Here is a 57,671-nt window from a genome sequence, read left to right as displayed (position 1 = left end):
CAGTACCCGTCAAAGACAACTGCTGGCCCTCTACGACCAGGAGCACGTTTGACAGAACCGGCAAGGTCTGACGGCGTTCGACAACGCCCGCGACCAGTTGCAGGGGTTTCAACAGGGCTTCGCGTTGAATGGTGAAATGCATGGTCTAGTCCCTTGCCTCGATAAGCTGCGTTGGCATCACGTTGTCAAAGTCCGCAGCAGGTTCTTGTAGTCCTCGCGGATGTCCGCATCGGATTCTTTCAATTCGTTGATCTTCCGGCACGCATGCAACACGGTTGTGTGATCGCGGCCGCCAAACACATCGCCAATTTCGGGAAGGCTGTGGTTGGTCAGTTCCTTGGACAATGCCATCGCCACTTGTCGCGGTCGCGCTACAGATCTGGAACGGCGTTTGGACAGCAGGTCGGAGATCTTGATCTTGTAGTACTCAGCAACAGTCCGCTGAATGTTATCCACACTCACCAGCTTGTCCTGGAGCGCGAGCAAGTCCTTCAACGACTCCCGGATGAGCTCGATCGTGATGTCCCGGCCCATGAAGTGTGAGTGAGCGATGACGCGCTTCAGCGCACCCTCGAGCTCACGCACATTGGATCGGATGCGCTGCGCGATGAAGAACGCGGCGTCATGAGGGAGGTCGACCTTCGCCTGATCCGCCTTCTTCATCAAAATCGCCACCCGTGTTTCCAGCTCAGGCGGCTCGACCGCGACCGTCAGGCCCCAACCGAAACGAGACTTCAGGCGCTCTTCCAGGCCTTCAATCTCTTTAGGGTAGCGGTCACTCGTTAGAATAACCTGCTGACCCCCTTCGAGAAGGGCATTAAAGGTGTGGAAAAATTCTTCCTGGGAACGCTCTTTGCGGGCAAAGAATTGAATGTCATCGATCAGCAGTGCATCGACTGAGCGATAGAAGCGCTTGAACTCATTGATTGCATTGAGCTGCAACGCCTTGACCATATCCGCGACAAAACGCTCGGAGTGCAAATACACAACCTTGGCATTCGGATTTTTCTTGAGCAGGTGGTTACCCACAGCGTGCATCAAGTGAGTTTTACCCAAGCCCACGCCGCCATACAGGAAGAGAGGGTTATAGCCATGCTTGGGATTGTCCGCTACCTGCCAGGCGGCCGCCCGGGCCAGTTGGTTGGATTTACCTTCGACAAAGTTTTCGAACGTGAATGTCCTGTTCAGATAGCTGGTGTGCTTCAGCGCGCCTTCAACCTGAACATTACGCTGCTCGGCGCGAGCAGGGGCTTGCTGGGAACTGGCGCCAGCCATTGGATCGAAGCTCGCCCGGGAGGGCTCGTCTTCGACATTCAAAGAGGTCTGAATCATCGGAGCAGGCGTCACGACGGACTGCGGTGCCCGTGAGGCCACCGGCGCTTCGCTGGTGGTTGCCAGCTGAGCGGCCTGAGATGCGGCGGCGGCTGCAGCGAGCGGTGCATTCGGGGCCGCACGTGGCGCCGAGCTACGCTTGCTGCCTATTAATAAGGAAATCGCCGGTGTGACTCCCTGGCCGTGCTCGCCCAGCAGCTCGAGCAATCGACCCAGGTACTTCTCATTGACCCAGTCCAGCACAAATCGGTTGGGCGCATACACGCGCAGTTCATCACCTTCGGCTTCAACCTGTAGCGGACGGATCCAGGTGTTGAATTGCTGGGCAGGCAGCTCATCGCGCAAAAGCTCAACGCATTGCTGCCAAAGTTCCACTGACACAAATATCCCCTAGATTCTGAAGCCGGCGCGGCAAAAACAAGCGGCCATTGTAACCACCCGTAGCGGACTTATCCACATGAAGGTAGGGCGCTAAGGCATCAAACCCGACAAAAATCCCTGGAAAAAAACGATCGCCGGTGGATAGTTAAGGTCTGTGGATAACCCATCCTCAGCTCGTTGCATAACCCCCGCCTGAAACCTGTGGATAAAGCACCTGTGCATAACTACACATTCTATACACAGGTTGTAGCCAGCTGCCGCACAACCGCAGCACCGCTTGTGGACATACTTTCTTCGCTCTGTACATCAAGCGCTACGTGGCCTGCAGAACCTTATCCACAGAAATTCTCGCCCTAAGCTTTTATAAGCTTTACAAAGAAGCTTTAAATACCTTCCTTCTTTATTTCTATATTTACGTTTCAAGAATGCCTCGTCCGATCACTCGCTGTCGATGGAATGCACTCAGCAAGTAAATGCAAGAAACGTTGGTTGGAAATTGACCTGCGTGCCCGCTTTCTCTAGAATCCCCGGTCTCTTAAAACGGGGGCCATTCCGGCCCGTTGTGGACGAACCAGGTAACACGCCATGAAACGTACTTTCCAACCCAGCACTATCAAGCGCGCTCGCACCCACGGTTTCCGTGCTCGTATGGCCACCAAAAACGGTCGCGCAGTTCTGTCGCGTCGTCGCGCCAAAGGCCGTAAGCGTCTGGCAGTTTGATTAATCGGCACAGGTGGTGAGTCAGGACTTCAGTCGGGAAAAGCGTTTGCTGACACCCCGGCATTTCAAGGCAGTCTTTGACTCCCCCACCGGCAAGGTTCCGGGGAAAAATCTCCTGCTCCTTGTGCGCAACAACGACCTTGATCATCCCCGTCTCGGGCTGGTGATCGGGAAGAAGAGCGTGAAGCTCTCCGTCGAGCGCAACCGTTTGAAACGCCTGATGCGTGAGTCGTTTCGCCTTCACCAGGACAACCTGGTCGGATGGGATATCGTCGTCGTCGCACGCAAAGGCTTGGGTGACATTGAAAACCCCGAATTGATTCAGCATTTCGGCAAGCTCTGGAAACGTCTGGCGCGCAGCCGGCCCGATCCCGAACTTAAAACCGAAACTGCGGGGGTAGACAGTCCAGATGCGTAAACTGGCGCTCGTTCCGATCCAGTTTTACCGCTATGCCATCAGTCCTCTGATGGCCAGTCACTGTCGTTTCTACCCCAGTTGCTCCTGCTACGCGTACGAGGCCATTGAAAATTATGGTCTGGTGCGCGGTGGCTGGCTGACCTTACGTCGCTTAGGTCGGTGTCATCCGTGGAATCCCGGTGGTTATGACCCGGTTCCACCTGCTCCCACCTCCCGTTCCTCTTCGATGGCCGAGTAATCATGGATATTAAACGCACGATCCTGATCGTCGCCCTGGCAATCGTGACCTATGTCGGTGTCCTGAAATGGAACCAGGACTACGGTCAGGCTGCCTTGCCGACTCAGAATGTTGCTGCCAACACCAATACATCCGCTATTCCTGATGCTCCGCAAGGTTCAGCGACTGCCAATGCAGACGTTCCTAGCGCTACCGGCGAAGTGGCTGCGCCGGCAGAAATGCCGGTGGCCACCAGCAAAGACCTGATACAGGTGAAGACAGACGTCCTCAATCTGGAGATTGATCCGGTAGGCGGCGACGTGGTGCAGCTTCGTTTGCCACTTTATCCACGCCGTCAGGATCACCCCGAGATTCCTTTCCAACTGTTCGATAACGGCGGCGAGCGGATTTTCCTGGCTCAGAGCGGTCTGACTGGCGCGAACGGTCCTGATGCCCGAGCCGCGGGTCGTCCTGTTTATTCGGCTACGCAGAAAAGTTTTCAGCTGGCTGACGGTCAGAACGACCTCGTCGTCGACCTGAAATTCAGCGACGGCGGCGTTAACTACATCAAGCGTTTCACGTTCAAACGCGGCCTGTATGACCTGACCGTTTCTTACGTGATTGACAACCAGAGCGCTCAGGCGTGGAACGGTAACCTGTTCGCACAACTGAAACGCGATGCGAGCGCTGATCCATCCTCGACGACTGCCACCGGTACCGCAACCTATCTGGGTGCTGCCATGTGGACACCTTCGGAACCCTACAAAAAGGTTTCCATGAAGGACATCGACAAAGGGTCGGTTAAGGATACTGTTCAGGGTGGCTGGGTTGCCTGGTTGCAGCATTACTTCGTGACCGCCTGGATTCCGAACAAGACTGACAGCAACACCGTCACCACCCGTAAGGACAGTGCCGGCAATTACATCATCGGTTTCACAGGCCCGGCATTGACGGTCGCACCTGGCGCGAAAGCCGAGACGACTGCAACGCTTTACGCCGGTCCGAAGAGTCAGGCAGTCCTGAAGGAGTTGTCCCCTGGTCTGGAATTGACGGTGGATTACGGGATTCTGTGGTTCATTGCCCAGCCCATTTTCTGGCTGCTGCAACATATCCACAGCATCGTGGGTAACTGGGGCTGGTCGATTATCTTCCTGACCATGCTGATCAAGGGGCTTTTCTTCCCTCTGTCGGCGGCCAGTTACAAATCCATGGCACGCATGCGTGCTGTCGCTCCGCGCTTGGCCGCGCTGAAAGAACAACATGGCGACGATCGTCAGAAGCTTTCTCAGTCGATGATGGAGCTGTACAAGAAAGAGAAGATCAACCCGTTGGGTGGATGCTTGCCGATCCTTGTACAGATGCCGGTGTTCCTGTCGCTGTACTGGGTACTGCTTGAAAGCGTCGAAATGCGCCAGGCACCTTGGCTGCTGTGGATAACCGACCTGTCGATCAAGGACCCGTTCTTTATCCTGCCGATCATCATGGGCGCTACCATGTTCATCCAGCAGCGTTTGAACCCTACACCTCCGGATCCGATGCAGGCCAAGGTCATGAAGCTGATGCCGATCATCTTCACGTTCTTCTTCCTGTGGTTCCCTGCCGGTCTGGTGCTGTACTGGGTGGTGAACAACACCTTGTCCATCACTCAACAGTGGTACATCACCCGCAGCATCGAAGCGAAAGCCAAGAAAGCTGAAGCCTGATCTACCCTGTTAACAAGTCATTCAAAACGCCCCCTCGTGGGGCGTTTTGCTATCCGTCGGTTGTCCAGGAGTCGGCCCATGAACGTACGTTTTGAAACTATTGCGGCCATTGCAACGGCTCCCGGACGAGGAGGCGTCGGTATCGTCCGCATTTCCGGTCCCCAGGCCGGCAAGTGTGCAGAGGCGATTCTCGGCAAACTGCCACAACCTCGGTACGCGCATTACGGCGCCTTCAAGGGAGAAAACGGCGCAGTTATCGACGAAGGCATTGGTCTCTACTTTTCCGGCCCTAACTCATTCACCGGAGAAGATGTGCTCGAGCTTCAAGGGCATGGCGGGCCCGTGGTTCTGGACATGTTGCTGCAACGTTGCGTGCAGTTGGGGTGCCGTCTGGCACGTCCCGGGGAATTCAGTGAGCGCGCATTTCTCAACGACAAGCTCGACCTTGCCCAAGCCGAGGCCATCGCTGACCTTATCGAAGCGAGTTCTGCACAGGCCGCACGTAACGCGTTGAAATCGCTGCAGGGGGCATTTTCCCAGCGAGTGCATGAGCTCACGGAGAAACTGATCAGCCTGCGCATTTATGTCGAAGCAGCAATCGACTTCCCTGAGGAAGAGATCGACTTTCTCGCGGACGGCCATGTTCTGGCTATGCTGGACAACGTTCGCAGTCAGTTATCCACAGTGCTGCGCGAAGCCAACCAGGGCGCTTTGCTCAGAGATGGCATGAATGTAGTCATTGCGGGTAGACCCAATGCTGGCAAATCCAGTCTGCTGAACGCACTTGCAGGCAAAGAGGCGGCGATTGTGACTGAGATCGCGGGCACAACCCGTGATGTCCTGCGCGAACATATCCACATTGATGGCATGCCTCTCCACGTCGTGGACACGGCCGGGTTGCGCGACACCGACGATCAGGTGGAGAAGATAGGCGTACAACGCGCACTTCAGGCGATAGGTCAGGCAGACCGCATCTTGCTGGTGGTGGATGCGACAGCGCCAGAGGCGGGCGATCCCTTCGCGTTGTGGCCAGAGTTCCTTGATCAACGACCTGATCCTGCCCATGTCACCTTGATTCGTAACAAGGTCGACCTGAGTGATGAGCCGGTAGAACTGGTGACCAGCATCGATGGCCACGTGACCATCAGTCTCAGCGCCAAGGCTGGTGGGGATGGCGTGGAGCTTCTGCGCGAGCATCTCAAGGCGTGCATGGGGTATCAGCAAACCGCTGAAGGAAGCTTCAGTGCAAGACGTCGCCACCTCGAGGCGCTGCACAAGGCAAGCGCCTCTCTTGAGCATGGTCGCTCGCAGCTGACCTTGGCGGGCGCCGGTGAGTTGCTTGCCGAAGATTTGCGCCAGGCGCAGCAGTCCTTGGGAGAAATTACCGGCGCATTCAGCTCGGACGACTTGCTGGGACGGATTTTCTCCAGCTTCTGCATCGGCAAATAACGGTCCGCTCTTTCCCCAGGCAGGTCAATCTCTCCGGATCTGCCCCATCTCGATTCATTCTTCTGACTTTTCCAGGCTCCCAATCAATGGCGGGAGGGCGCAATTGCGCCTCAAGTTCCACTCTTCAGCACCTGTTTGCACCGATAAGCCCTGTGCATAACCGCGGCTAAGCTCGGTTGATAAGCAGGCATCTGAGCTGAGGATAATCCGCCCTGTGGACAACCATCGGTTTAATCCACAGGCTCCGGCAGGTTATCCAAGGGGCTCTTTGGCACATGGACACAGGCTTTTGATTCCCTGTACATCAGGAAATATAAAGCTTTCAGAGCTTTATCCACAGAAATGTTGCTCAGTAGAAATAAACATAAAAACAAAGATCTTATAAATTTCTTTCTTTTTAATTTCTATAACCGCCATTCATCCACAGCTGGTTAGATTTTGCGCAACGGGTTTCTTAAGGGGGGGTAAGTCCCTATACTTGCCGCCATTCCTATTCCCCCCAAATAACAGGCACGAGGTGCGTGGTGGATTTCGCTTCCCGTTTTCAAGTGATCGTTATCGGCGGCGGTCATGCCGGTACCGAGGCAGCACTGGCGTCCGCACGTATGGGTGCTACCACCCTGCTGCTTACGCACAACGTGGAAACCCTCGGCCAAATGAGTTGCAACCCGGCCATTGGTGGCATCGGTAAAAGTCATCTGGTCAAAGAGATCGATGCACTGGGCGGTGCGATGGCAACGGCCACTGACAAAAGCGGCATCCAGTTTCGTGTGCTCAACAGCCGTAAAGGCCCAGCAGTCCGGGCGACCCGTGCCCAGGCGGACCGCGTGCTGTACAAGGCAGCGGTCAGAGAAATCATCGAAAACCAGCCCAACCTGTGGATATTCCAGCAGGCATGCGACGACCTGATCGTCGAGCAGGACCAGATGCGCGGCGTCGTTACCCAGATGGGCCTGCGTTTTCTGGCCGACTCTGTGGTTCTCACCACCGGTACCTTTCTGGGCGGACTTATCCACATCGGTCTGCAGAACTATTCGGGCGGCCGCGCCGGTGATCCGCCGTCTATTGCGCTTGCACGCAGGTTGCGTGAACTACCGCTGAGAGTGGGCCGCCTGAAAACGGGCACACCTCCGCGCATCGATGGCCGATCTGTGGATTTCTCGGTGATGACTGAACAACCGGGGGATACGCCGATTCCCGTGATGTCGTTCATGGGTTCCAAGGCTCAGCACCCGAGTCAGGTCAGCTGCTGGATTACCCACACCAACGCTCGGACCCACGAAATCATCGCTGCCAATCTTGATCGGTCGCCGATGTACTCCGCTGCCGGGGAAATCGAAGGGGTCGGGCCGCGTTATTGCCCGTCGATTGAAGACAAGATTCATCGTTTTGCCGACAAGGAAAGCCATCAGGTGTTTATCGAACCGGAAGGTTTGACGACCCATGAGCTTTATCCAAACGGTATATCGACCTCGCTGCCGTTTGACGTCCAACTGCAGATCGTTCGGTCTATCCGTGGAATGGAAAACGCCCACATCGTGCGGCCTGGCTATGCCATCGAGTACGACTACTTCGATCCGCGCGACCTGAAGTACAGCCTGGAAACCAAGGTTATCGGTGGGTTGTTTTTCGCAGGACAGATCAACGGCACAACCGGTTACGAAGAGGCCGGTGCCCAAGGTTTACTCGCGGGCGCCAACGCAGCGCTTCGGGCTCAAGGCAAGGACAGCTGGTGTCCGCGTCGCGATGAGGCATACATCGGCGTGTTGGTGGATGACCTGATTACGCTGGGCACCCAGGAGCCGTACCGGATGTTCACCTCGCGTGCCGAGTACCGCTTGATTTTGCGGGAAGACAATGCGGACTTACGTTTGACCGAACAAGGTCGGGCGCTCGGCTTGGTCGACGATGCCCGCTGGGCGGCGTTCTGTGCCAAGCGTGAAGGCATCGAGTTGGAAGAACAGCGTCTGAAATCCACCTGGATTCGTCCGGGTACCGAGCAGGGCGACGCAGTCTCGGCTCACTTTGGTACGCCGTTGACCCACGAATACAATCTGCTGAATCTGCTGAGCCGTCCCGAAGTGGACTACGCCAGTCTGGTTGCGCTGACCGGTAACGGCTCGCCTGACCCGCAGGTCGCTGAACAAGTCGAAATCAAGACCAAGTACGCCGGTTACATCGACCGTCAGCAAGACGAGATCACTCGTCTGCGGGCCAGCGAAAACACCCGGCTCCCTGCGGATATCGATTACACCGGGATTTCCGGTCTGTCCAAGGAAATCCAGAGCAAGCTGGGGATAACTCGTCCGGAGACGCTGGGCCAGGCCTCGAGGATTCCCGGCGTCACGCCAGCGGCGATTTCTCTGCTGATGATTCATTTGAAAAAACGCGGCGCGGGCCGTCAGTTGGAGCAAAGCGCTTGATTTCGATGGTTACCCCGCAGCATGCAGAAGAACTGACCCTTGGCGCTCGAGAGCTAGGCGTCGAGTTGAGCGAGAGTCAACACCGTCAGTTGCTGGCTTATCTGGCTTTGCTGATCAAGTGGAACAAGGCCTACAACCTGACTGCCGTTCGTGATCCGGATGAGATGGTGTCTCGCCATCTGCTGGACAGCTTGAGCGTGGTGCGTTTTATCGCGGGTGAGCGTCAGCTGGATGTCGGCAGCGGCGGCGGGATGCCCGGCATTCCGCTGGCCATCCTGTTTCCGGAGATGAAAGTCACGGTGCTGGACAGCAACGGTAAGAAAACCCGGTTTCTGACGCAGGTCAAACTCGAGCTAGCGCTAGCCAACCTGGAAGTTATCCACAGCCGTGCCGAAGCATTCCAGCCCGAGCTGCCGTTCAACGGCATCATCTCCCGCGCCTTCAGCAGTCTGGAAGACTTTACCCAGTGGACTCGGCACATGGGCGACGGCGAAACACGCTGGTTGGCAATGAAGGGTCTGCATCCAGTGGATGAACTGGTAGCATTGCCCGCAGATTTTCATCTGGAAAGCGCGCAAGCCTTGGCCGTACCCGGTTGCCAAGGTCAACGGCATCTGCTGATACTGCGCCGCACGGCATGACAGGGAACACACGCAAGAATGGCTAAGGTATTCGCGATAGCGAACCAAAAAGGGGGTGTGGGTAAAACCACAACCTGCATCAACCTCGCGGCTTCGCTGGTGGCAACCAAGCGTCGGGTGCTGTTGATCGATCTTGATCCGCAAGGCAATGCCACCATGGGCAGCGGTGTGGATAAGCACGGTCTTGAGCATTCGGTTTACGACTTGCTGATCGGCGAGTGCGACCTGAATCAGGCCATGCACTTTTCTGAGCACGGCGGTTATCAGCTGCTACCGGCAAACCGCGATCTGACCGCTGCCGAGGTGGTCCTGCTGGAAATGCAGATGAAGGAATCGCGTCTGCGAGCAGCACTGGCACCCATCCGCGAGAACTACGATTACATTCTCATCGACTGCCCTCCATCTTTGTCGATGCTGACGCTCAACGCGCTGGTCGCGGCCGACGGCGTGATTATCCCCATGCAGTGCGAATACTTTGCGCTCGAAGGTCTGAGCGACCTTGTGGATAACATCAAGCGCATCGGTGAACTGCTCAATCCTCAACTCAAGATCGAAGGTTTGTTGCGGACCATGTACGACCCGCGGCTTAGCCTGATCAACGATGTTTCGGCGCAGCTCAAAGAACATTTTGGCGAGCAGCTGTACGACACCGTTATTCCGCGCAATATTCGTCTGGCCGAGGCGCCTAGCTTCGGTATGCCGGCATTGGCGTACGACAAGACTTCTCGCGGCGCGCTGGCTTACCTGGCGCTTGCGGGCGAAATGGTCCGTCGCCAACGTCGCGGCAGTCGCACCGCGGCTCAGCCCACTTAAGGAAATTCCATGGCCGTCAAGAAACGTGGACTCGGACGTGGGCTGGACGCACTGCTGAGCAGCCCCACCGTCACCGCACTGGAAGAACAGGCGGTGAAGGCGAGTGAGCGCGAGCTTCAACACATTCCGCTGGACCTGATTCAACGAGGCAAATACCAGCCGCGTCGTGATATGGATCCCCAGGCGCTGGAAGAACTGGCTAACTCGATCAAGGCGCAAGGGGTTATGCAGCCGATCGTGGTCCGCCCGATTGCCGACAACCGCTTCGAGATCATCGCCGGTGAACGCCGGTGGCGCGCCAGCCAGCAGGCCGGGATCGAGTCGATTCCTGCCATGGTGCGTGATGTGCCCGATGAAGCGGCCATCGCGATGGCGTTGATTGAGAACATCCAGCGCGAAGACCTGAATCCGATCGAGGAGGCGATTGCCCTGCAGCGTCTGCAGCAGGAATTTCAGCTGACCCAGCAGCAAGTTGCCGAGGCGGTGGGCAAGTCCCGAGTCAGCGTCGCCAATTTGCTGCGACTGATCGCATTGCCGGAAGTGATCAAGACCATGCTCTCCCATGGAGATCTGGAAATGGGCCATGCCCGTGCATTGTTGGGACTGCCCGAAGATCAGCAGGTTGAAGGGGCGCGACATGTTGTCGCACGCGGTTTGACCGTGCGCCAGACTGAAGCACTGGTTCGCCAGTGGCTGAGCGGCAAACAGGAGGCTGCGGAACCTGTGAAGGCCGATCCTGATATCACTCGCCTGGAGCAGCGCCTGGCCGAGCGGCTGGGCTCCGCGGTGCAAATCCGCCATGGACAGAAGGGCAAAGGTCAGTTGGTCATCCGTTATAACTCGCTGGATGAGCTGCAGGGTGTGCTCGCTCACATTCGCTGAAACAAATCATGCGTAGCGCGTAGTCGGAAATCACTACCTGGCAGTTGAATAGGGGCTGAACCGCCCCTATACTCTGCGCGCATTTTGTCGGCACAATTTATGCCAAGTTGTTGATTTTGGCGGCCGGCTCACGAGGAGCCCATGTGATGGAGACACGCACGCCAAACCGCCTGCCATTCCATCGCCTGGCTGTTTTCCCGATCTTGCTGGCTCAATTGATTGTCCTCTTGGGGGCAGCGCTGGCGCTTTGGCAGTGGCACGGCGTCGTAGCCGGGTATTCGGGGCTTTGCGGTGGCCTGATAGCCTGGCTGCCGAATGTGTATTTTGCTCATAAGGCATTCCGGTACTCCGGGGCCAGGGCAGCGCAGGCCATCGTTCGGTCGTTCTACGCCGGCGAGGCAGGCAAGTTGATTTTTACGGCAGTGCTCTTTGCACTGACGTTTGCAGGAGTAAAGCCGCTGGCTCCGCTGGCGGTTTTTGGCGTTTTCATACTGACCCAACTGGTCAGTTGGTTTGCGCCCCTGCTACTGAGAACAAGACTTTCGAGACCTTAGGGCGTTTGAGGCAACCATGGCAGAGCAAACAGCTTCGGGCTATATCCAGCACCACTTGCAGAACTTGACCTTTGGTCATTTGCCTGACGGCAGTTGGGGCTTCGCGCATTCCGCAGCGGAAGCAAAAGAAATGGGCTTTTGGGCTTTCCACGTCGATACCCTCGGCTGGTCGGTCGCACTGGGCCTGATTTTCGTCCTCATCTTCCGCATGGCCGCAAAGAAGGCGACTTCCGGTCAGCCGGGCGCGCTGCAGAACTTCGTCGAAGTGCTCGTAGAGTTCGTCGACGGCAGCGTCCGGGACAGCTTCCATGGCCGTAGCGCCGTGATCGCTCCTCTGGCATTGACCATCTTCGCCTGGGTATTCCTCATGAACGCCGTCGACTTGATTCCCGTCGACTGGATCCCGCAACTGGCGATCATGATCACCGGTGATCACCACATTCCTTTCCGCGCCGTATCGACTACCGATCCGAACGCGACGCTGGGTATGGCACTGTCCGTGTTTGCCCTGATCATTTTCTACAGCATAAAAATCAAGGGTATCGGCGGCTTCATCGGCGAATTGACCCTGCACCCGTTCGGCAGCAAGAACGTTTTCGTTCAAGCGCTGTTGATTCCGGTGAACTTCCTGCTTGAATTCGTGACTCTGGTGGCCAAGCCGATCTCTCTGGCACTGCGGCTGTTCGGCAACATGTACGCGGGTGAACTGGTGTTCATTCTGATCGCGGTTATGTTCGGCAGCGGCCTGCTGTGGCTCAGCGGTCTGGGCGTGGTCCTGCAATGGGCGTGGGCTGTGTTCCACATCCTGATCATCACCCTGCAAGCGTTCATCTTCATGATGCTGACCATCGTCTACCTGTCGATGGCTCACGAAGATAACCATTGAGACCCGCCTGGCGAGTCTGATGATCCCCTCGCTTAGGTGAGGGGGTGCCCGCGAGGGCTTGATGTAAGAAACGATTTTGCTTTACCGCTTTAATCTAAGAAAACCTAACCAATACGACGTAAAAGTCGGGAGGAAAGATGGAAACTGTAGTTGGTCTAACTGCTATCGCTGTTGCACTGCTGATCGGCCTGGGCGCACTGGGTACTGCAATCGGTTTCGGCCTGCTGGGCGGTAAGTTCCTGGAAGGCGCTGCGCGTCAACCGGAAATGGTTCCAATGCTGCAAGTTAAAATGTTCATCGTGGCTGGTCTGCTCGACGCCGTGACCATGATCGGTGTTGGTATCGCTCTGTTCTTCACTTTTGCGAACCCCTTCGTTGGTCAACTCGCTGGCTGATCACTCGAATTTTCGAGTTGATTGGTGTGATGGACAACGAACGAGCGAGGTGTTGGCGTGAACATTAATGCAACCCTGATTGGCCAGTCCGTTGCGTTCTTCATTTTTGTGCTGTTCTGCATGAAGTTCGTGTGGCCTCCGGTCATCGCGGCTTTGCACGAACGTCAGAAGAAGATTGCGGATGGACTGGACGCTGCTACACGAGCAGCTCGCGACCTGGAGCTGGCCCAAGACAAAGTGGGTCAGCAACTGCGCGAAGCTAAGGCTCAGGCAGCTGAGATCATTGAGCAAGCCAAGAAACGCGGTACCCAGATTGTCGACGAAGCCCGTGAACAGGCTCGCGTTGAAGCTGACCGCATCAAGGCTCAGGCTCAGGCCGAGATCGAACAGGAACTGAACGGCGTCAAAGACGCGCTGCGCGCCCAATTGGGTAGCCTGGCAGTCAACGGCGCAGAGAAGATCCTGGGTGCCACAATCGATCAAAACGCGCACGCGGAGCTGGTAAACAAACTGGCTGCTGAAATTTAAGCGAGGGCGATCATGGCAGAACTGACCACGTTGGCCCGACCTTACGCTAAGGCAGCCTTCGAGCATGCACAGGCGCACCAGCAACTGGCCAATTGGTCAGCCATGCTCGGCCTGGCTGCTGCAGTGTCGCAAGACGACACGATGCAGCGCATGCTCAAGGCCCCGCGACTGACGAGCGCAGACAAGGCCGCCACTTTTATTGAAGTGTGCGGCGACAAGTTCGATGCCAAGGCACAGAATTTCATTCACGTCGTTGCTGAAAACGACCGTCTCCAGCTTCTGCCGGAGATCTCCGAACTGTTCGAGCTTTACAAGGCCGAGCAGGAAAAATCGGTAGATGTGGATGTGACCAGTGCTTTTGCATTGAACCAAGAACAGCAAGACAAACTCGCCAAGGTTCTCAGTGCACGGCTCGGCCGGGAAGTGCGCCTGCACGCTGCGGAGGATGCCGCCCTGATAGGTGGTGTCATCATCCGCGCCGGCGACCTGGTTATCGATGGCTCAGTTCGCGGCAAACTCGCGCAACTAGCCGAAGCATTGAAATCTTGAGTTTGAAGGGGCAGCAGAGCAATGCAGCAACTCAATCCTTCCGAAATAAGTGAAATCATCAAGGGCCGCATCGAGAACCTCGATGTTGCCTCCCAAGCCCGAAACGAAGGCACAGTCGTCAGCGTGTCTGACGGTATCGTGCGGATTCACGGTCTCGCCGACGCTATGTACGGCGAAATGATCGAGTTCCCGGGCGGCGTTTACGGTATGGCACTGAACCTGGAGCAAGACTCCGTGGGTGCTGTCGTACTGGGCGCTTACACCTCTCTGGCTGAAGGCATGAGTGCCAAGTGCACCGGCCGCATCCTCGAAGTTCCGGTTGGTAAGGAACTCCTGGGTCGCGTAGTCGACGCACTGGGTAACCCTGTCGACGGCAAAGGTCCGCTGAACAACACCGAGACCGACGCGGTCGAGAAAGTTGCTCCAGGCGTGATCTGGCGTAAGTCGGTAGACCAGCCTGTACAGACTGGCTACAAGGCTGTCGACGCGATGATCCCTGTCGGCCGTGGCCAGCGCGAGCTGATCATCGGTGACCGTCAGATCGGTAAAACCGCTCTGGCGATCGACGCGATCATCAACCAGAAAAACAGCGGTATTTTCTGCGTCTACGTTGCAATCGGTCAGAAGCAATCGACCATCGCCAACGTTGTTCGCAAACTGGAAGAAAACGGCGCTCTGGCCAACACGATCATCGTGGCGGCCAGTGCTTCGGAATCGCCTGCGCTGCAATTCCTGGCTCCGTATGCCGGTTGCACCATGGGCGAATACTTCCGCGACCGCGGTGAAGACGCACTGATTGTCTATGACGATCTGTCCAAGCAGGCTGTGGCTTATCGCCAGATTTCCCTGCTGCTGCGTCGCCCACCAGGCCGTGAAGCCTACCCAGGCGACGTGTTCTATCTCCACTCCCGTCTGCTGGAGCGTGCATCCCGCGTTTCGGAAGAGTACGTAGAGAAGTTCACCAATGGCGCAGTGACCGGCAAAACCGGCTCCCTGACCGCATTGCCGATCATCGAAACCCAGGCTGGCGACGTTTCCGCGTTCGTTCCGACCAACGTGATTTCCATCACTGACGGTCAGATCTTCCTGGAATCGGCCATGTTCAACTCCGGCATTCGCCCGGCAGTGAACGCCGGTGTTTCGGTATCCCGTGTGGGCGGTGCCGCTCAGACCAAGATCATCAAGAAGCTCTCCGGTGGTATCCGTACAGCTCTGGCTCAGTACCGTGAACTGGCAGCATTTGCCCAGTTCGCCTCTGACCTGGACGAAGCGACCCGTAAGCAACTTGAGCATGGTCAGCGCGTTACCGAGCTGATGAAGCAGAAGCAATATGCGCCAATGTCGATCGCTGACATGTCGCTGTCGCTGTATGCCGCTGAGCGTGGGTTCCTGACTGACGTCGAAATCGCCAAGGTTGGCAGCTTTGAACAAGCGCTGATTGCTTACTTCAACCGAGATCACGCCGATTTGATGGCGAAGATCAACGTGAAGGGTGACTTCAATGACGAAATCGATTCTGGCCTGAAAGCCGGCATCGAGAAGTTCAAGGCCACCCAAACCTGGTAAGCCGCAGCGGGAGTCGCGAGGCTCCCGCTTGCTAACCTGATAGGTGTTACATGGCAGGCGCAAAAGAGATTCGCAGCAAGATTGCGAGCATCAAAAGCACGCAAAAGATCACCAGCGCCATGGAAAAAGTGGCGGTCAGTAAAATGCGCAAGGCTCAAATGCGCATGGCTGCTAGCCGTCCTTACGCGGAGCGCATCCGCCAGGTGATTGGTCATCTCGCCAACGCTAACCCGGAATACCGTCATCCCTTCATGATCGAACGCGAAGTAAAGCGCGTCGGTTACGTCGTGGTGAGCAGTGACCGTGGTCTGTGTGGTGGCTTGAATACCAACCTGTTCAAGGCTTTGGTCAAGGACATGGCGAAGAACCGTGAAAACGGCGTAGAGATCGATCTGTGCGTGGTCGGCAGCAAAGGTGCGGCGTTTTTCCGCAACTTCGGCGGTAACGTTGTCGCTGCGATCAGCCACTTGGGCGAAGAGCCGTCGATCAACGATTTGATCGGCAGCGTCAAGGTGATGCTGGATGCCTACCTGGAGGGCCGTATTGATCGCCTGTCCGTGGTGTCCAACAAATTCATCAACACCATGACTCAGCAACCAACGGTCGAGCAGTTGATTCCGTTGGTCGCGACCCAGGACCAAGAACTCAAGCACCACTGGGATTACCTGTACGAACCCGACGCCAAAGAGCTGCTGGACGGCTTGATGGTCCGTTATGTGGAGTCGCAGGTCTATCAGGCGGTGGTCGAGAACAACGCGGCTGAACAGGCTGCGCGGATGATCGCGATGAAGAACGCCACCGACAACGCCGGTGACCTGATCAGCGATTTGCAGCTGATCTACAACAAGGCGCGTCAGGCAGCGATCACCCAAGAGATCTCGGAAATCGTCGGCGGCGCTGCCGCGGTTTAACGGTTCAAATATTCAGAGGATCCAGCTAATGAGTAGCGGACGTATCGTTCAAATCATCGGCGCCGTGATCGACGTGGAATTTCCACGCGACAGCGTACCGAGCATCTACAACGCGCTGAAAGTACAAGGCGCGGAAACTACTCTGGAAGTTCAGCAACAGCTGGGCGACGGCGTAGTTCGTACCATTGCGATGGGTTCCACCGAAGGCTTGAAGCGCGGTCTGGACGTTATCGACAGCGGCGCAGCCATCTCCGTACCAGTCGGTAAAGCGACGCTGGGCCGGATCATGGACGTACTGGGTAACCCGATCGACGAAGCGGGCCCGATCGAAACCGAAGAGCGCTGGGGCATTCACCGTCCTGCACCTTCGTTCGCTGATCAGGCTGGCGGCAACGACCTCCTGGAAACCGGCATCAAGGTCATCGACCTGGTTTGCCCGTTTGCCAAGGGCGGTAAAGTCGGTCTGTTCGGTGGTGCCGGTGTCGGCAAGACCGTAAACATGATGGAACTGATCCGTAACATCGCCATCGAGCACAGCGGTTATTCCGTGTTCGCCGGTGTGGGCGAGCGTACCCGTGAGGGTAACGACTTCTACCACGAGATGAAGGACTCCAACGTTCTGGACAAAGTAGCACTGGTCTACGGTCAGATGAACGAGCCGCCGGGTAACCGTCTGCGCGTCGCTTTGACTGGCCTGACCATGGCTGAGAAGTTCCGTGACGAAGGTAACGACGTTCTGTTGTTCGTCGACAACATTTACCGTTACACACTGGCCGGTACTGAAGTATCCGCACTGCTGGGCCGTATGCCTTCTGCAGTAGGTTACCAGCCGACGCTGGCTGAAGAGATGGGCGTGCTGCAAGAGCGCATCACTTCGACCAAGGAAGGCTCGATCACTTCGATCCAGGCGGTATACGTACCGGCGGACGACTTGACCGACCCATCGCCAGCCACAACGTTTGCTCACCTGGACGCCACCGTCGTTCTGTCCCGTGACATCGCTTCCCTGGGTATCTACCCAGCGGTCGATCCACTGGACTCGACTTCGCGCCAGCTGGACCCGAACGTGATCGGTCAGGACCACTACGACACCGCTCGCGGCGTTCAGTATGTTCTGCAGCGTTACAAAGAGCTGAAAGACATCATCGCGATCCTGGGTATGGACGAGCTGTCGGAAACCGACAAGCAGTTGGTATCCCGGGCTCGTAAGATTCAGCGCTTCCTGTCGCAGCCGTTCTTCGTGGCTGAAGTCTTCACCGGTGCCTCGGGTAAATACGTTTCCCTGAAAGACACCATTGCTGGCTTCAAAGGCATCCTCGCCGGTGACTACGACCATCTGCCTGAACAGGCGTTCTACATGGTCGGCGGCATCGAAGAAGCGATCGAGAAAGCCAAGAAACTGTAATCCAGGCGCCCGGCAACGGGCGCTAATCAGGTTGAGGCATGCAAATGGCTATGACAGTCCATTGCGATATCGTCAGCGCGGAAGGAGAGATTTTCTCCGGTCTGGTGGAGATGGTGATTGCACACGGTAACCTGGGTGATATCGGTATTGCTCCAGGTCACGCACCGTTGATCACCGATCTGAAGCCAGGTCCGATCCGCCTGATCAAGCAGGGTGGCGAAGCCGAGGTGTTTTACATCTCCGGTGGTTTCCTTGAGGTTCAACCGAACATGGTCAAAGTGCTTGCCGATACCGTGCAACGCGCTGCAGATCTGGACGAAGCCTCAGCTCAGGAAGCCGTCAAGGCTGCCGAGCGTGCTCTGAATGAAAAAGGCGCAGATTTCGATTACGGAGCTGCTGCTGCACGTCTGGCGGAGGCCGCAGCTCAGCTGCGCACCGTCCAGCAAATTCGCAAGAAGTTCGGCGGCTAACCCCGGCGACTCGTTGCGCGATTGAGTAAAAGGGTAGCCTCGGCTACCCTTTTTCTTTTTTCGGCTTCTCGCCTGAATCATCAGCCCGGCTAATGTGGCCTGCTCGTCTGGAATCCCTTCATGTCTCTCGATATCGTCATTCTCGCCGCGGGTCAGGGCACTCGCATGCGTTCCGCTCTGCCCAAGGTCTTGCATCCTGTAGCCGGTAAATCGATGCTCGGCCATGTTATTCACAGCGCACGCCAGCTTTCGCCCCAGGGCATTCACGTGGTCATAGGCCATGGAGCAGAGCGGGTCCGAGAGCAATTGGCGAGCGATGATCTGAATTTCGTGCTCCAAGACAAACAATTGGGCACTGGCCACGCCGTTGCTCAGGCGTTGCCAGCGCTGACGGCCGAGACGGTACTCATTCTTTATGGCGACGTCCCGCTCATACAAGTAGAGACCCTGCACCGCCTCCTCGCGCTGGTAAATGATCAGCACTTAGGTCTGCTGACGGTCACTCTGGAAGACCCGACCGGTTATGGCCGCATCGTCCGTGACGTGCAGCATCGCGTCAGCGCTATCGTCGAGCACAAGGATGCAACTGAAGAGCAGAAGGCTATCAAGGAAGGTAACACCGGAATCCTTGCGGTACCGGGCAAGTGCCTTGCCGACTGGCTGGGCCGCCTCTCCAATAAAAACGCCCAGGGTGAGTATTACCTGACTGACGTTATTGCCATGGCCGTCAATGATGGCCTCGTGGTCGCGACTGCTCAGCCCGACGACGCCATGGAAGTGCAGGGCGCCAATGACCGTAAACAGCTTGCCGAGCTCGAGCGTCATTACCAGCAGCGCGAAGCCCGCCGACTCATGGCGTTGGGCGTCACACTGCGCGACCCGGCGCGTTTCGACGTTCGTGGCGACGTCACTGTTGGCCGCGACGTGATGATCGACGTGAACGTCATCCTTGAGGGGCGAGTCGTCATCGAAGACGACGTCTCCATCGGGCCGAACTGCGTGATCAAGGACAGCACCTTGCGCAAGGGCGCAATCATCAAGGCGAACAGTCACCTTGAAGGGGCGATCGTTGGCGAAGGCGCGGATGCAGGACCTTTTGCTCGTTTGCGCCCGGGCAGCGTGCTCGACGCCCGTGCCCATGTGGGTAACTTCGTCGAATTGAAGAATGCTCATCTGGGCGAGGGCGCCAAGGCAGGCCATCTGACCTATTTGGGTGACGCAGTGATCGGCGCGCGCACCAACATTGGCGCTGGCTCCATCACCTGTAACTACGATGGCGCGAACAAGCATAAGACGGTGATGGGCGAAGACGTGTTCATCGGCTCGAACAACTCGCTGGTCGCCCCTGTGCATATCGCGGCAGGCGCTAGCACTGCCGCTGGCTCTACCATCAATCAGGATGTGCCGGCCGAACAGCTTGCGGTTGCCCGTGCTCGCCAACGCAACATCGAAGGCTGGAAACGACCCGTGAAAATCAAGAAAGACTAAGTTATCCACAGGTCACATCGGCTGCTTGCCAGGCAGGCAGCTGATCCCGAGTCGCTAAACAACCATCCCTCTACAAAATCGTTTAACCATCCTCCCCAAAAATCCAACTCCCCCTTGACGTATATCTTTCGATGGGCTTTCATTGCGTTCGTTAACTTTCGAAACGAAACTTAAGGCAATCATGTCGAAACGTAACACGCCTCAACGCCGCCACAACATTCTTGCTCTGCTCAATGAGCAGGGGGAGGTAAGCGTGGACGAGTTGGCCAAACGCTTCGAAACGTCCGAGGTGACGGTCCGTAAGGATCTGGCTGCGCTCGAAAGCAACGGGTTGCTGCTTCGTCGTTACGGCGGCGCCATCCCGATGCCCCAGGAATTGATCGGCGAACCCGGCCAGCCCGTTTCCAGGTTCAAACAAGCCATCGCACGCGCGGCTGTTGCCCGCATTCGGGAACACGCACGGATCATCATCGACAGCGGCAGTACAACGGCTGCGATGATCCCGGAGCTAGGATTGCAGCCGGGCCTCGTGGTGATGACCAATTCCCTGCATGTCGCCAACGCGCTGGGTGAACTGGAGCACGAACCGGTCCTGCTGATGACCGGCGGCACATGGGACCCGCATTCAGAGTCGTTTCAGGGTCAGGTGGCGGAGCAGGTGCTGCGTTCCTACGACTTTGATCAGCTGTTCATCGGCGCCGACGGCATTGATCTTACCCGCGGTACAACCACATTCAACGAGCTTCTTGGGCTCAGCCGGGTGATGGCCGAAGTTGCCAGGGAAGTGATCGTGATGGTCGAGGCCGATAAGGTCGGTCGCAAGATTCCCAATCTGGAGCTGCCCTGGGGCAGCGTCCATACCCTCATTACCGATGACCGCCTGCCTCAAGAGGCACGCGAACAAATTCAGGCTCGCGGCGTAACCTTGATCTGCGCTGCTGTTTCCTAGGAGAAGAACCATGTGTGGAATTGTCGGCGCTGTTGCTGAACGGAATGTTACTGCCATCCTGCTGGAGGGCCTCAAGCGCCTGGAGTACCGGGGCTACGACAGCGCCGGCGTGGCGTTATTCAACAACGCTGGCGTGCTTGAGCGTTGTCGTCGGGTCGGCAAGGTCAGCGAACTGGAGCGGGCGCTCGCTGGCGAACCTGTCACAGGCCGCCTCGGCATCGCCCACACCCGTTGGGCGACCCATGGCGCACCGTTGGAGCGCAACGCTCACCCGCATTTTTCCAACGAGCAACTGGCGGTGGTGCACAACGGCATCATCGAAAACCATGAGCCGCTTCGCGAGCGCTTGAAGGGTCTGGGTTATGTGTTCACGTCTGACACGGACACCGAGGTCATTGTCCACCTGCTGCACCATAAACTGCAGGACACGCCCGATCTGGCCGCTGCTCTGAAGGCCACGGTGAAGGAACTGCACGGCGCGTATGGCCTTGCGGTCATCAGCGCACAACAACCGGATCGCCTGATTGCCGCTCGCAGTGGCAGCCCGCTGGTTGTGGGTCTGGGCCTTGGGGAAAACTTCCTCGCTTCTGATCAACTGGCGTTGCGTCAGGTGACGGACCGCTTCATGTACCTGGAAGAGGGTGACATCGCCGAGATCCGTCGCGACAGCGTGCAGATCTGGGACGCATCCGGCCTGCCCGTCGAGCGTGAGATCGTTCAGTATCACGAGGGCGCAGAAGCGGCGGACAAAGGCGAGTACCGCCACTTCATGCTCAAGGAAATCCACGAGCAGCCAAAAGTCGTGCAGCGCACCCTGGAAGGCCGCCTCGGTCAGCAGCAGGTTCTGGTGCAGGCATTCGGACCGCAAGCGGCGGAGCTGTTCGCCAAAGTACGCAACGTGCAAATCGTCGCCTGCGGCACCAGCTATCACGCCGGCATGGTCGCGCGCTACTGGCTCGAAGGCCTGGCCGGCATTCCCTGCCAGGTCGAGGTGGCCAGCGAATTCCGCTACCGCAAGGTCGTGGTCCAGCCGGACACGCTGTTCGTTTCGATCTCCCAGTCCGGCGAGACGGCCGACACCCTGGCCGCGCTGCGCAATGCCAAGGAACTGGGTTTCCTCGCCAGCCTGGCGATCTGCAACGTAGGCATCAGTTCGCTGGTGCGTGAATCCGATCTGACCCTGCTCACTCAGGCTGGCCCCGAAATCGGCGTCGCGTCGACCAAGGCGTTCACCACGCAGCTGGTCGCGCTGATGCTACTGACGCTGTCACTGGGTCAGGTCAAAGGCACGCTGGGCGCTGGCGTGGAAGCAGAACTGGTTGAAGAGCTGCGCCGCCTGCCGACCCGCCTGGGTGAAGCACTGGCGATGGACACGACGGTGGAGAAAATCGCCGAACTGTTCGCCGAGAAGAATCACACCCTCTTCTTGGGCCGTGGCGCACAATTCCCGGTGGCGATGGAAGGGGCGTTGAAGCTCAAGGAGATCTCCTACATCCACGCCGAAGCCTACCCGGCCGGCGAACTGAAACACGGCCCGTTGGCACTGGTGGACAGTGACATGCCCGTCGTCACCGTGGCACCTAACAACGAGCTGCTGGAGAAACTGAAATCCAACCTGCAGGAAGTGCGTGCACGGGGCGGCGAGCTGATCGTCTTCGCTGACGAACAGGCCGGGCTGGTCAACGGAGAGGGGACCCACGTGGTTTCCATGCCCCACATCCTCGACGCATTGACGCCGATCCTTTACACGATTCCGCTGCAACTGCTTTCGTATTACGTGGCAGTGCTCAAGGGTACGGATGTGGATCAGCCGCGTAATTTGGCGAAGTCCGTGACGGTGGAATAAGTTATCCACAGCGTACTGCGCTGGTTCTTAGGGAATCAGAGCAGTCGCAGATTGTTAATGTGTAGGCAAAGGAGGGCCTACACGTTGGACCGAATGCTTGATCTGCACCGGCCATCAGGCTGCTGGCCATGCTTCTCAAGGTTTCGCTCGCCGCGTCGATAGCTTCTCAAGTCAATGCGAGCGGCCTCCATGTTCAATACCCGGTTAAAAGATAAAATCCAGCAATTGGAAAAACGGCTGGGGGCTCTTGAGCAGGTCAAGGCGACGCTGGATCTCGAAACCGTGTCGGTCACCCTGGACGCGGCAGGCGTCATCCTTGAGGTGAATGCTCTGTTTGAAACAGAGCTGGGATTCACCCAGGCCGAGTTGTCCGGTCGTGCCCTCCGTGAGTTCAGTCCTTCAGAGCTGAGCGGAGACGTACATCAGCGCCGGGCTCTTGATGCTGTTGCCCAGGGCAAGCATTACAGCGGCACGTTGCGTCTGTGCAGCCGTGAAGGTCGACACGTCTGGCTACGGGCAATGGTCATACCCTTCGCAGGTGACAGCGGGCGGGTCGAACGCATCGTTTTGTATTCAAGCGTGCTGACGAGAACCATTGAAGCCTCCAGGGAGAATGAAGCGCTGGTGGGGGCTCTGATGCGCTCCACTGCCGTCATCGAGTTTTCTCTGGATGGGTTAGTGCTGGCAGCCAATCAGAATTTTCTGGACGCTATGGGCTATACGCTTCCCCAAATCCAGGGCAAGCACCACCGAATCTTTTGCATGCCATCCGACGCTCAGTCGGAAGAATATGATCGGTTTTGGCAGACCCTTAGACAGGCATCCTATGTCGCGGGAAGGTTTTGCCGAGTGGATAAACATGGCAACGAGGTATGGCTGGAGGCTTCCTACAATCCAATCGTGGATGCCAATGGCAAGCTGTACAAGATTGCCAAAATAGCCACCGTTATCACCGACCAGGTCACCCGCGAGCGCGCTGTATCCGAAGCAGCCGGCATGGCCCACGGCACGTCGGTTCGAACCAATGCCAGCGCACAGCAAGGCCGCGAAGTCATTCAGAACACCGTGACGACCCTCAATACACTGTCGGCGTTGATGGAAGATGCTGCCCATGGCATTGAAGCACTGGATGCCCAGAGCCAGGAAATCGGTACCATCGTCAAAACCATCGGCAGCATCGCGGACCAGACCAATCTGTTGGCCTTGAACGCAGCGATCGAAGCCGCACGTGCCGGGGAACAGGGCCGCGGTTTTGCTGTGGTCGCCGACGAGGTCAGAAACCTGGCCCTTCGAACCACTAAGGCGACGGCGGAGATATTCGAGGTCGTGAAAAACAATCAGGTTCTGGCGTCCAGCGCTGTGACCATGATCGGAAAAAGCAGGCAGCAGGCCGGGGCGGCGCTGGATTTCGCCAGTGAGGCGGACGAGGTGATCAAGGACATTCAGCAAGGTGCCAACAGTGTTGTGGTCGCCGTTGAGCAGTTCTCGGGTCAAGCCGGGCAATAATGATCTCTGCAGTGCTATCCATGATGTCCGCAACGAACGTTCAAGGTGCTTTCGCAGCGCAGGCCAGCGGCGGATCGCAGATTCCCAAGCCGACGGAAAATCGTGCGAGTCGTAGGCACCCACACATAAAACTCACCACAGTAAGCTTTAGGCGGCCTAAAACGCATTTAAGTGCGTATTAATTGACCTTCACATCGCGTTAATACTCAGCTTGGTTTACCTTAAGTCAGATAAGGTAAACCCAGGTGCGTTTTATGACTGACTTCTTCCCTGTGGCGTGCGCCGACAGCCTCGCCAGGATAGGGCTTCTGGTAAAGGCTCGACGCTTATCAGTAGGCTTGCGCCAAGCTGATCTCACAAGCGCGATCGGCATCTCGGCACATACGTTACGCAAGATCGAAAACGGCTCGGAACGGGTCGACTTGCGATCATTCATGCTGGTGCTATGGCGCCTGGGCTTGAGCGACCAGGTTTTCGCGCCATTGGACGGGATTGAAAAAACGTCTGAAATCACTCGCTATGGCAGCGACGAAGATGCGAAGGACGGCCTCGCAGCGCGACGGGTGCGGTTGGCGAAACCCAAGTCGGAGGACTTTTGATGTCTCGCGCCTATATCTATATGGAAGACCCCAAGACCAAAGACGTGGTGACGCTCGGCAGATTGACGCTCAAAGGCGCGGTGGGTGAGTTTCTTTATGCACCTGATCACGTGAAACGGAGTGGATGGGTGCCAGATCCCATCAACTATACGCTCAAAGGTCTGGCGAAATTCATTGAAGCCTGTGAAGCGGTTTACGACAGGCAGCTGGATGCCGAATCGCTCGTAACGCTAAACATACGGCAGCAGCGTTCGTCCCTCGGTGGAGCCAGGCCCAAGCGCACGCTGCAAGACAAAGGCATGCTGATCCTGGCCAAGCCCCGTGACCAGTTTGATGAGTATGATTTCCCCTCCATCGAATTTGCCTGCATGACCTTCGCCGCTTCCAAGGGCATGCACGTCGCAAACACCGGGTTGTGCGGACGGCGCCCATCGCATTCCGATGCTGAGCGCACTCACTTTGCTCGATTCAGACTGGAACGAACCGCGCCACCGCGACTGGCGGTATGCATCGGTGGCAGACGAGATGCGACGCAGAGGAGTCCCGGACGAGGACCTGCAAGAGCTGTTCAAACGCAGGTGCTACAACGCATTGGCCGCTCGAGTTGGGAAGATGAGCTCAAAGCTCATTACGGCAAATGGCTAAGGGGCACAGATCTGCACATGGCATGCGACGCCGTCAGCTCAACACGTATGACCCAGTGAAACCCACTCGCCGAGCTTCGTGAATCAAGCCACCTGGCTCGCGCTTTCAATCTCCCGGGCATGCCCCTTCGCTGTCTTGCCCGCCTGCTGCACAGCCCATTTCATGAACTCAGCAATCGCCCATTCTTCCCGCCGCTCTTTCGCGCAATAGACGAAATAGTCGAACTTGAGCTCCGCCGTGGCATTGGTGACCTGCACCAGCCGTTTGCTCTGCAATGCCTCGGACGCGAAGACGCTGTTGACCAGCGCGATGCCCTGGCCGGCGCAGGCCGCACTTATCAACAGGGACTCGTCGCCATAGCTGGAACCCTGAATCATCTTGCGGTTGCTCATGCCGAAGGCGTTCATCCAGACCTTCCAGTAGTTGCGCTCGGTGTCCTGCAGCAGCGGGAAGGTCAGGCAATCCTGCGGGCTCTCGATATTGCGCTGGGTGCTGAGCAGATGCGGGCTGCACACGGGGATCAAGTAGGACGACCACAAGTGCGTGGCGTGGTTTTCACAACTGGCGGCCATCTCGCGCTGGATGCAGATATCCACATGGCCGTGCTTGAGCTCCGACAGACCGTTACAAATCTGAATCGATATTTCGACGTTAGGGCAACGTTCCTTGAAACCACCCAGTGCCGGGATCAGCCACGAACTTGCGATGGTGGACGTCGTGCTGATCACCAGGCGCGTCTGACGTGGCGCCTTGAGTGCAGCGCGCGACCAGGCTTTTTCGATGACGTCAAAGGTGCCGGCGAGCTCGTCGAACAGGCTGCGTCCGGAAGGGGTAAGCTGGATGCCCTTGGCGTCTCGCTCGAACAGCCGCCTGCCGATCTGGTCTTCCAGCCCTTTGATCTGCTGGCTGATGGCGGCCGGTGACACACACAGCTGGTCCGCTGCACGTTTCATGCTCCCGGCCTTGCACACCTCAACGAACGTGCGGAGGGCTATCAACGGGATCGCTCTGCTCATCCTGCATACCTCGCCGTGAGAGTGCTGCCAGTGCGCCAGGTGATGGAAAAGCGTGTTGGAGTTGCCATCGGATGAATCCCCAAAGCGTTCTTATCACCCGAGCTTGGATATTTCAGGCACAGCCGGGCCCTGCCGGGTATTTACCCGGCGCCGAAAACAGTTGTGGATAACCTTGCTGTCAGGTTGTGGCGGCGCGGTCTTGAGGAACAGGTGCCGGCTTCGGCTTGCTTTGGCTCAACACGAACCAGACCGCCAGGCAGATGAGACCGCCGCCGTAAAGGTGTCCGGCGGAGACCTTTTCACCGAGGAACATCACGCCCCAAAGGACGCCAAATGGCGGAATCAGGAAAGTGACGGTCAGCGAGCGGACCGGGCCGATATCGGCGATCAGGCGGAAGTACAAAATGTAAGCACAGGCCGTGCACACGAAACCGACGGCTGCCAGGGACAGCCACACGGTTGAGTCGCCCCAGGTGGCTGGCGGGTTGACGGTGGCGGAGACGGCGAAGAAGGGCAGCAGAAACAGCGTCGCACCAATCTGGCTGCCGAACGCCACGAGTTTCGCGTCCAGGCCTCCCCGGTCGCCGATCCACTGACGGGTCAGGAATCCTGCAGCGCCGTAGCAACTGGTCGCGACCAGGCAAGCAATTGCGCCCATGACCACCGACGTGGTGAAAGTCACCGGGCCTGTCGTGGTCAGCAACGTTATCCCTAGCAAACCGAGAAATACGCCAACCGCTTTTTTGGGTGTCAGCGAATCATTGAAAAACACTGAGCCTATCAACACGCCCATCAAGGGTGTCGTCGCATTCAAGATCGCGGAATAACCTGCGGGTAATAACAAGGCCGCCATGCTGTACATCAAAAACGGAATGCCGGAATTGATGATGCCCAGGATCAAGGTGGATTTGAACTTGCCGTTGAACTCATGCCGGGTTCTTAAAATGGCCAGAATCACCATTAAGCCAATGGCGCCGAGCAACACGCGGAAGAAAGCGGTCGGCAACGCGCCCAATACGGGGGCAGCAACGCGCATGAACAGAAAACTGGCTCCCCAGATGGCAGCCAGAACAATCAGTCGAACATAGTCGGAGACTTTCATTGCGCTTCCTTTCTTGATCCGTATCGCCAATCCGCTGACCGAAAAGTTGTTGATTGACGCTCGTCGAGTCAGGGTGTGATGATTTGAGCAGTGTCTGGGGTGGTGCTCAAGCGAGCTTTTCTTAAGCACATTAGATTTTCTTAATCGAGGTCAGGCATGAAATTCCCGCCCCTGCACGCGCTGTTGTGTTTTGAAGCGACGGGGCGCCACGCCAGCATGAAAGGCGCGGCAGGTGAGCTGTTCGTAACCCCTGCGGCCATTAGCCAACAGATCGCCAAGCTCGAAAAAGCCGTGGGCGTCACGCTGTTCATCCGCAACACCAAGCGCCTGGAGCTGACTGCCGAGGGCAAGATCTACCTGCGGGCCATTCGTCCCGCGCTCGGGCAGATATCCGACGCCACCCAGCGTCTGATGAGCGACAACGGCCCCAATACAATCACTGTGAGCTGCACCAGCGGATTTGCGATGCAATGGCTGCTGCCCCGCCTGCCTGATTTCCAGGCCATCTGCCCCGGCATCGAGGTGCTGATCAGCACCACCAACCGGCTGGTTGATTTGCTCGGCGACGGTGTCGACTTCGCCGTGCGCCACGGCCTCGGGCGTTACCCCGGTCTGGAAGTGGAGATGCTGATCAACGACCGACTGCAGCCTGTCTGCAGCCCCTCTCTGCTGCCGGATTCCCGGTATCTTTCCTCGCCCATTGACCTGAAAAGCTACAACCTCTTGCACGACGAACACCGCGAGGACTGGGCGTTGTGGCTCCGTGCAGTGGGTATCGAAGACGGCGAGGCGGCCGTACACAAAGGTTCGGTGTTCGTGGATTCCAACGGCGTCATCGAGGCAGCGCTGGCGGGAATGGGCATTGCGCTGGTGCGCCGTTCGCTGATTCGGGAAGAGCTGGCGTCTGGTCGTTTGGTCGTGCCGTTTCGCGCGACGATCGACACGCCCATCGCCTATTACCTGGTGTATGACGAGACGGCCATTCTTCCCAAATCCAGCAAACTATTTCGGGACTGGCTGCTGTCCCAGGCCAACGCCAGTCAGCGTGAATTCACCACGCGATAGTTCGCGCTCACGTATACCCGCCCCCCGCGTTGGTTAGTTATCAAGGCAGTTAAGTCCTGCTTCAGTGTCCACGGGTGATACACCCACGCCTTTAAAACCAGGCAACTCGCTGATTATCAAAACAATTAAGCCAAGACCCGTTAAGTCAAACTTAACCGCTGATTGCGGATTTCTAGTTTGCCCCGTCGCGCGCTTTTCTTCAGTTTGTCCCTTAACTGGCACGTGCCCGTCAGCTCAGTCTGGCGCCGATAAAACAGCGAGCAGGATGCTCTGGCTGAAGGAAACCCTCATGACTGATTTCGATATTTTTCGCCCGATGGCGTGGGACAAACTGGTTCATGAATATGACCTGGATGGTGCGAGGTTACTGCCGTGGAACGGCTATCCGACGCCCATTGGTGGTGGCTGGTGCGTCGTGCGCCCGCACACCAAATCCTTGTCGCATACGCAGATAGACCAGGAATTCTTTATCGGCATCAAAGGCACCGCCCAGTTGATTGTGGGGGATCAGACGTACCCGTTCACCATGGGTGACATCGCCGCCATTCCCAAACACACCGATCACTATGTGTTCAACGACACCGACGAAGACTTCCACTTCTACGTCGTGTGGTGGGACCGTGACTCCGCCAACCGCTTCCTCGATGAAGATGCCCAGCAGGCAATGGCTGCCGATGAGTTCGCCCTGCACAAAGCGACCATTCATGACGTGTCCGATCAGAGGGCGTCGTGATGGGCAAGTTACTCGTCACGATCACGCCGCCGACGCCAAATGGTGATTTGCATATTGGTCATATGGCGGGGCCTTTTCTCGCGGCAGATATCTACACCCGTGCCCAACGTCAACGCGGCCACGATTGCACCCTCGTTTCATACTCCGATGACTATCAGTCCTACATGTTGCGTCGAGGTATCGAACTGGACCGTGCGCCTCAAGCGCTGGCGCTGGAAAACACTGACAAAATCAACGACACGCTGAAGAAGATGGGCATCCAGGTGGACTTCTGGATGCGCCCGGATCGCAACAGTTACTTCAAGAACGCCGTCGAGGAGATGTACGAGTACGCGGTTAAGGCGGGGGCCATTTACAAAAAGGTCAGCCAGGAACCGTACTGCGAACACTGTGACAAGTGGGGTTACGAAGCATTTGGCCGGGGTAACTGCGATCACTGTGGCTCGGACTCGGATGCCAGCCAGTGCGAAGAGTGCGCGCACACGCCCAATGCCTCGAAGATGAGTAACTTCCGCTGCAAGTTATGTGCGACGCCCATGATCTGGCGTCCCATTGAGCGTGAATTTCTGGCGCTGTCGAATTTTCGCAACCACCTCAAAAGCACGTTCGAACATGCGCCGCTGCGGCCTTTCATCCGCCGTTTCCTGGAGGAGGAATTCGAAATCGGTCCGGTGGACTGGGGCATCACCCGGCCTCACGACGGCGGGCTGGATCTCAAGCCGGATGGCAGCCGGCGCATACATACCTGGGTCATGGGCCTGTCCGGTTACCTGGCGGCCTTTCGCGAATACCTGAACGAACACAAGCTTGCGCCGTGGGAGTACGACGAATACTGCCGCTCCGGCAAAGGCCGGCTGGTGCACTTTCTGGGTTATGACTGCGCCTTCAGCCACATGATGGTTTACCCCTCGCTGCTGCAGACCATGCACGGCTATCGCATGCGCCAGACCTTCTACACCAACCAGTTCCTGACCTTGAACGGCAAGAATCTTTCCACCAGCCGCAACTATGCGATCTGGGCGCGAGACCTGGTGGCAGACGCCTGTACCGATAGCGCGCGCTTCTATCTGGCGCTGATCGCGCCGGAGCAGGACACCGATGACTTCGATGTCGAGAAGTTCTCCGCCTGGCGTGAGCAAACCTTCAACGAGGTGCTGGTCAAGCTGGCCGCCCAGGCCGAGCGCGAGCGGGTGGACGGCGACAGCCTGAAAGTCAGTGCGGCGGACGCGGCGGCCCTCAAGATTTTGGTAGCGCGCTGGTTCGAAGTGACGTCGGTGGATCACTTCAGCATGAAGGGGCTCGCGGTGCTGCTGTCGGACATCATCAACGCCGCCCGTGATCGTCAGACCCTCGGCAAGCGGATTCTGCCGTACATGGCGCTGATCGGTGCCATCGGCGCGCCGGTGTTCCCGGACCTGGCGAAACAGATCCTGCGCTATTGCCGCTTCACTGAAAACGAAGTCCTGCAGCAGCTGGTGTATGTCAGTGCGGTCGAGTACGAAATCTGACCGAGAGGCGCGCGAAGACGATGAAAACTTCATTTGATGTGATCGTGATCGGAGCCGGCATCATTGGCGCTTCGATTGCAGCGGCGCTGGTCGAAAGCGGCCTCGATGTCGCGCTGATGGAGAAAGGCATCGCTGGCGCCCAGGGCGCAACGCGGGACACCGGCGGCATTGTTCGCGCTCTGGAGCTGGACGCCGCGCTGCGTCCGTTGACCCGGCGCGTATCACTTCACGGCAATTCCGGCATCGTCCACGCCCTCTACGAGAGCGCACTGAACCGCAGTGGCGTCGCTTACATCGCCAGCGCCGAGGTGTGTGGGCAATACCTGGAAGCGGTGGACAGCGAAGGGTCCGAGAGCATTGAGTTGCACGCTTGCGTCGACGCTTTGGATAACGGGCGTTTCTCGTCATTTTGTGTCGGCGAATGCCTGCTTATCGAACGCAGTGGCGGCACGGTGGATGCCCGCGTCACGGTGTCGAATCTGTGCCGCTACGTCAGTGAAAAAGCGACGTACCTCGATCACCTGGCTGTCGACCGCTGCGTCGAACTGGACGGCTATGTTCAGGTTCATGCCGGCAAGCTGTGCCTGGAAGCGACCTGGGTCGTCGATGCCTGTGGCGCCAGTGGCCCGTTGCCCCGGCCGCACAACGCCGTGCACGTGCGGACGATTCCATTCACGCGCTTCGGCTGCGATCAGGCCCCGAGCATGCCGATCATTGCTCACCATCTGAATACCTACCTGCTGCCGCTGGGACGCAATCTCGTGCAAGTGGGCGGCCAGCGGCGCCAGCGTGCAGAACATGCGGATCAACTGAACATGTCGCCGCTGGATAACGAGCTGGACGTCATGGACCGCGTCTCTCGTCTGGGCTACGACCGGCACCACAGTTTGCCGGTGGTCACACAGGTCGGCTGGGACGCGTACACCGAAGACGGCCGCCCGCTGATCGGCCGTTCCAGCGCCAACAGCCATGTGTTTCTCGCCACCGGGTTTTGCGGCATCGGTTTCAAAATGGCACCCAATGTTGCCGAGCTGCTGGCGTTCGAGCTGAGCGGATTGATGTCCGGCGTGTCGATGGATGCGGCTTATAGATCGGTCATGGAAGCGTTCCGCCCTTCGCGGTTTGCCGAGGTCGCCTTGTCATGATGCGCCTGGGTATCTGCGCGGCACTCGACGTCGGCACCACACTGCACGCGCGTGGTTTCTTGCGCAGCGTGTACCTGTCCAGCCATCTGTTTCCCCACGTGCGCCGCGCGCGACATTTCTACTTTGATGACGGCGCGAGCGCAGCGGGCGGCCGTGCGGCGGCGAGGCATTTCATCGACGCGAAAGTGGATGCTGTGATAGGTCACTTCGCTTCGGACTCCGCTGCAGCAGCAGTGGAAAGTTATGCACAGGCGGGGATTCCGCTGATCTTGCCCGCGTCTACCTGCGCAGCCTTGACCCGCGCTGGAGAAACCACGTTTCGCATCTGTGCGTCTGATCGGCTCCTTGCCACACGGTTGATCGAGTTTGCCGAATCTGAAGGCCTGCGCCGGCTCGCTTTGTTCACTGACCCGAGCCTGCACGGGCGCCAGCAGATGCAGGAGCTGCATGCAGCTGCGCAGTTATCCACCGTCGAGCTGGTAGACGATGTGAATAACGCCGACGCTCTGGTGTTTTGCGGACGTTTAAGAGCCAGCCGCCAGTTCCTTGTGGATAACCGCGCTGCTGGCTGTGAATTGCCGATCTTCTTCACCGACGACGCCGCATCTCCTGCGCTGGTGGAAGGGATGGCGCAAACCGGCACGGTGTATGTCATCAGCTTCCCCATCGCGGGAGATCTGGCTGAGGCGCAGTCGTTCGATGCGACTTATCAACAGATCTACGCCGAACAGGCGCCGGTTTACGCCGTCGAGACGCTTGCGGCATTTGCTCTGGTCGACCGAGCCGCCGCTGATCAGCGCGGACTGCTCGATGCGCTGCGCTTCGATCAATTTGCCACCCCTGCCGGCCCTGTCAGTTTCAGCGACGGGGAGAACGATCACGCCCGGGTTTCGCTGTGGGTCTACACCGACGAGCACGTCCACGAGCGACGTCTGCTGTGTTGAAGGGGCCTGCCCAAAAGCTCGCCACATCTTTTGCAACTTTCAGGAAGAATGACCATGACTCAGTATGAAATCGAAGGTGTGCGTGAAACGCTTGACGTCGTTTCGATCGGGTTCGGCCCGGCCGGTATCGCACTGGCCTGTGCGCTGGAAGACGAGGCGGAAGACAGCGGCCGCAAGCCTTTGCAGCGCGTGCGTTTCTTCGAAAAAGGGCGTGATTCGACCTGGCATGGTGCGTTTCTGCTGGCGGGCACCGACATCAACCACCATGTGTTTCGAGACCTGGTGACGCCGCGCAATCCGCGCAGTCGGTTCTCCTTCGCCATGTACCTGAAGGAGAAGGGTCGTCTGCACACGTTCGGCCTGCTTGGGCGTCCGGCCAGCCGGGTGGAATGGTCCGACTACATCGCCTGGGTCGCTGCGCAACTCAAGGATTACGTGGCCTACGACGAAGGCGTGCTCGACGTATTACCGGTGGCGGAAAAGGGCATCCTGAAGGGTGTTGATGTCGTCACGGCCAAGGGCACTTATCGCACCAAACGGCTTGTGCTTTCCCACGGCAGCCTGCCCCGGATACCGGAGGCGTTCAGCCCACATCTCGGCGGCCGTGTCTTCCACACATCCCAGTATTTGAAAAACATCCACCTCGGTGGCGGTCCTATCGCGCAGCGCTGGCTGGTGCTGGGCTCGGGTCAAAGCGCGGGGGAGGCGGTCACCCACCTGCTCGGCGCCGCCCCCACCACGCAGGTCCATTCGGTGCACCGCGGCGTGGGTTTCAAGGTGGGACAGCTCGGGCAGTTTCCCAACATGGCCTTCCTGCCGGAGCACATCGACTATTTCCACGACCTTGAGCCCGGCAGGCGCAATCGGGTATTCGAAGAGATCCGGTCGACCAATTACGCAGGCATCGACGTCGACGAGAGTCAGGCGCTTTACTCCTTCCTGTACGAAGGCGAGGTCACCGGGCACCGACGTCTGAACCTGCATGCCTGGTCCGAAGTGGCCTCGGTGGAAAAAGTGGGCGATGCCTATTCGGTGGTGCTGCGTGACAGCAATACCGGCATTGAAACCGTGCTGTATGTCGACGGGATTGTCTTGGGTACGGGGTATGAGCAGCTCGCAGTGCCGCCTCTGCTGACCCTGCTGCAACCCTGGCTGGTCCGCGACGAGGACGGCACCCTTGCGGTCGACCGGCATTACCGCGTCGCCCTGCAGCACAGCGAGGGCGTGCAGATTTTAGCGAACGGCACGTCGGAAAAGACCCATGGCATCAGCGACGCTCAGTCGTTTTCCATGGTCGCCCTACGTGCGCAGCACCTGACCGATGCGTTGCTGGCGACCCAGCCCCGGCAGCGCGCGCCGGTGGTGACCATGCCGAGCTACACCCGGCCCGCACACGTCGAGGCGCGGCCATGAATTTCATCTCCCACATCGTCGGCGATTCGAACTTCGTCAGGGTAAAAGGCCTGGGTTTTGAAAACCTGCATTTGAAGCTTGAGTCATGCAACCCTGCGGGCTCGATCAAGATGAAGACCGCCATAGGCTTGATCGACTCCTATGCCGAACGCCGACTTATCCACAAGGACACCGTGCTGATCGAGTCCTCGTCCGGGAACCTCGGCGTAGCGTTGGCGATGATCTGCGCCGAGCGCGGTTACAAGTTCTGCTGCGTCGTCGACCCCAACACCAACCTGCACAACATCAAGATGATGGAAGCCTTTGGCGCACAGATCGTCATCGTCACCGAGCGTGATGACAACGACGGCTATCTGGGCACGCGCATTCGTTACATCCGCGATGCCGTGTCCCGTGATCCCCGTCATCTGTGGCTCAACCAGTACAGCAACCCGGCCAACGCGCGCACCCATGAACACACCACGGCGCGCTCGATTCATATCGCCTTCCCGGCGCTGGACTACCTGGTCGTCGGCGCTGGCACCACCGGCACCTTGATGGGCTGCGTACAGTACTTCCGCAAGCATTCGCCGCGCACCAAGATCATTGCGGTAGACAGCGCGGGTTCGGTGACTTTCGGTCAGGCACCCGGCCCGCGCTTCATCCCGGGACTTGGCTCCAGCCAGATGCCGCCGATATTCCGCGCCCATCACTTGCACAAGCAGCAAGTGGTGGATGAGCGCGCCACGGTGGCCATGTGTCGCTGGCTGGCGAAATCCAATGGCGTCCTGGCCGGCGGCTCCACCGGGACCGTGGTGGCCGGGTTGGCCTCGCCCTCGCTGGGGATTCCCAAAGACGCCGTTGTCGTGGCGATCTCCCCGGACGCCGGCGAGCGTTACCTGGAAACCATCTACAACGATGATTGGGTCATGCAGAAGTTCGGCCGCGCCGAGCTGAATGCGCTCAGCTCGCAACCGATCACCCGGTATCTGAAGCAGTACGTCCACACGTTCGAGGGAGAAGCGCTGAATGTCTGACTTTCACGTGATCCCCGGCGCAGTCATCAAAGACATCCTCGACAGCCACGCCCACGACATGGTGCGGCGCATCGAGCAGGTGTATCTGCAGCACCACGACGGCCAGACGCTCAACCCGGACAGCTACTTTCTGCGTTTCCCTCAACAGCCTGCCAACCGGATCATCGCCCTGCCTGCGGCGCTGGACGGAGAGGACGCAGTGGCGGGAATCAAGTGGATCTCCAGCTTTCCCGGCAATGTCGCGCAGCAGAAGCCGAGGGCGTCAGCCGTTGTGATCCTCAACGACCGCGAAACCGGCTATCCCTATGCCTGCCTGGAAGGCGCGCAGATCAGCGCGGTGCGAACGGCCGCCTCGGCGGTGTCAGGCGCTTACTGGCTCAACGGTCAGTCACGTAAGGCTGCGTCGGTAGGATTTATCGGCGCAGGGGTCATTGCCCGCAACATCGCGCGCATGCTCGGCGTCGAAGGGTGGGGCATCGGCCACGCCGTTGTGCATGATTTCGATGCGGCATCGGCGGACTCTCTGACTGGCTTTATCGAACGTAACGACTTATGCACAGCCCGGACTGGGTCATTGGAGCAAGCGCTGGCGGCAGATCTGGTGATCTTCGCCACCACGGCCGGCGAGCCGTACGTCAAACCAACCACGACGTTTCGCGCTGGGCAGGTCGTGCTGAACATCTCGTTGCGGGACATCGCGCCGCAGTTGCTGCTGGAGGCGAACAACCTCTGTGACGACATCGAGCACTGCATGAAGGCCAACACATCGCCGCATCTGGCCGAGCAATTGACCGGCGGCCGCGCTTTTATGAACGGCACGCTGGCCGGCCTCATCCGTGGCGAGGTCGAGCTTGATCCTGCGAAGCCCTCGATCTTCTCGCCTTTCGGCCTGGGCGTGTTGGACCTGGCGTTGAGCAAATTCATCGTCGACACCGCACTGGCAGAATCCCGTGGCATCGCCATTGACTCGTTCTTCGGAGAAACCCTGAGATGGAACTGAGCGCAGCGCTGGCCGGCGAAAAGTTATCCCCAACCTTGGACAAACCCGTCGTCAGGATCGGCATCGTCGGTTGTGGCTCACGCGGGCTGACAGTGCTGGAGCGTATATGTGCGCTGGCGAGTAACACGGCTCGGCGCATCGAGGTAAACGTATTTGATCCCCAGCCTCCGGGGCCAGGTTTGCATGCCGTCGACCAGCCTGAATACCTGATGCTCAACACTGTTGCTTCGCAGATTTCGATGTTTCCAGACACGGCCGCCCTCGACGGGCACACAGGACGCCAAGGACCCAACTTTTACGAATGGTGCCTGCGTTTTAAATCGACTGAACGCAGCGTACGACCCAACGAATTCCTGCCGCGCCGCTGGCTGGGGGAGTATCTGGCGTGGACTTACGAGGAAGTCGTTCGCAGTCTGCCGGGGAACGTGCGCGTCGTTCATCATCCGCACGCTGTGGATAACATTGAGCACACCGACATGGGCCAGTTTGTTCTGTCCACAGCCGAGGTGGAGTGTTCTGTGGATTGGCTGGCAATCACAGTGGGTCATGCGCGGCGGTTGCAGGATGATGATAAGGAACTGCCCGGAGCGTTCGTAAAGGACGCACATCTTGATTCGCGTGGTTCCAAGTTATCCACAGAAGCGGTTGGCATCGAGGGATTGGGCCTGACCGCCATGGACGTCGTTGCCGATCTGACGGTTGGTCGCGGAGGCCAATTCACCAAACGGGCGGAAGGCTTACGTTATAAGCCCAGTGGGCGAGAGCCGCGTATCTATATGTTCTCGCGCAGCGGTCTGCCGTACCGCACACGGCCGGACATCGTGCTTCATCGGACGTCGAATGCGGCACTGATTTTTACATTGTCGGCTGTCGCTAATCTGCGAACGGAAAACCCTGCCGGATTGGATTTCGAGCAGCAGGTCCTGCCGTTGATAAGGGCTGAAATGCTCGCGGAATACTTCGGGATGATCGCTTCCCAAAAAGGCGAATCGGCAGTGAGGATCAAAGCGGAAGTTGCGCGCGCGTATCACTCAGGCCGGCTTGAAGCCGTGTCGGCAGAAATGGCATCCCGTTTTGATGCGCCTCCGCTGGACGAGGCTGTGTATAACCCCCGCGTGTCGACCATTGAATCTGCGGATTATCCCCAGGCCATGCGCGCTTTTATCGAGCGCGATATCGGGCAGAGCTGTTCAGGACTTGATGCAAGCCCCATCAAAGCCGCGATCGAAGTGTGGAGAAGTTGCCGTGAGCAGCTGCGTCGGGTTGTGGATAACCGAGGACTTAAAGCGGCTTCAAAAATTGTCTTCTTTGGAGAGTACGCACCCCACGTCAATCGAATGGTGGCCGGGCCGCAGAAGGAACGTCATCAGGAGCTGCTGGCCTTGGCCGACGCGGGAGTTGTCCACTGGGTGCGGCATTCTCAAGTTATCCACAGTGCAGACGGGGTAGGGCCCAAGGTGGTTCTCGCGGGCAATCTGTCGGTGCCCTTGCATTGTATTATTAGGGCCCACGTTAGCACCGCCTGTGACAAATCGTCGCTGCCAAAGATCATTCGCTCGTTAAAGAGCATTGGAATTATCCACAGCCTGACCGAAGATGGAGAGGGCGTGCTCGTCGACAGTGAAGGCAAAGCACAACCGAATCTGTGGATAACCGGCCCTCTTGTTGAAGGCTCCACTTATTACAACCACTACATCCCGTCTTCGGGCAGCTATTCCCGTGCCTTCGTCGACGCCGACCGAATCGCCCGCGAGATGTTGGGGTTGAATGTTGAGGTCAAATCGACGGTTTAGAGGCTATCTTCAGCGCTCTACCGCATTCGCGCATGAGAGACGCCTAGAAAGGTTTGGTGGCGATGACCTCTAGAGCATGCTGCTGCTTCAGCATCCACGAGGCGGATGCTCTGCACCGAGCTTCTACCAGTCCGATGATGATGCAGAAGTCGGCTTGGAGATCTCGACTGAAAATAGGTTCGTGGTGGGCAATGCGATTTCTGAGCAGTCGCACGTTGTTCAGGTTTTCAAATATCTTCTTGCGGTTTTCTGAGGTCGTATTGGCGGGCTCCAGGTTGGGAAAGACTTGGATAAGACACGAGTTCCAGATTCGATCGTCATGTCGGCTGGTAAACATTTTCTCCCAGAATACGAATTTTAGTTCGGCGACAATCTGGCCCGCAGTGCTGCGCTTCGACTTAAGGCGCTGCAGGTCTGTTAGCGGGTTATAGCCGGGGCCTGCGCACCGAGGAAGGCTGCGTTCGAAGCCAGAACTCCATGGCCAGGAGGGTCCGTGAATTAGTTCTAATGCGTCAGCATCGGCGTTGCGAACAACGACTTCACATATATGCAGGGGTGTAAGCAGTGCGCCCGATACGCGAGCATTCCAGGCGTAAAGTGCCAAAGCCTCTTCACCCCCGAACCCGGCAGCCGCAGCCGCACTTCGATACGTTGCCATCCGAGCCGATGAGAGGGCGGTCGAGACAGCGCAGGCTTTTTGCATTGACTTGATAAACCTATGTCCATATAGTTTTTTCACTAGCCACGGGACACGCGGGTGCATGCACCTCCCCCCGAGGACAGACGAAGTAACAAGAACCCCACCTCACGGTGGGGTTTTTTTTGAGGTCGGCATTGTACTTTCCAGATCTGGGATGCGCGCTGTCTACTGTTCCAAGGTTACAAAATGGCTGGCTCATCGATCGGGCTGCTTTCACTTCGCCCCCTGCATCCCCGGCAAATACTTGCGTCGAATGCGCTCCAGCTCCCCCGTCTTGCTCAGGCTGTCGATCGCGCTATTGATCCGCGGCAACCACGAGGCGTATTGCGGCTGGAGCTTAAATACCAGCGGCGCTTCGCTGAGTCGTGCGCCCTGGGCGAACTGGCCGGGATCGAGGTCATTGCTTGAAATCAGCTCATCAAAGATGTCGTCGACCATGGCGATGGCGTCGACGCGTTTGCTCTGGAGCAGCTTGATCAGCGCTTCGTCCTTCGAGGTTTCCAGTCGGGTCAGGCGGCGCTGCTCGATGGCCGGGTCGAGTGCCCGGTAGTTGTAGCCCCGAACCATGCCGATGGTCAGGTGTTCCAGTTGTGCGATGGTCTGGCTGCGGGCAGGGTGGTCGGCCAGAAAGTACAGGTGCTCTCTAACCGTGGAATAGGGCTTGGAGAACACGTATCGACGTTGCTCCTCGGGGCTGTTCCAGATCAGTGCGTCGGCGTAATTGATATCGATCTCGCCCTTGCGCAGCATCGACTGCAGGCGATTGACCGGGTAGCTGACGAAGGTAACGTCCAGCTTGGCCAGCTTGGCCAGCTTCGTCACGCGTCGCGCGATGTCGATGGAGATCCCCGCCAGATGGCCGTCCTTGTCCTCGTAGGCATACGGCTTCCACTGAGCTCCGCCCGCGACGTACGGCTCAGCCACGGCTGGCAGCATGAGCAGCCCGAGCAGACTGCCAACGATGAATCTTCCCCGAAGCCCCATACGTTCCTCCGGCAGCGTGTCTGCCCCAAGCCGTAAGGTAGCAGTAAGACATGTCCAGAAAATGTCGTATTGCCACTATCTGAATCTACCGCACATAAAAAAACCCGCGCTGACAGGTCAGGCGGGTTGGAACAGGTGCGGTCTTAAGGCGTCGCGGCTCAGGCGTCAGGGCTTAGGCGAATGATTTTCGGAAACTCCGTCAGCGTCAGCCGGGCCGAGCAGCGCTGGGCGTCGCACACCCACTGCTGCGGGGAGTCGGTCATGCCCTTGTCCGGTGTCTGCGTGTCGAGGATGCGCACCGGCTTGTTTTTCATGGCGGGGGCGCTGATGGTGACTTCGTGCTCCCGACCGCTGACCCACGCCACCAAAATGCGCTCGCGTCCATTGCTGAATGCCAGTTGGAAGACGCCGTCGGACTGCAGGCTGTTTGCCGGCTCGTAGGTGAACTGAGGCAGATAAGGGCTGATGGCCTTCAGTACGGAATAAGCCGGTTTCGCACGGAGATCGGCATCAAGCAGGCCAAAGTTGTGCTCCTGCTCGGTGCGGTTGGTGCCATCGTTGATCAGGTCATACCACCACATGCCTTTGACATTCGGCACCGTGCGGATGAGGAAGTACGCGCGGGCCAGGTACGCAGACTGGCGCTCGGCGCTGACGCCGCAGTTGCCATTGTGGCTTGGCCAGCTCATCTCGGTCAGATACAGCGGCACCGGCCTCCCAACCTTGGTGCTGATTCGACGGTCCAGATCACGCATCCAGCCGATCCAGCTTTCCGGCGTGTTGCGGTAGCTGCCTTCGCAGTGCACGTATGGGTGCAGGGAGATGCCATCGGCGTACTTCATCACCCCTGCAGCCAGGATACGGTCGACGAAGCCACTCTTGATGCCCATGGTCGTTACGGCGCCAGCGAGTACCAGCGCCTGGGGATTGTTCTTGCGAACGATCGGTGCCGCGTCACGGACCAGCGTGACGTAGTCATTGCTCAGGCGCGGATCGGTCGGGCCGTCAAGGTCCCACTCGTTCCAGACCTCATAGAACCTGACCGGACTGCCCAACTGGCGGGTGAGGTAGTCCACGTATTTCAGGTACGGAATCTTGACCGCAGGTATGCGCGGCTTTGCGCCCCCTTGATATGAGCTGCCGTAGCCAAGAATGACCATCGGTGTGAGATTCAGTCCCTTGGCAGTGCTCAGCCATGCGCGCCAAGGCGCAATGATCTGCATCTGGCCGCGCACAGGTTCGGCCGTAGACCAGAAGGCGTCATCGCGAATGGACGTGACGCCCGCCACGCTTGCCATCTGAAGGCTGCGCAGCGGTTGCCCGGTGTTATTCATTGAATGGGTAGCGACGCCGACGATAAACGGCTCGGCCACGGCGACATTGGCCGCGCACAGGGCGGCCATCAGTGCCAGGCCGCTCAGGCCGATGCTGCGAAAGCTCATGGGATTGCCTCGGTCAACTCAGGCCCGGGAGGCCGTTCCACGTGGGCAACTCATGGGGCTTTGGGGCCCGCAGTCTGCCCCGCGATTTCATGGCCAGTGCATGGCCGATTGCCATGCCCAGAAACATGTTCGCGAGGGTAACTTCCAGCGTATCGGTCGTCCAGCTGACAATGCAGATACAAAAACTCGTCACCAGCAACGCCTTGCCATAACGGCTGATACTGTCGGCCAGGATGAAAAACAACGGGATGTGCAGGGCGTAGAGAAACAGTCCGACCAGGCCAAACGTCGCCCACAGGTACACCACGGTGCTGTCGGACACCATGAAGATGTCGGCGCCGACAACCGGGAAAGCGGCGACGGCACTGCCAACCAGCCCGAAGCCCACACCCGTGAGCGTTCGATCCTCCTCCATCAGCGTCCGAATGACGTTCGGCCAGGTGTTGATCAGCCGGTCGTAGATGGACGCCAGCGAACTGGTGGCCGAGATCTTGTTGGCATCGAAGTCGGTCATCATTGCCACGAAGGGCAGTGACATGCCGAGTACAACCGCAACAACGATGGTCGCGCGTACTGTCCAGCGAAACCGCAACATCAGCAGCAGACCCGTGCCGCCGATAAACGCCAATGCTGGCGCCTTGCTGGTGGTCAATATCACCCCGGCCAGACCGATCACGCAGACCACCAGCCCCAGCAATTTCGAGCGCAGGGTCGCCATCAGGTACAGACTGAGAATCGAGATGATGATGGCCAGTGAGCTGGAGATTCGCGCAAATCCGGCCGGGCGGTCCATGTCTTCGGAAGTCCATGCGGTGTTGGCGCTCAGCTCGGTGCCGCCCACGGTGTAGCTGTAGCCCTTCCACGGCAGACTGACGTACCGGTCGAGGGCAATGCCGCCCAGCGAAGCCAGCAGACAGAAGGCAATCGCCCACATGAACAGGCGCTTGTGGCGAATGATCTGGTCACCGCAGGCGATCCCGAAGAGCAGCGGGCTGATCCCGTACAGCGCAAATGCGAAATTCCCGGCCTGGGCGCCATTCAACGCTGCCCATCCCGCCGACAGCAACAGCACCAGCAGACTCAACCAGACGCCCGGCCCGGCTTTGAAGCTGCGCAGCTCCAGCGCGAAGAACAGCAGGCAGGCGACCTTCGGGGCGTAGAGCAATACGGAGATCCCTGCCTGATCCAGATAGAAACGCAAAGCCCCGTTGAAGGTCTCGACCAGCATCAGGCTGATCGCGACCAGCGCGATCGCCGTGGATTTATCGAATGAAAGTAAAGAAGGTTTTTCAACGTAGACGGGGGAAGTCGACATCATGTGCAGCCCCTCGGGAGCATTTGTACGTGTGATAAGCGTCAGCGTGCGAGCAGGCCGCCAGGCGAAGAAAAGCTACCGCCCGGCCAAGCAGCGATAACCGTCGATGGCGTGCAGCGGCGATGATTTGGGTGATCGCAGCGGGGGAGGAGGAGGGCGTTTCGGTCCCCTCGCGAGCGGTGCGACAGGGATATATCAGCCGCAGATTGGAGGGCTGTCAATCAATTAGTCAAATTTACGGACATATTTAATGATGGCTAAATATCTGTATTCGTAACTTATTGATTTATATAGCGGATAGAAAATTGACGCTGTTAAAAGGAGAAGAAATCCTAGCCTGCTGGCCACTATCTATGACTCATTTTCGTTACAGGTACGGCGTATCCACCGCTGGATATCCAGCGGCTGATACGCCGTTTCGCGAGCAAGCTTGAATCCCGTTACGTCCTTAGTCGATCAAACTCAGGTGTAGCGGCGCTTGTCCGGTGCGGGCGGGAAATACTGGTACAGCCAAGTCTCGCTCAACGTGCGATCACCGGTTTTGATGAACATGCGCATCTCCACGGGCTCTACGGAGTCGCTGGTCGGGTACCAATCGAAGGTCACGCGGAACCCCTTGATGTCCGGCAGCACCAGCACATTGAAATCCTGGACTTTGCCGTGTGACACAGTGACCACCGGCTCGATGCCCGAACCTTCCGGCAAGCGGTCCAGCCCGCCGCCATTGAAGTCCACGGCAAAACGCCGCGCCCAGACTTCCGGGTAATGCTCGCCCGGAGCCCAGCCTTCGATGAAACCGCCCATGCCTGAACGCGTCGCGTGCACTTGAGCCAGCGGTGTGCTGACCGGGGGCAGGGGGCTCCAGTAGAGCTTGTAGCCGTAGTTCATCGACATCCCGGCCTTGACTGGCACTTTCGGGTTCCAGAACGCGACGATGTTGTCCAGGGTTTCGCCTGTGGTGGGCAGTTCCAGCAGATCAATCGAGCCCTCGCCCCATGCCGTCGTCGGCTCGACCCACAGGCTTGGCCTGCGGTGGTACCAATCCACGGTGTCCTGATAGGTCTTGAAGTCGTGGTCGGTCTGCACCAGACCGAAGCCTTTCGGGTCTTTGTCGGCGAAGGCGTTGAACTGGATCTTGGCCGGATTATTGAGCGGGCGGCAGATCCATTCGCCATTGCCGCGCCACATCGCCAGCCGGTCGGAGTCGTGGATTTCCGGGTGGAGCGTGTCGCACATGCGGCGTTCGTGAGTGCCGCAGCTGAACATGCTGGTCATGGTCGCAATGCCCAACTGCTCGATGTCCGCCCGCGCATTGATGTGCGCGTCGATGTCCATCACCACGCGGTCAGCCTGGCAATCGATATCGAAGCGATACGCGCCCGTCGCACTGGGGGAGTCCAGCAGCGCGTACACGACAAAACGTGTGGCGTCCTTAGTCGGCTTCTCGAACCAGAATTGTGTGAAGTCAGGGAATTCTTCAGGACTGTGGGCGTAGGTGTCGATCGCCAGACCCCGTGCGGAGAGGCCGTATTGCTTGTTGCTGTCGATGGCGCGGAAGTAGCTGGCGCCCAGGAACGACAGGATGTCGTTGATGGCAATCTCGGGGGCTTTGAACAATTTGAAACCAGCAAAGCCCAGGTCGCCCTTGAGCTGACTCTGGTCGATGCGACTGGCTTCGTAGTTGAACAGCTCGGGACGGAAATGCACTTCACGCGCCTGCTGGGTGGCCGGGTCGACGCTGTACATGCGCACCGGGGTCTTGAAGCCCGCGCCGACGTGGAAGAAATGCACGTCCAGTTGGCCTTTCACGTCATTCCACAGTGAATGGCCGGCGTCGTACTTGATCGCGTTGAATTGCTGGGGCGTCATGTTCGCCAAGGTTGGCGGCAGGTTCTGCTTGGTGCTGACGTAAGGCTTGCCGGCCATCTGCTTGGCGTTGTCCTGCAAGGTCTTGAAGTCAAAGTGTTCGATGTCGCCATCGGCGGCCGCAGCCAGCGCGCGTGCCGCATAAAGACCTGAGGCGGGTAGCGCGCTATAGGCTGCCAGCGCCATGGACGCTTTCAAGAGATTCCTGCGATTCATATGGTGAAGCCTCTGAAGATGCTGTGCCTTCCTGCACAAAAAAGTGCGCTTTCCCAATCCTTGCCGAACGCAAATTACCAACAAACAGATAACAATCTCGGCATCTTGTTCGCGCAAAGGGAAAAAAATCGTTTCAGGGCATCACCGATTTCGCTTCAAGGTGTTGCTTGATCGGCCGATTTTGGCGGCGCATTTCAGGCTTGCGTGGTATGCCCTCCGACGCCCATCGCCGCCTGACGCAGCGCTTCTGACCTTGTCGGATGGGGATGGCAGGTCAGGGCGATGTCCTCGGCTGACGCAGCGAACTCCATCGCCACGCAATACTCCGCGATCATCTCGCTCACGCTTGGGCCGACGAGGTGCACGCCGAGAATCTCATCGGTTCGCTCATCCGCCAGCACTTTCGCGAAGCCGTCCGTTTCGTGATTGACCTTGGCGCGGCTGTTGGCACTGAACGGGAATTTGCCCACCTTGTAAGCGCGACCTTCCGCTTTCAATTGCTCTTCCGTTTTACCGACGCTGGCCAGCTCGGGCTGGGTGTAGATGACGTTGGGGATCAGGTTGTAATTCAACTCGCCTTTCTTGCCGACGATGCGCTCGACACACACGCCGGCTTCGTCCTCCGCCTTGTGCGCAAGCATCGGGCCTGACGTCACGTCGCCAATTACCCAGATACCCTCCACCGCCGTGCGATGCCCGTTGTTGGGCAGGACGCCGCGCTTGTCCACGTCCAGGCCGACCGTTTCCAGGCCCAGCCCTTTCGTCACCGGGCGACGGCCGATGGACACCAGCACGTAGTCCGCTTCGATCTGCTCGGCTTCACCACCGGCGGCGGGTTCGACTGTCAGGGTGACGCCGGTGTCCGCGGCGACGGCAGAGGTGACCTTCGAGCCGAGTTTGAACGCCATGCCCTGACGCGACAGCGAGCGGTGCAGCGTCTTGCCGGCCTCCAGGTCAGTGCCATGGGCCACATGCTCGAGAAATTCGACCACCGTCACCTTTGCCCCCAACCGGCGCCAGACCGAGCCCAGCTCAAGACCGATGACCCCCGCGCCTATCACCACCAGATGCTTGGGCACTTCGCTCAACGACAGGGCGCCGGTGGAGTCGAGAATACGTTTGTTGTCGATGGTCACGCCGGGCAGGGGCGTCGGTTCGGAGCCGGTGGCGATGATGATGTCCTTGGCGGTCAGCTCGGTTTCGGCACCTGCGGCGTCGGTGACGATGACCTTGCCGGGCCCTGCGAGACGGCCCCAGCCCTTGATCCAGTCGGCCTTGTATTTGCGAAACAGAAACTCGATACCTTTGGTCAGGCCGGTCACGCTTTCGGCCTTTTGCGCCATCATCTGGGGCAGGTTCAGCGTCGGCGTGACCTCGATGCCGAGCTTCTTGAATTCCTCGCCCGTCGCCGCCTCATACAGCTCCGAGGCGTGAAGCAACGATTTGGAAGGAATGCAGCCCACGTTGAGGCATGTCCCGCCTAATGTTCCACGGCCTTCGATGCACGCCACTTTCAAGCCTTTCTGGCCCGCATGGATCGCCGCGTTGTAGCCGCCGGGGCCGCCACCGATGATGACAACGTCGTAGTGACTCATGAACGTACTCCTCAAGGAATCCAGCAATGGAGGGAAGCGTAGCCGCGGCTGGACAAATGTCGCGCGTCACTTGGCGGCTTAAATGATGGGTGTAATATTTCTCCCGGAAGCGCTTCAAAGTCAAGCGAGCGAGTTTGGTCACTGCCTCGCGGGAAGTGTGCAGGACCAGCTTTAGCCGGGTAGGCGCCTTCCCGTCTGTGCAGTGACTAAACTCGATACAACGGCAGGCGATATCTACCTGTCTGCTGCCTGTCTGACCCCGCATCTCGCGTTACGCAAACGAATAATCAGACGAAAATTTCACGACTTCTGTTATATCGTAACGCCCTGTGTCAGCGTCACTTGTGCCGCGTAATTGCAACGCCGGTGGGTGGGCGGGAAGGGTGATGAATGGCAGCGTTAAACGGGCTTTGGAGTTGCAATGCGGGTTGATCTGGATGATGAGGGCGTTGCCCCGGCGAGCCTGCCGCGATTTCAGCAGGCGGCTGTTCAATCGAGACGTCTTTCACGGCTGACGCACCTGACAGGGGCGATGGGCGTCATCGGCTTGGTGGTGTCGCTGTTCGTCGACCTCTTTTCCCCCAACTCGCTGTGGACGGCGGTGCTGACGAACAGCGCCGCCAGCCTGCTTGTGCTGGCGGCGGCGTTGCAGTCGGCCCACGTGGTCAGCCAATGGCGCGTCGGCGTCATCTCACCGCCTGAGTCGATTCGAACAGACGAAGAAGCGCTGCTTCACAGCGAAGAGCAGGGCTGGTACGACCGCGTGCTCGGACGCATCAGCGGCGCCGGCACTTCATTGGTCGGCCAAGTCGGATTACCGGTGTTCTGGCTGGCAGGCTGGGCGTTGCTGTCGCTGATCAGCATTGGCCTGATCTGGAATCTTGCGCTGTCGGGCAGCAATGTCGGCCTCGTCGGTAACGTGGTCGGCGGTTTGCTCCTGTTGATCGGTTTTGCGCTGCTGGTGCTGGAGCGGCAATTCAGCAACGAGTCCGAGGCCAGTTGGCCTGAAGCCGAGCAGTTGGCGCAGATGACCAAGGTCGCCATCGGTACGCTACTGGTCACGGCGTTCTGCCTGTTTTTCTCCTCCGTTGACCGCGTATGGCCCGCCCGGCTCGCAGTGTTGATCGGACTCTTGCCAGGGCTGGTTGCTGTCGAGTTGCTCACCCGCGGGTTGCTGTCCGTTTTTAGTCCACGCAATGAACGCCTTGAGCCGCGCTTGATCGCCACCAGCTTTGTCGCCGGTCTGCTGCGCTGGCCGCCGCGCCCGCTGCTGGCGTTGCAAAACGAGTTGCACAACCGCTTCGGCATCGACCTGCGTCAGATCTGGGCGTTTACCTACATGCGCCGCGCCTTTCTGCCGGTGCTGGTGGTCATCGTCGGCCTCGGCTGGTTGCTGAGCGGTGTTCACGAAATCCCCATGCAGGGCCGCGGCATTTACGAGCGCTTCGGCAAGCCGGTTGAAGTCCTGGAGCCGGGTCTGCATGCGGGTTTGCCTTGGCCTTTCGGAACGGTGCTGGCGGTTGAAAATGGCGTGGTCCACGAGCTGGCGACCAGCGTCTCAGAGGGAGCCGGTGCCGAGCAGACCCTTGACCCTGCCGAAGGTCCGCCACCCGCCATCGCCAACCGTCTGTGGGACGCCACGCACATCAACGACAAGTCGCAAGTGATCGCCAGTGGCTCGGGAGACAAGCAAAGCTTTCAGATCGTCAACATGGACGTGCGCTTTGTGTATCGCATCGGTTTAACGGACGAAGCCGCACTGGCCGCGACCTATAACAGCGCCGACATTCCCAGCCTGATTCGCAGCACCGCCAGCCGCGTGCTGGTGCACGACTTTGCTTCCCGCACCCTCGACGAATTGCTGGGTGAGCAGCGCAACGATCTGGCGGCCGACATCGGCGACGCCGTGCAGCGCGACCTGAAAAAGCTCGACAGCGGCGTGGAGATTCTCGCGACCGTGGTCGAGTCGATTCATCCGCCAGCCGGGGCGGCCAACGCCTATCACGCTGTCCAGGCCGCGCAGATCAGCGCTCAGGCGTTGATTGCCCGGGAACGTGGCGCGGCGGCCGATCAGGCCAATGTGGCGCAGCTGCACGCCAGCATGGCGCACAATCAGGCGGCGGCGACCTCGCGGGAAGTCATGGCCACGGCGCAAGGGGCGGATTTGCGCTTCAGCGCTGAACAGCAGGGCTACGCCAAGGCGGGCCAGGCATTCCTGCTCGAGCAGTACCTCAGTCAGCTGACCCAGGGGCTCACCCACGCCAAGTTGCTGGTGCTGGATCATCGGCTCGGCGGCACCAGCGCGCCGACCATTGATTTGCGATCTTTTACCCTCCCGGTCGACCCCGCAGCGTCGACTCAATCAGCTGACCAGCCCTCGGCTGAATAAGGAGTCTTCCCTTGAGCCTGTTTCATTCCCACGATCATCACGACCATTCTGGCCACGACCACAGCGGTCACGGTCATGGCGGCCATCATCACGGTCATCACCATGGCGAAGCCTCCGGCCCGGCCGTATTTCCGTGGCGTCGTGCTGCGCTGGCGGCCGTGCTGATTGCCTTCGCGGTCGCGGCGGCGAGTCTGGTGCAGGTGCGCTCCGGCGAGGCGACGGTCATCACGCGCTTCGGCAATCCGGCGCGAGTGCTGCTCGATCCCGGCCTGAGCTGGCGCTGGCCGGCGCCATTCGAAGCAGCGATCCCCGTCGACCTGCGTTTGCGCACCACCTCAAGTGGCTTGCAGGACGTCGGTACCCGTGATGGTCTGCGCATCATCGTTCAGGCGTACGTGGCCTGGCAGGTGCAGGGCGATCCGGACAACGTGAAGCGCTTCATGCGCGCCGTGCAAAACCAGCCGGACGAAGCAGCCCGGCAGATCCGCACCTTCGTCGGCTCGGCACTGGAGACCACCGCCGCCAGCTTCGATCTGTCGAGCCTGATCAACACCGACGCCAATCAGGTGCGCATCGCCGATTTCGAAAACCAGCTGCGTCAGCAGATCGACAAGCAACTGCTGACCACTTACGGCGTTCGCGTCCTGCAAGTGGGGGTTGAGCGTCTGACGCTGCCGTCGGTGACACTCAACGCGACGGTCGACCGGATGCGCGCCGAGCGTGAGACGATTGCCACCGAGCGCACAGCCATCGGCAAGCGCGAGGCCGCGCAGATCCGCTCCGCTGCGGAACGCGACGCGCGGATTGTCGAGGCCGATGCAACCGTGAAAGCTGCCGACATCGAGGCGCAATCCCGCGTCGAAGCGGCGCAGATTTACGGCCGTGCCTACGCCGGTTCGCCCCAGCTGTACAACTTGCTGCGCTCGCTGGACACCCTCGGCACCGTGGTGGGGCCGAGCACAAAATTGATTCTGCGCACCGATGCCGCACCGTTCCGGGTGCTCGTCGATGGCCCGCCGACCCTGGATGGCAAGGCTGGAACCCAGCCATGACCGAGCACGATGCTGCGCACATCGAGCGGCCGGTGGTGAACAGTCCCTGGCTGCAGGCCAGTCGGCTGGCGTTTTTGGGGCTGTACGTCGTGACCCTGCTGGCGGCGCTCGGCTGGGCTGTCTCCAATGTGCGGGAAATCGATCCACAGAACCGGGCGGTGGTGTTTCGCTTTGGCGAGCTGGGCCGTGTGCAGAACGCCGGCTTGCTGCTGGCCTGGCCGCAACCGTTCGAGCAGGTGGTGCTGCTGCCTTCCGCTGATCGCGTGATCGAGCGGCACGTCGAAACGCTGTTGCGCTCACCCACTGCGTTGGCGGCCGACAAGATCACCAGCTTCGCGACGCCGATGAGCGACGCGCTGGCAGGGTCAGGCTATCTGCTCACGGGCGACGCCGGCGTCGTACAACTCGACGTGACGGCGTACTACAAAGTGACGGACCCACGGGAGTTCGTGCTGCAAGGCGAGCACGTGCTACCGGCGCTGGATCGTCTGGTCAATCGCAGCGCCGTCAGCCTCACCGCAGCGCGGGACCTGGACACCATTCTAGTGGCGCGTCCCGAACTGGTGGGCTCCGACAGCCAGTCTGCCGAGCGTCGCGAACGCCTGCGTGGCGATCTGGTGCAGGGCATTAATACGCGGCTCGGCGAGCTGACGGCCACCGGCGTCGGTTTGGGCGTCGAGGTGGTACGGGTCGACGTGCAGTCCAGTTTGCCGGCGGCAGCGGTGAATGCGTTCAACGCGGTGCTGACTGCGAGTCAGCAAGCCGATCAGGCCGTGGCGAACGCGCGGACGGATGCGGAAAAACTCAACCAGACCGCCAATCAGCAGGCTGACCGTACCCTGCAGGTCGCCCATGCCCAGGCGTCCGAACGGCTGGCCAAGGCGCAGACCGACACCGCCGCGGTGACCGGCCTGGCGATGTCGATCCAGAACAAGAGCGATCCCGGATTGCTGCTGCGTATCTACCGCGAGCGGGTGCCTGCCATCCTGAGACAGGCGGGTTCAGTGACCACGGTCGATCCCCGCGACGATTCCCGCCTGATCATCCAGGGAGCTGACAAATGAGTGGCGAAGCCGTGCATAACCATTCCCACGATCCTTCTCACACGCATGCCGCGCCAGTCGCGGCCGGCAGCATGCTCACCAGCCGCGAACAGCGCAGCGCAGCCCGTCAGTTGACGCTGGCGATGCTTGCCCTGGGCTTGCTTGCATTGGGGCTGGTCTGGCGATTCTTCTCGCCCGAGCAAGTCGGCGTCAGCCAATTGCTGCTGGGCGCCGCCTCGCTGTTGGTGGCCATCCCGGTGGTCAGCGCCGGCTGGCACAGCCTGCGTTATCCCAGCCTGCACGGCATTACCGATCAACTGATTGCCCTGGCCATGCTCGGCGCCTGGGCGACGGGCGATCTGATGACCGCCGCGTTGCTGCCCATCATCATGATCTTCGGCCACGTGCTGGAGGAGCGCAGCGTGATTGGCTCCCAGGAAGCCATTCAGGCATTGGGTCGTCTGACCCGCAGCCACGCCCGGCTGATCGATAAGGACGGCGTGATCCGCGAAGTCGACAACAGCGCGCTGGTGGCAGGTGATCGCGTCGAAGTGCGCGCTGGCGACCGCGTACCGGCTGACGGCTTGGTGATCTCGGGGCAGGCCAGCCTCGACACGGCGCCCATTACCGGCGAGTCCGTCCCGCTTGAAGCGCGCGCAGGTATGGAAGTCTTTGGCGGCGCGATCAATCTCGACGGTCTGCTGCGTATCGAAGTGACGCGTATCGGCAACGAGTCGACCCTGGGCAAAGTCATCGCGCTGATGCAAAGCGCCGAACGCTCCAAACCGCCCATCACCCGACTGCTGGAAAAGTACGCCGGCAGCTACATGGTGCTGGTGCTGCTGATTGCGGCCGTGACCTGGTTCATCACTAATAACGCCCAGGCCATGCTGGCCGTGTTGGTGGCTGCGTGTCCCTGCGCGTTGGTGCTGTCGGCGCCGGCGACCGCCATCGCCGGTATTGCAGTCGCCGCGCGCCACGGCATTCTGATCCGCAGTTCGGCCTTTCTTGAAGAGCTGGCTGACCTCACTTCGCTGGTTGTCGACAAGACCGGCACACTGACTTATGGGAGTTTGCGCTTGCAGTCGGTTCAGGCCGAGGAGGGCGCGGGTGACGACGTCATTGCGCTGGCGGCAAGCCTGGGTTCGGCGAGCAGCCACCCGGTCAGTCGCGCGCTGGCGACGTTGGTCGGCAAGGATCATCTGCTTGCTCTGGACGACATTCGGGAGCGCCAGGGGCTGGGCGTCGTTGCACAGACCGCCCGGGGTGAAGCGGCGTTAGGGCGGCCTGAGCTGTTCGCGCAGTTGGGCATCGCGACGTCGCCGGTTCCCGACCACGATGGCCCGATTGCCGGGCTCGCGGTAAACGGGCACTTTCTGGCCTGGCTGCTGCTGGCGGACAGCCTCAAGCCCGAGGCTCGTCAGGCGTTGAGTGAGCTGCGCGAGCTGGGCCTGGGCCGGCAGTTGCTGCTGACCGGTGATCGCCAGAGTGTCGCCGACAGCCTGGGCCACGAGGTCGGCATCAGTGATATCCACGCCCAGGCGTTGCCCGAGGACAAGCTCAATCGGGTCATGAGCGAAATCAAAAAAGGCTTTCGCCCGATGGTCGTCGGCGATGGCATCAACGACTCCCTGGCGCTAAAGGCCGGCGTTGTCGGCGTCGCGATGGGGGCGGGCGGGGCGGACATCGCGTTGGCCTCCGCCGACATCGTCTTGATCGGCAGTGACCTGCGCCGCCTGGGCACCTGTGTGCGGTTGAGCCGCCAGTGCCGCCACACCTTGCAGGTGAACGTGATCATCGGACTCGGCTGGACGCTGGCCATTGTCGCCATGGCGGCTTTCGGCGTGCTGGGCGCGGCAGGCGCCATGATCGCTGCGGTCTTGCATAACCTCAGCACGCTGCTGGTACTGGGCAACGCCGGGCGGCTGCTGCGTTTTCACGAGCCCATCGCGAAGTTTCACAATCCCTCCTGAGCCAGATTCCCCGGCGCTTGTACCGAAAGCGCCGGGTTAGAGGCTCCCACTAAGTATTAAAATTCGCTTGAGCTTTGAAGAACTCTGTTACAAATTAACTCCAGTCTCGTTTCGGGGTGCTCCATTTACAGGCGACACACTGGCTCGAATTCTGGGGGCACAGCGTCGTACCCGTTGTAGGTTCGTCGTCGTTCAAACCAGCCAATCGCCTGACGGCTCCTGATCTGGAGCCGGTTATGGACTACCCTTTTCCATGTAGCTGGATCAGGGGGATTTCATATGCTCGCGCAACTTCCACCGGCGTTACAGAACCTTCATCTGCCGTTGCGTCTCAAGCTCTGGGACGGCAACGAGCTTGATTTGGGCAGTGATCCCCGCGTCACGATCGTGGTCAAGGACCCGTCCCTCGTTTCCGATTTCACCCACCCTAGTCTTGGCCTCCTTGGCAGCGCCTTCGTTGAAGGCCGGCTTGAGCTGGAAGGCTCGATCAGCGAAGTGGTCCGGGTGTGCGACGAGCTGACCAAGGCACTGGTGGATGAGGACGACGACAATCTCCCTGTGCGCACCGAGCACGACAAGGCCACCGATGCTGCGTCGATCTCCTACCACTACGACCTCTCCAATGACTTCTATCGCCTGTGGCTGGACCGGGAGATGGTCTACTCCTGCGCGTATTTCAAGACCGGCAACGAGACGCTCGATCAGGCCCAACAGGACAAGTTTCACCACCTGTGCCGCAAGCTGCGCCTTAAACCCGGGGAATACCTGCTCGATGTCGGCTGTGGCTGGGGAGGGCTTTCCCGCTTCGCCGCGAGTGAATACGGCGTCAAGGTGTTCGGCATCACGTTGAGCCGCGAGCAATTGGCGCTGGCCCGGGAGCGGGTGCGCGCAGACGGTCTGCAGGATCGTGTCGAATTGCAGCTGCTCGATTACCGGGATCTGCCCAAGGACGGCCGCTTCGACAAGGTCGTCAGCGTCGGCATGTTCGAGCATGTCGGCCACGCCAATCTCGAGCTTTACGCAAAATGCCTGTTCGACGCAGTGAAGGAGGGCGGTCTGGTGATGAACCACGGCATTACCGCCAAGCACACCGACGGGCGTCCTGTCGGGCGCGGCGCGGGTGACTTTATTGATCGCTATGTGTTTCCCAATGGTGAACTGCCGCACCTGTCGATGATCACCGGGTTCATCAGCGAGGCGGGTCTGGAAGTGGTCGATGTGGAAAGTCTGCGCCTGCACTACGCCAAGACGCTCGAACACTGGAGCGCCCGTCTGGAAGAGAAACTCGACGTCGCCGCGGCTATGGTGCCGGAGCAGGCGCTAAGGATCTTTCGGTTGTATCTGGCCGGCTGTGCCTATGCGTTTTCCAAGGGCTGGATCAACCTGCACCAGATATTGGCGGTGAAGCCGTATGCAGACGGCAGCCATCATTTGCCGCTGACGCGGGATGATTTGTACCGGTGAGTGCCCCAAGCCTGTGGGAGTCAGCTGACTTCCACAGGCCTTCAATACCACTCACAGAATCGGCGAAATCAGCCTAGCAACCCGCATCCCCAGCTGCTGCAAGTGATGTGTCTCTTTGCTCTCTTCGCTGGAGATCTCGTGGGAGAGGGCGAAGTCGTCGATCAGCATGTTTTCCACCTCCCGAGCGAAGTCTTCATCCACGGTCAGCAGCATGAGTTCGAAGTTGAGCCGGAACGAACGATTGTCCAGGTTGGCGCTGCCGATCGCCGAGATCGCGTTGTCCACCAGCACCACCTTCTGGTGCAGAAATCCGGGCTTGTAGCGAAAGATGCGAACGCCTGCGCGCACGGCTTCAAAGGCAAACAAACTGGAGGCGGCGTACACCGTGTAGTGGTCAGGACGGGACGGCAGCAGCAAGCGAACATCCACGCCGCGTAGCACCGCCAATCGCAGCGCTGCGGAGACAGGCTCATCGGGAATGAAATACGGGGTTGTGATCCAGACCCGTTCGGTCGCCGCGTGAATGGCTTCGACGAAGAACAACGAGCAGGTTTCCTGCGCATCAGCAGGGCCGCTGGCGAGTAATTGGCACAGCACGCCGTCTTCGGGGTAACTGTCCGGCAGGATCAGCGGCGGTATCTCCCGGGTCGCCCAGAACCAGTCCTCGGCGAACGATTCCTGCAGACACGCCACGACAGGTCCGACGACGCTCACATGGGTATCGCGCCATGGCGCCAGCGGCGGCTTGAGGCCGAGGTACTCATCGCCCACGTTGTGGCCGCCAACGAAGCCTTTGATGCCATCCACCACGACGATCTTGCGGTGGTTACGGAAGTTGATCTGGAAGCGTGTCAGCCAGCCGCCACGTGTGGCAAAGGCCTTGATCTGCACGCCGCCATCGCGGAGCTTCTCGATATAACGCGCCGGCAGCGCATGGCTGCCAATGCGGTCGTAAAGCACATGAATCGCCACGCCTTCAGCGGCCTTCTCCAGCAACAACCCTTGCAGGCGTCGACCGAGATCATCGTCGTGGATGATGAAAAACTGTACGAACACCACTTGCCGGGCGCTTTTGATGGCCTTGAATATCGCGTCGAATGTTTCATCGCCGTTGATCAACAGCTTCACTTCGTTGTTCGCCAGGCACGGCATGCGTCCCAGCTTCGGCATCGCGCGCAGGGAGCGATAAGCGTCCGAGCGCCGCGCCGCCACCGCCTCTTCAATCCATGGTTTCCAGTTGAAGTCGGCGATCGCCACGCGCATTTCGGTGTTGGCCTGACGCCGCGCCTTGATGTAGGCGTCAAACGTGCTCCTGCCGAAAACCAGATACGGAATCAGTGCGACATAAGGGATGAAGATGAGAGGCATCGCCCAAGCGATTGAGCCCTGAGCTGTACGCACCGTGAGTAAGGCGTGGATAGCTGCGACAATGCCCAGCAAGTGAGTGAATCCGAGCAAATAGCCAAAGAAATACGGGCTGTGGTAATCCATGCGCAACCTTGTGCCATAAGCTTATTGGTGTCTAACAGACCACAAGGCGCCGGGATTGTCGCTATTTTATTGAGGCTGCAACTGGCTGCCCGATCCACCGTCTAATCGTCAACGTTCAGTGGCCTGCGTGCAGGCCGCATCTAGATGCCCAAGAGTCATTAAAGGAAACCCGATTCATGAAAAAGCGCGTACTGGCGTTGATGGTTTGTATGACTGCGCCCTTCGCCCAGGCGCAGGTTCTGCAGCCCGGACTGTGGGAACTGAGCTCCAGCAACATGCAGGTAGACGGCCAACAGATGCCGGACCTTCAAGTGATGCTGTCGCAATTGCAAATGATGGCGCCGCAGCAGCGCGCAGCCATGGAACAAATGCTGGAAAAACAAGGCGTTACTCTGGGCGGGAAGGGCGTTCGTATTTGCCTCACGCAGGAGCAGGTCAAGAATGAGCAGATTCCGCTGACAGACCCGAAATCGGGCTGCACCCAGCAGATTACCGAACGCACCGGAGCGACCTGGAAGTTCAAATTCAGCTGCCCACGCGCCCAAGGCACGGGCACTGCACAGTTTCTCAGTGACCGTGAGTTCAATACCCATGTCATTGGTTCTTTCAACGCCACAGGCCAGCAACAGAACGGCAGCATGGACACGCGTGCTGTATGGCTCGGTCAGCAATGCGGCACTGTAAAACCAAGGACCTGATTCTCCGCTTACTAAGCGCCCTGACTTGTCAGGGCGTTTTTGTCTGTACTGACAGCGAGTCGTGTTCCACGTGGAACATCTTGTTGTTTCACATGAGCTTTTCCGCCTTAGGCGTTGAAGAGGCTCACTAAAATCCCGCCGATCTTATAAAAAGCTTCATCTTCGCCCGATATCCCGGCTGTTATATTGTAACCATGTCCTCCATCTCTGAGCCGGGATGCTCTTCGCCTTCGGAACGTGCCATGCACCGACGTCAAATGCTGCTTAACATGCTTTTGGCCAGCGCCGCCTTTGCGCTGCCATTCTCAGTCAATGCGACGCAGATCCGAAACGCCCGCCTGTGGCGTACTGACAGCAAGCTGCGGCTCGTGTTTGATCTCAGTGGCCCGGTTCAATACAAGACCTTCACGCTGAGCGCGCCTGAACGGATCATCATCGATGTCAGCGGCGCGCGGCTTGAAGGCAACTTCAGTCAGCTGGCGCTCGAAAACACGCCGATCAAATCCATCCGCTCCGGCCACTTCGGTCAGAGTGATACGCGCATCGTCCTTGACCTCGCATCGCCCGTGCAGCTCAACAGTTTCCTGCTGGGTCCCGAAGGTGCCCAAGGCAACCGGCTGGTGCTGGATCTGGGCCATGACGTGCTTTCCCGTCCTCCGGTGCAGTTGGCCGCAGCTGCGCCATTGGCGAAAGAGCCACCCGTGCAGACAGCAGGGAGAGATCGATCCAAGCGCGACATCATGGTGGTCGTCGACGCCGGGCACGGTGGCAAGGACCCGGGCGCCGTTGGCTCGAAGGGTGAGCGCGAGAAAGACGTCGTGCTGTCCATCGCGCAGTTGCTCGCGAAACGCTTGAAGCGCGAAAAGGGCTTTGATGTGCGCCTGGTCCGCAATGACGACTTCTTCGTTCCGCTGCGCAAGCGCGTCGACGTCGCACGCAAATACAACGCTGACATGTTCATCTCGGTCCATGCCGACGCAGCCCCTCGGTTGACGGCTTCCGGCGCGTCGGTGTTTGCCTTGTCGGAGAACGGCGCGACATCTGCCACGGCGCGCTTTATGGCCCAGCGTGAAAACGGCGCCGACCTGATCGGCGCGACCAGCCTCCTTAACCTGAAAGACAAGGACCCGATGCTGGCCGGGGTGATTCTCGACATGTCGATGAACGCCACGATCGCCGCGAGTCTGGATTTGGGTCACACCGTACTGGGTAGCCTGGAAGGGATCACGACGCTGCACCAGAAGCGCGTGGAACAGGCCGGGTTTGCGGTATTGAAATCACCCGATGTGCCGTCGATTCTGGTCGAGACCGGCTTTATCTCCAACAGCCGCGACAGTCAGCGCCTTGTCACCGCGCGCCACCAACAGGCCGTGGCCGATGGGTTGTTTGACGGCATGAAGCGCTACTTCGAACGCAATCCGCCGGCAGGCTC

51 protein-coding genes and 1 pseudogene (2 of these 52 running past the window's edge) are annotated in these 57,671 nt (G+C 59.0%); 41 read left to right on the top strand and 11 right to left on the bottom strand.

The genetic code is table 11. The features are described 5' to 3' along the window. Window positions 1–142, bottom strand: partial view of a DNA polymerase III subunit beta gene (gene dnaN / locus AC07VF_RS07765; protein ID WP_192174392.1) — the 5' end (the start) only. 962 nt of this gene lie to the left of the window's left edge; only the first 142 of its 1,104 coding nucleotides appear in the window; it begins with the start codon at window positions 140–142; its stop codon lies off the left edge, out of view. A 35-nt stretch (window positions 143–177) separates the two neighbouring features. Then, window positions 178–1,713: a chromosomal replication initiator protein DnaA gene (gene dnaA / locus AC07VF_RS07760; protein ID WP_495008317.1), complete on the bottom strand. Its 1,536-nt coding sequence runs from the start codon at window positions 1,711–1,713 to the stop codon at window positions 178–180. Between the two features lie 585 nt (window positions 1,714–2,298). Between dnaA and rpmH the strand changes: the two genes are divergently transcribed. The 25 genes and pseudogenes from rpmH to AC07VF_RS07635 all read left to right on the top strand — a co-directional run bounded on the left by rpmH (window position 2,299) and on the right by AC07VF_RS07635 (window position 25,335). After that, on the top strand, window positions 2,299–2,433 hold the full coding sequence (gene rpmH / locus AC07VF_RS07755) for a 50S ribosomal protein L34 (RefSeq protein WP_002551315.1): 135 nt from the start codon (window positions 2,299–2,301) through the stop codon (window positions 2,431–2,433). Window positions 2,434–2,449: 16 nt separating this feature from the next. Then, a complete protein-coding gene (gene rnpA, locus AC07VF_RS07750; RefSeq protein WP_122534378.1) occupies window positions 2,450–2,851 on the top strand; it encodes a ribonuclease P protein component in 402 nt (133 codons plus the stop codon). Further along, a complete protein-coding gene (yidD, locus tag AC07VF_RS07745) occupies window positions 2,844–3,089 on the top strand; it encodes a membrane protein insertion efficiency factor YidD (RefSeq protein WP_074886126.1) in 246 nt (81 codons plus the stop codon). The genes rnpA and yidD overlap by 8 nt, the downstream gene beginning before the upstream one ends. A 2-nt stretch (window positions 3,090–3,091) precedes the next feature. Continuing rightward, window positions 3,092–4,771 (top strand): membrane protein insertase YidC, encoded by a 1,680-nt coding sequence (yidC, locus tag AC07VF_RS07740; protein WP_423572067.1) that lies wholly within the window; start codon window positions 3,092–3,094, stop codon window positions 4,769–4,771. Between the two features lie 78 nt (window positions 4,772–4,849). Then, window positions 4,850–6,220 (top strand): tRNA uridine-5-carboxymethylaminomethyl(34) synthesis GTPase MnmE, encoded by a 1,371-nt coding sequence (mnmE, locus tag AC07VF_RS07735; protein WP_346627352.1) that lies wholly within the window; start codon window positions 4,850–4,852, stop codon window positions 6,218–6,220. 524 nt (window positions 6,221–6,744) lie between these two features. Continuing rightward, window positions 6,745–8,643, top strand: a complete 1,899-nt coding sequence (gene mnmG / locus AC07VF_RS07730) for a tRNA uridine-5-carboxymethylaminomethyl(34) synthesis enzyme MnmG (protein WP_495008318.1) — start codon at window positions 6,745–6,747, stop codon at window positions 8,641–8,643. After that, complete coding sequence (rsmG, locus tag AC07VF_RS07725) at window positions 8,643–9,284, top strand: 16S rRNA (guanine(527)-N(7))-methyltransferase RsmG (protein WP_495008451.1); 642 nt, start codon at window positions 8,643–8,645, stop codon at window positions 9,282–9,284. The genes mnmG and rsmG overlap by 1 nt, the downstream gene beginning before the upstream one ends. A gap of 18 nt (window positions 9,285–9,302) precedes the next feature. Then, window positions 9,303–10,097, top strand: coding sequence for a ParA family protein (locus tag AC07VF_RS07720; RefSeq protein WP_192174386.1), 795 nt, complete (start codon window positions 9,303–9,305; stop codon window positions 10,095–10,097). Between the two features lie 9 nt (window positions 10,098–10,106). After that, window positions 10,107–10,979 carry a ParB/RepB/Spo0J family partition protein gene (locus tag AC07VF_RS07715; RefSeq protein WP_282365441.1) on the top strand — a complete coding sequence of 291 codons (873 nt, stop codon included), beginning with the start codon at window positions 10,107–10,109 and terminating at the stop codon, window positions 10,977–10,979. 146 nt (window positions 10,980–11,125) lie between these two features. Continuing rightward, window positions 11,126–11,533, top strand: a complete 408-nt coding sequence (locus AC07VF_RS07710) for a F0F1 ATP synthase subunit I (protein WP_172610187.1) — start codon at window positions 11,126–11,128, stop codon at window positions 11,531–11,533. 16 nt (window positions 11,534–11,549) lie between these two features. Continuing rightward, window positions 11,550–12,419, top strand: coding sequence for a F0F1 ATP synthase subunit A (atpB, locus tag AC07VF_RS07705; RefSeq protein WP_282365440.1), 870 nt, complete (start codon window positions 11,550–11,552; stop codon window positions 12,417–12,419). A gap of 137 nt (window positions 12,420–12,556) precedes the next feature. After that, a complete protein-coding gene (atpE, locus tag AC07VF_RS07700) occupies window positions 12,557–12,814 on the top strand; it encodes a F0F1 ATP synthase subunit C (RefSeq protein WP_002555987.1) in 258 nt (85 codons plus the stop codon). Between the two features lie 57 nt (window positions 12,815–12,871). Then, window positions 12,872–13,342, top strand: a complete 471-nt coding sequence (locus tag AC07VF_RS07695; protein ID WP_065988056.1) for a F0F1 ATP synthase subunit B — start codon at window positions 12,872–12,874, stop codon at window positions 13,340–13,342. A gap of 12 nt (window positions 13,343–13,354) precedes the next feature. Beyond that, complete coding sequence (locus tag AC07VF_RS07690) at window positions 13,355–13,891, top strand: F0F1 ATP synthase subunit delta (protein WP_037016920.1); 537 nt, start codon at window positions 13,355–13,357, stop codon at window positions 13,889–13,891. Between the two features lie 21 nt (window positions 13,892–13,912). Continuing rightward, window positions 13,913–15,457, top strand: a complete 1,545-nt coding sequence (gene atpA / locus AC07VF_RS07685) for a F0F1 ATP synthase subunit alpha (protein WP_065988057.1) — start codon at window positions 13,913–13,915, stop codon at window positions 15,455–15,457. Window positions 15,458–15,507: 50 nt separating this feature from the next. Continuing rightward, window positions 15,508–16,368 carry a F0F1 ATP synthase subunit gamma gene (gene atpG / locus AC07VF_RS07680; RefSeq protein WP_037016916.1) on the top strand — a complete coding sequence of 287 codons (861 nt, stop codon included), beginning with the start codon at window positions 15,508–15,510 and terminating at the stop codon, window positions 16,366–16,368. A 28-nt stretch (window positions 16,369–16,396) separates the two neighbouring features. Then, window positions 16,397–17,773, top strand: a complete 1,377-nt coding sequence (gene atpD / locus AC07VF_RS07675; RefSeq protein ID WP_037016914.1) for a F0F1 ATP synthase subunit beta — start codon at window positions 16,397–16,399, stop codon at window positions 17,771–17,773. 44 nt (window positions 17,774–17,817) lie between these two features. Continuing rightward, window positions 17,818–18,243 carry a F0F1 ATP synthase subunit epsilon gene (locus AC07VF_RS07670; protein WP_133774003.1) on the top strand — a complete coding sequence of 142 codons (426 nt, stop codon included), beginning with the start codon at window positions 17,818–17,820 and terminating at the stop codon, window positions 18,241–18,243. A 120-nt stretch (window positions 18,244–18,363) separates the two neighbouring features. Beyond that, window positions 18,364–19,731 (top strand): bifunctional UDP-N-acetylglucosamine diphosphorylase/glucosamine-1-phosphate N-acetyltransferase GlmU, encoded by a 1,368-nt coding sequence (gene glmU, locus AC07VF_RS07665; protein WP_495008319.1) that lies wholly within the window; start codon window positions 18,364–18,366, stop codon window positions 19,729–19,731. Between the two features lie 178 nt (window positions 19,732–19,909). Further along, window positions 19,910–20,680, top strand: coding sequence for a DeoR/GlpR family DNA-binding transcription regulator (locus tag AC07VF_RS07660; RefSeq protein WP_192174475.1), 771 nt, complete (start codon window positions 19,910–19,912; stop codon window positions 20,678–20,680). A gap of 10 nt (window positions 20,681–20,690) precedes the next feature. Continuing rightward, entirely contained in the window at window positions 20,691–22,526 is a 1,836-nt protein-coding gene (glmS, locus tag AC07VF_RS07655; RefSeq protein WP_346627355.1) for a glutamine--fructose-6-phosphate transaminase (isomerizing), read from the top strand. Between the two features lie 174 nt (window positions 22,527–22,700). Further along, window positions 22,701–23,492 (top strand): annotated as a pseudogene (locus AC07VF_RS07650) (PAS domain-containing protein); the annotation flags it as partial. A 30-nt stretch (window positions 23,493–23,522) separates the two neighbouring features. Continuing rightward, complete coding sequence (locus tag AC07VF_RS07645) at window positions 23,523–24,032, top strand: methyl-accepting chemotaxis protein (RefSeq protein ID WP_495031053.1); 510 nt, start codon at window positions 23,523–23,525, stop codon at window positions 24,030–24,032. Between the two features lie 254 nt (window positions 24,033–24,286). After that, the gene (locus AC07VF_RS07640) at window positions 24,287–24,631 is read left to right on the top strand and encodes a helix-turn-helix domain-containing protein (RefSeq protein WP_495008320.1); all 345 of its coding nucleotides are present in this window, start codon (window positions 24,287–24,289) and stop codon (window positions 24,629–24,631) included. After that, complete coding sequence (locus AC07VF_RS07635) at window positions 24,631–25,335, top strand: hypothetical protein (protein ID WP_495008321.1); 705 nt, start codon at window positions 24,631–24,633, stop codon at window positions 25,333–25,335. Before AC07VF_RS07640 ends, AC07VF_RS07635 begins: the two co-directional genes overlap by 1 nt. Before the next feature lie 24 nt (window positions 25,336–25,359). On the opposite strand, the gene AC07VF_RS07630 is transcribed toward AC07VF_RS07635, so the two are convergent. Together AC07VF_RS07630 and AC07VF_RS07625 are read right to left on the bottom strand one after the other, a co-directional pair. After that, window positions 25,360–26,292 (bottom strand): LysR substrate-binding domain-containing protein, encoded by a 933-nt coding sequence (locus AC07VF_RS07630; protein WP_282365435.1) that lies wholly within the window; start codon window positions 26,290–26,292, stop codon window positions 25,360–25,362. 178 nt (window positions 26,293–26,470) lie between these two features. Further along, window positions 26,471–27,394 (bottom strand): DMT family transporter, encoded by a 924-nt coding sequence (locus AC07VF_RS07625; RefSeq protein WP_192174564.1) that lies wholly within the window; start codon window positions 27,392–27,394, stop codon window positions 26,471–26,473. A 156-nt stretch (window positions 27,395–27,550) separates the two neighbouring features. Between AC07VF_RS07625 and gcvA the strand changes: the two genes are divergently transcribed. The 9 genes from gcvA to AC07VF_RS07580 all read left to right on the top strand — a co-directional run bounded on the left by gcvA (window position 27,551) and on the right by AC07VF_RS07580 (window position 38,011). Then, the gene (gene gcvA / locus AC07VF_RS07620) at window positions 27,551–28,459 is read left to right on the top strand and encodes a transcriptional regulator GcvA (protein WP_192174502.1); all 909 of its coding nucleotides are present in this window, start codon (window positions 27,551–27,553) and stop codon (window positions 28,457–28,459) included. Between the two features lie 289 nt (window positions 28,460–28,748). Next, window positions 28,749–29,192 (top strand): cupin domain-containing protein, encoded by a 444-nt coding sequence (locus AC07VF_RS07615; RefSeq protein ID WP_463584339.1) that lies wholly within the window; start codon window positions 28,749–28,751, stop codon window positions 29,190–29,192. Then, entirely contained in the window at window positions 29,192–30,700 is a 1,509-nt protein-coding gene (locus tag AC07VF_RS07610; protein ID WP_192174504.1) for a methionine--tRNA ligase, read from the top strand. The genes AC07VF_RS07615 and AC07VF_RS07610 overlap by 1 nt, the downstream gene beginning before the upstream one ends. 20 nt (window positions 30,701–30,720) lie before the next feature. Next, window positions 30,721–31,845 carry an NAD(P)/FAD-dependent oxidoreductase gene (locus AC07VF_RS07605; RefSeq protein WP_495008322.1) on the top strand — a complete coding sequence of 375 codons (1,125 nt, stop codon included), beginning with the start codon at window positions 30,721–30,723 and terminating at the stop codon, window positions 31,843–31,845. Beyond that, complete coding sequence (locus tag AC07VF_RS07600; protein ID WP_346627361.1) at window positions 31,842–32,789, top strand: ABC transporter substrate-binding protein; 948 nt, start codon at window positions 31,842–31,844, stop codon at window positions 32,787–32,789. Before AC07VF_RS07605 ends, AC07VF_RS07600 begins: the two co-directional genes overlap by 4 nt. 54 nt (window positions 32,790–32,843) lie before the next feature. Continuing rightward, complete coding sequence (locus tag AC07VF_RS07595) at window positions 32,844–34,202, top strand: SidA/IucD/PvdA family monooxygenase (protein ID WP_495008323.1); 1,359 nt, start codon at window positions 32,844–32,846, stop codon at window positions 34,200–34,202. Continuing rightward, entirely contained in the window at window positions 34,199–35,218 is a 1,020-nt protein-coding gene (gene sbnA / locus AC07VF_RS07590; protein ID WP_495008324.1) for a 2,3-diaminopropionate biosynthesis protein SbnA, read from the top strand. The genes AC07VF_RS07595 and sbnA overlap by 4 nt, the downstream gene beginning before the upstream one ends. Beyond that, on the top strand, window positions 35,211–36,218 hold the full coding sequence (sbnB, locus tag AC07VF_RS07585; RefSeq protein ID WP_346627363.1) for a 2,3-diaminopropionate biosynthesis protein SbnB: 1,008 nt from the start codon (window positions 35,211–35,213) through the stop codon (window positions 36,216–36,218). The genes sbnA and sbnB overlap by 8 nt, the downstream gene beginning before the upstream one ends. Next, window positions 36,209–38,011, top strand: coding sequence for an FAD/NAD(P)-binding protein (locus AC07VF_RS07580; protein WP_495008325.1), 1,803 nt, complete (start codon window positions 36,209–36,211; stop codon window positions 38,009–38,011). The genes sbnB and AC07VF_RS07580 overlap by 10 nt, the downstream gene beginning before the upstream one ends. A 43-nt stretch (window positions 38,012–38,054) precedes the next feature. Here AC07VF_RS07580 and AC07VF_RS07575 read toward each other — a convergent pair whose 3' ends face one another. From AC07VF_RS07575 to lpdA, 6 genes are all read right to left on the bottom strand, one after another. Beyond that, complete coding sequence (locus AC07VF_RS07575) at window positions 38,055–38,774, bottom strand: hypothetical protein (protein WP_495008326.1); 720 nt, start codon at window positions 38,772–38,774, stop codon at window positions 38,055–38,057. A 150-nt stretch (window positions 38,775–38,924) separates the two neighbouring features. Beyond that, complete coding sequence (locus AC07VF_RS07570; protein ID WP_495008327.1) at window positions 38,925–39,695, bottom strand: substrate-binding periplasmic protein; 771 nt, start codon at window positions 39,693–39,695, stop codon at window positions 38,925–38,927. A 158-nt stretch (window positions 39,696–39,853) separates the two neighbouring features. Beyond that, on the bottom strand, window positions 39,854–41,137 hold the full coding sequence (locus AC07VF_RS07565) for a hypothetical protein (protein WP_346627366.1): 1,284 nt from the start codon (window positions 41,135–41,137) through the stop codon (window positions 39,854–39,856). 13 nt (window positions 41,138–41,150) lie between these two features. After that, on the bottom strand, window positions 41,151–42,455 hold the full coding sequence (locus AC07VF_RS07560) for an O-antigen ligase family protein (protein WP_346627367.1): 1,305 nt from the start codon (window positions 42,453–42,455) through the stop codon (window positions 41,151–41,153). Window positions 42,456–42,914: 459 nt separating this feature from the next. Continuing rightward, entirely contained in the window at window positions 42,915–44,534 is a 1,620-nt protein-coding gene (locus AC07VF_RS07555) for a glucan biosynthesis protein D (RefSeq protein ID WP_282365426.1), read from the bottom strand. A 194-nt stretch (window positions 44,535–44,728) separates the two neighbouring features. Further along, a complete protein-coding gene (gene lpdA / locus AC07VF_RS07550; protein WP_495008328.1) occupies window positions 44,729–46,129 on the bottom strand; it encodes a dihydrolipoyl dehydrogenase in 1,401 nt (466 codons plus the stop codon). 421 nt (window positions 46,130–46,550) lie between these two features. Between lpdA and hflK the strand changes: the two genes are divergently transcribed. The 5 genes from hflK (at window position 46,551) to cfaB (ending at window position 54,050) form a co-directional block, all read left to right on the top strand. Continuing rightward, entirely contained in the window at window positions 46,551–48,518 is a 1,968-nt protein-coding gene (gene hflK, locus AC07VF_RS07545) for a protease modulator HflK (RefSeq protein WP_495008329.1), read from the top strand. Between the two features lie 11 nt (window positions 48,519–48,529). Beyond that, the gene (hflC, locus tag AC07VF_RS07540; RefSeq protein ID WP_192174514.1) at window positions 48,530–49,570 is read left to right on the top strand and encodes a protease modulator HflC; all 1,041 of its coding nucleotides are present in this window, start codon (window positions 48,530–48,532) and stop codon (window positions 49,568–49,570) included. Further along, the gene (locus AC07VF_RS07535) at window positions 49,567–50,634 is read left to right on the top strand and encodes an SPFH domain-containing protein (protein WP_495008330.1); all 1,068 of its coding nucleotides are present in this window, start codon (window positions 49,567–49,569) and stop codon (window positions 50,632–50,634) included. The genes hflC and AC07VF_RS07535 overlap by 4 nt, the downstream gene beginning before the upstream one ends. After that, a complete protein-coding gene (locus AC07VF_RS07530; protein ID WP_495008331.1) occupies window positions 50,631–52,586 on the top strand; it encodes a cation-translocating P-type ATPase in 1,956 nt (651 codons plus the stop codon). The genes AC07VF_RS07535 and AC07VF_RS07530 overlap by 4 nt, the downstream gene beginning before the upstream one ends. Before the next feature lie 279 nt (window positions 52,587–52,865). Continuing rightward, entirely contained in the window at window positions 52,866–54,050 is a 1,185-nt protein-coding gene (gene cfaB, locus AC07VF_RS07525; protein WP_192174517.1) for a C17 cyclopropane fatty acid synthase CfaB, read from the top strand. Between the two features lie 51 nt (window positions 54,051–54,101). Here the strand turns inward: cfaB and cls are convergent, their stop codons facing one another. Continuing rightward, window positions 54,102–55,541 carry a cardiolipin synthase gene (gene cls / locus AC07VF_RS07520; protein WP_192174518.1) on the bottom strand — a complete coding sequence of 480 codons (1,440 nt, stop codon included), beginning with the start codon at window positions 55,539–55,541 and terminating at the stop codon, window positions 54,102–54,104. 176 nt (window positions 55,542–55,717) lie between these two features. Between cls and AC07VF_RS07515 the strand changes: the two genes are divergently transcribed. Then, window positions 55,718–56,239 (top strand): DUF3617 domain-containing protein, encoded by a 522-nt coding sequence (locus tag AC07VF_RS07515; protein WP_192174519.1) that lies wholly within the window; start codon window positions 55,718–55,720, stop codon window positions 56,237–56,239. A 242-nt stretch (window positions 56,240–56,481) separates the two neighbouring features. Further along, window positions 56,482–57,671: the 5' portion of an N-acetylmuramoyl-L-alanine amidase gene (locus AC07VF_RS07510; protein WP_495008332.1), read on the top strand. The gene runs 49 nt beyond the window's last position; only the first 1,190 of its 1,239 coding nucleotides appear in the window; its start codon is at window positions 56,482–56,484; its stop codon lies beyond the right edge, outside the window.

The organism is Pseudomonas sp. GW821-FHT02H06 (genome assembly GCF_059421525.1).
Note: the sequence above shows the minus strand (reverse complement) of the source record. Positions and strands in the feature narration are given on the sequence as shown.

Coding starts and splice junctions, on each gene's coding strand:
- rpmH (WP_002551315.1), top strand. CDS start 2,299: ATGAAACGTACTTTCCAACCCAGCACTATCAAGCGCGCTCGCACCCAC.
- yidD (WP_074886126.1), top strand. CDS start 2,844: ATGCGTAAACTGGCGCTCGTTCCGATCCAGTTTTACCGCTATGCCATC.
- yidC (WP_423572067.1), top strand. CDS start 3,092: ATGGATATTAAACGCACGATCCTGATCGTCGCCCTGGCAATCGTGACC.
- mnmE (WP_346627352.1), top strand. CDS start 4,850: ATGAACGTACGTTTTGAAACTATTGCGGCCATTGCAACGGCTCCCGGA.
- AC07VF_RS07720 (WP_192174386.1), top strand. CDS start 9,303: ATGGCTAAGGTATTCGCGATAGCGAACCAAAAAGGGGGTGTGGGTAAA.
- AC07VF_RS07715 (WP_282365441.1), top strand. CDS start 10,107: ATGGCCGTCAAGAAACGTGGACTCGGACGTGGGCTGGACGCACTGCTG.
- AC07VF_RS07710 (WP_172610187.1), top strand. CDS start 11,126: ATGGAGACACGCACGCCAAACCGCCTGCCATTCCATCGCCTGGCTGTT.
- atpB (WP_282365440.1), top strand. CDS start 11,550: ATGGCAGAGCAAACAGCTTCGGGCTATATCCAGCACCACTTGCAGAAC.
- atpE (WP_002555987.1), top strand. CDS start 12,557: ATGGAAACTGTAGTTGGTCTAACTGCTATCGCTGTTGCACTGCTGATC.
- AC07VF_RS07690 (WP_037016920.1), top strand. CDS start 13,355: ATGGCAGAACTGACCACGTTGGCCCGACCTTACGCTAAGGCAGCCTTC.
- atpA (WP_065988057.1), top strand. CDS start 13,913: ATGCAGCAACTCAATCCTTCCGAAATAAGTGAAATCATCAAGGGCCGC.
- atpG (WP_037016916.1), top strand. CDS start 15,508: ATGGCAGGCGCAAAAGAGATTCGCAGCAAGATTGCGAGCATCAAAAGC.
- atpD (WP_037016914.1), top strand. CDS start 16,397: ATGAGTAGCGGACGTATCGTTCAAATCATCGGCGCCGTGATCGACGTG.
- AC07VF_RS07670 (WP_133774003.1), top strand. CDS start 17,818: ATGGCTATGACAGTCCATTGCGATATCGTCAGCGCGGAAGGAGAGATT.
- glmU (WP_495008319.1), top strand. CDS start 18,364: ATGTCTCTCGATATCGTCATTCTCGCCGCGGGTCAGGGCACTCGCATG.
- glmS (WP_346627355.1), top strand. CDS start 20,691: ATGTGTGGAATTGTCGGCGCTGTTGCTGAACGGAATGTTACTGCCATC.
- AC07VF_RS07645 (WP_495031053.1), top strand. CDS start 23,523: ATGGCCCACGGCACGTCGGTTCGAACCAATGCCAGCGCACAGCAAGGC.
- AC07VF_RS07640 (WP_495008320.1), top strand. CDS start 24,287: ATGACTGACTTCTTCCCTGTGGCGTGCGCCGACAGCCTCGCCAGGATA.
- AC07VF_RS07635 (WP_495008321.1), top strand. CDS start 24,631: ATGTCTCGCGCCTATATCTATATGGAAGACCCCAAGACCAAAGACGTG.
- AC07VF_RS07630 (WP_282365435.1), bottom strand. CDS start 26,292: ATGAGCAGAGCGATCCCGTTGATAGCCCTCCGCACGTTCGTTGAGGTG.
- AC07VF_RS07625 (WP_192174564.1), bottom strand. CDS start 27,394: ATGAAAGTCTCCGACTATGTTCGACTGATTGTTCTGGCTGCCATCTGG.
- gcvA (WP_192174502.1), top strand. CDS start 27,551: ATGAAATTCCCGCCCCTGCACGCGCTGTTGTGTTTTGAAGCGACGGGG.
- AC07VF_RS07615 (WP_463584339.1), top strand. CDS start 28,749: ATGACTGATTTCGATATTTTTCGCCCGATGGCGTGGGACAAACTGGTT.
- AC07VF_RS07610 (WP_192174504.1), top strand. CDS start 29,192: ATGGGCAAGTTACTCGTCACGATCACGCCGCCGACGCCAAATGGTGAT.
- AC07VF_RS07605 (WP_495008322.1), top strand. CDS start 30,721: ATGAAAACTTCATTTGATGTGATCGTGATCGGAGCCGGCATCATTGGC.
- AC07VF_RS07600 (WP_346627361.1), top strand. CDS start 31,842: ATGATGCGCCTGGGTATCTGCGCGGCACTCGACGTCGGCACCACACTG.
- AC07VF_RS07595 (WP_495008323.1), top strand. CDS start 32,844: ATGACTCAGTATGAAATCGAAGGTGTGCGTGAAACGCTTGACGTCGTT.
- sbnA (WP_495008324.1), top strand. CDS start 34,199: ATGAATTTCATCTCCCACATCGTCGGCGATTCGAACTTCGTCAGGGTA.
- sbnB (WP_346627363.1), top strand. CDS start 35,211: ATGTCTGACTTTCACGTGATCCCCGGCGCAGTCATCAAAGACATCCTC.
- AC07VF_RS07580 (WP_495008325.1), top strand. CDS start 36,209: ATGGAACTGAGCGCAGCGCTGGCCGGCGAAAAGTTATCCCCAACCTTG.
- AC07VF_RS07575 (WP_495008326.1), bottom strand. CDS start 38,774: ATGCACCCGCGTGTCCCGTGGCTAGTGAAAAAACTATATGGACATAGG.
- AC07VF_RS07570 (WP_495008327.1), bottom strand. CDS start 39,695: ATGGGGCTTCGGGGAAGATTCATCGTTGGCAGTCTGCTCGGGCTGCTC.
- AC07VF_RS07565 (WP_346627366.1), bottom strand. CDS start 41,137: ATGAGCTTTCGCAGCATCGGCCTGAGCGGCCTGGCACTGATGGCCGCC.
- AC07VF_RS07560 (WP_346627367.1), bottom strand. CDS start 42,455: ATGATGTCGACTTCCCCCGTCTACGTTGAAAAACCTTCTTTACTTTCA.
- AC07VF_RS07555 (WP_282365426.1), bottom strand. CDS start 44,534: ATGAATCGCAGGAATCTCTTGAAAGCGTCCATGGCGCTGGCAGCCTAT.
- lpdA (WP_495008328.1), bottom strand. CDS start 46,129: ATGAGTCACTACGACGTTGTCATCATCGGTGGCGGCCCCGGCGGCTAC.
- hflK (WP_495008329.1), top strand. CDS start 46,551: ATGCGGGTTGATCTGGATGATGAGGGCGTTGCCCCGGCGAGCCTGCCG.
- AC07VF_RS07535 (WP_495008330.1), top strand. CDS start 49,567: ATGACCGAGCACGATGCTGCGCACATCGAGCGGCCGGTGGTGAACAGT.
- AC07VF_RS07530 (WP_495008331.1), top strand. CDS start 50,631: ATGAGTGGCGAAGCCGTGCATAACCATTCCCACGATCCTTCTCACACG.
- cfaB (WP_192174517.1), top strand. CDS start 52,866: ATGCTCGCGCAACTTCCACCGGCGTTACAGAACCTTCATCTGCCGTTG.
- cls (WP_192174518.1), bottom strand. CDS start 55,541: ATGGATTACCACAGCCCGTATTTCTTTGGCTATTTGCTCGGATTCACT.
- AC07VF_RS07515 (WP_192174519.1), top strand. CDS start 55,718: ATGAAAAAGCGCGTACTGGCGTTGATGGTTTGTATGACTGCGCCCTTC.